Source organism: Veillonella parvula (assembly GCF_040094895.1).
GTDB lineage: Bacteria > Bacillota > Negativicutes > Veillonellales > Veillonellaceae > Veillonella > Veillonella parvula_L.
The window spans coordinates 173,014-230,684 of record NZ_JBBNGV010000002.1 but is presented as its reverse complement, the minus strand read 5'-3'; the positions used below and the strand labels follow the sequence as shown (position 1 = coordinate 230,684).

52 protein-coding genes (2 of these 52 only partly in view) are annotated in these 57,671 nt (G+C 38.3%); 34 read left to right on the top strand and 18 right to left on the bottom strand.

Features of this window, described 5'->3' with window-relative positions; all coding sequences use genetic code 11:
* The 7 genes from narJ to AAAT26_RS05040 all read left to right on the top strand — a co-directional run.
* On the top strand, positions 1-507 hold the 3' portion of the coding sequence (gene narJ, locus AAAT26_RS05070) for a nitrate reductase molybdenum cofactor assembly chaperone (protein ID WP_156697105.1). The gene continues 18 nt to the left of window position 1, outside the view; the window shows 507 of its 525 coding nt (coding positions 19-525); the start codon falls outside the window, past its left edge; it ends in the stop codon at positions 505-507.
* Positions 504-1,175 (top strand): respiratory nitrate reductase subunit gamma, encoded by a 672-nt coding sequence (narI, locus tag AAAT26_RS05065; RefSeq protein WP_101928706.1) that lies wholly within the window; start codon positions 504-506, stop codon positions 1,173-1,175. Before narJ ends, narI begins: the two co-directional genes overlap by 4 nt.
* Before the next feature lie 318 nt (positions 1,176-1,493).
* The gene (locus AAAT26_RS05060; RefSeq protein WP_077708025.1) at positions 1,494-2,096 is read left to right on the top strand and encodes a ferric reductase-like transmembrane domain-containing protein; all 603 of its coding nucleotides are present in this window, start codon (positions 1,494-1,496) and stop codon (positions 2,094-2,096) included.
* A 253-nt stretch (positions 2,097-2,349) separates the two neighbouring features.
* Positions 2,350-3,621 carry a putative porin gene (locus AAAT26_RS05055; RefSeq protein WP_077708026.1) on the top strand — a complete coding sequence of 424 codons (1,272 nt, stop codon included), beginning with the start codon at positions 2,350-2,352 and terminating at the stop codon, positions 3,619-3,621.
* Between the two features lie 138 nt (positions 3,622-3,759).
* Positions 3,760-4,365 (top strand): hypothetical protein, encoded by a 606-nt coding sequence (locus AAAT26_RS05050; protein ID WP_012863818.1) that lies wholly within the window; start codon positions 3,760-3,762, stop codon positions 4,363-4,365.
* A 290-nt stretch (positions 4,366-4,655) separates the two neighbouring features.
* Positions 4,656-5,852, top strand: coding sequence for an MFS transporter (locus AAAT26_RS05045; protein WP_349208944.1), 1,197 nt, complete (start codon positions 4,656-4,658; stop codon positions 5,850-5,852).
* Between the two features lie 204 nt (positions 5,853-6,056).
* Entirely contained in the window at positions 6,057-6,941 is an 885-nt protein-coding gene (locus AAAT26_RS05040) for a LysR family transcriptional regulator (RefSeq protein ID WP_008603042.1), read from the top strand.
* 139 nt (positions 6,942-7,080) lie between these two features.
* On the opposite strand, the gene AAAT26_RS05035 is transcribed toward AAAT26_RS05040, so the two are convergent.
* Together AAAT26_RS05035 and AAAT26_RS05030 are read right to left on the bottom strand one after the other, a co-directional pair.
* Entirely contained in the window at positions 7,081-7,695 is a 615-nt protein-coding gene (locus AAAT26_RS05035) for a LysE/ArgO family amino acid transporter (protein ID WP_004694005.1), read from the bottom strand.
* A gap of 135 nt (positions 7,696-7,830) precedes the next feature.
* A complete protein-coding gene (locus AAAT26_RS05030) occupies positions 7,831-8,871 on the bottom strand; it encodes a YeiH family protein (RefSeq protein WP_349208943.1) in 1,041 nt (346 codons plus the stop codon).
* 347 nt (positions 8,872-9,218) lie between these two features.
* Between AAAT26_RS05030 and AAAT26_RS05025 the strand changes: the two genes are divergently transcribed.
* From AAAT26_RS05025 to AAAT26_RS05010, 4 genes are all read left to right on the top strand, one after another.
* Entirely contained in the window at positions 9,219-9,764 is a 546-nt protein-coding gene (locus AAAT26_RS05025) for a beta-class carbonic anhydrase (protein ID WP_012863820.1), read from the top strand.
* Positions 9,765-10,625: 861 nt separating this feature from the next.
* Entirely contained in the window at positions 10,626-11,378 is a 753-nt protein-coding gene (gene bioD / locus AAAT26_RS05020) for a dethiobiotin synthase (RefSeq protein ID WP_077708028.1), read from the top strand.
* Between the two features lie 201 nt (positions 11,379-11,579).
* Complete coding sequence (gene bioA / locus AAAT26_RS05015) at positions 11,580-12,968, top strand: adenosylmethionine--8-amino-7-oxononanoate transaminase (RefSeq protein ID WP_077708029.1); 1,389 nt, start codon at positions 11,580-11,582, stop codon at positions 12,966-12,968.
* A gap of 187 nt (positions 12,969-13,155) precedes the next feature.
* Entirely contained in the window at positions 13,156-14,496 is a 1,341-nt protein-coding gene (locus tag AAAT26_RS05010) for an anaerobic C4-dicarboxylate transporter (RefSeq protein ID WP_008603031.1), read from the top strand.
* 104 nt (positions 14,497-14,600) lie between these two features.
* Here AAAT26_RS05010 and AAAT26_RS05005 read toward each other — a convergent pair whose 3' ends face one another.
* From AAAT26_RS05005 to AAAT26_RS04995, 3 genes are all read right to left on the bottom strand, one after another.
* Positions 14,601-15,008 (bottom strand): Fur family transcriptional regulator, encoded by a 408-nt coding sequence (locus AAAT26_RS05005; RefSeq protein ID WP_205112832.1) that lies wholly within the window; start codon positions 15,006-15,008, stop codon positions 14,601-14,603.
* Between the two features lie 230 nt (positions 15,009-15,238).
* Positions 15,239-16,057, bottom strand: a complete 819-nt coding sequence (locus AAAT26_RS05000; RefSeq protein ID WP_174892177.1) for a metal ABC transporter permease — start codon at positions 16,055-16,057, stop codon at positions 15,239-15,241.
* Complete coding sequence (locus AAAT26_RS04995) at positions 16,050-16,865, bottom strand: metal ABC transporter ATP-binding protein (RefSeq protein WP_349208942.1); 816 nt, start codon at positions 16,863-16,865, stop codon at positions 16,050-16,052. Before AAAT26_RS04995 ends, AAAT26_RS05000 begins: the two co-directional genes overlap by 8 nt.
* A gap of 147 nt (positions 16,866-17,012) precedes the next feature.
* On the opposite strand from AAAT26_RS04995, the gene AAAT26_RS04990 reads away from it, so the two are divergent.
* From AAAT26_RS04990 to AAAT26_RS04970, 5 genes are all read left to right on the top strand, one after another.
* Complete coding sequence (locus AAAT26_RS04990; RefSeq protein ID WP_008603023.1) at positions 17,013-17,927, top strand: metal ABC transporter substrate-binding protein; 915 nt, start codon at positions 17,013-17,015, stop codon at positions 17,925-17,927.
* Between the two features lie 231 nt (positions 17,928-18,158).
* Positions 18,159-18,728 (top strand): hypothetical protein, encoded by a 570-nt coding sequence (locus AAAT26_RS04985; protein WP_278456690.1) that lies wholly within the window; start codon positions 18,159-18,161, stop codon positions 18,726-18,728.
* 48 nt (positions 18,729-18,776) lie between these two features.
* Positions 18,777-19,448 (top strand): hypothetical protein, encoded by a 672-nt coding sequence (locus tag AAAT26_RS04980; protein ID WP_278456689.1) that lies wholly within the window; start codon positions 18,777-18,779, stop codon positions 19,446-19,448.
* Between the two features lie 291 nt (positions 19,449-19,739).
* Positions 19,740-20,423, top strand: coding sequence for a hypothetical protein (locus tag AAAT26_RS04975; RefSeq protein ID WP_021147683.1), 684 nt, complete (start codon positions 19,740-19,742; stop codon positions 20,421-20,423).
* A 72-nt stretch (positions 20,424-20,495) separates the two neighbouring features.
* A complete protein-coding gene (locus AAAT26_RS04970) occupies positions 20,496-21,125 on the top strand; it encodes a hypothetical protein (RefSeq protein WP_156697109.1) in 630 nt (209 codons plus the stop codon).
* A 54-nt stretch (positions 21,126-21,179) separates the two neighbouring features.
* Here the strand turns inward: AAAT26_RS04970 and fliB are convergent, their stop codons facing one another.
* Positions 21,180-22,091, bottom strand: a complete 912-nt coding sequence (gene fliB, locus AAAT26_RS04965) for a flagellin lysine-N-methylase (protein ID WP_349208941.1) — start codon at positions 22,089-22,091, stop codon at positions 21,180-21,182.
* Between the two features lie 160 nt (positions 22,092-22,251).
* Here fliB and AAAT26_RS04960 point away from each other — a divergent pair, with 160 nt between their 5' ends.
* From AAAT26_RS04960 to AAAT26_RS04950, 3 genes are all read left to right on the top strand, one after another.
* Positions 22,252-22,815, top strand: coding sequence for a PepSY domain-containing protein (locus AAAT26_RS04960; protein WP_349208940.1), 564 nt, complete (start codon positions 22,252-22,254; stop codon positions 22,813-22,815).
* A 515-nt stretch (positions 22,816-23,330) separates the two neighbouring features.
* The gene (locus AAAT26_RS04955) at positions 23,331-23,951 is read left to right on the top strand and encodes a ribonuclease E (RefSeq protein ID WP_156697111.1); all 621 of its coding nucleotides are present in this window, start codon (positions 23,331-23,333) and stop codon (positions 23,949-23,951) included.
* A gap of 158 nt (positions 23,952-24,109) precedes the next feature.
* Complete coding sequence (locus tag AAAT26_RS04950) at positions 24,110-24,388, top strand: PepSY domain-containing protein (RefSeq protein WP_024061721.1); 279 nt, start codon at positions 24,110-24,112, stop codon at positions 24,386-24,388.
* A gap of 394 nt (positions 24,389-24,782) precedes the next feature.
* On the opposite strand, the gene alr is transcribed toward AAAT26_RS04950, so the two are convergent.
* Positions 24,783-25,895 carry an alanine racemase gene (alr, locus tag AAAT26_RS04945; RefSeq protein WP_349208939.1) on the bottom strand — a complete coding sequence of 371 codons (1,113 nt, stop codon included), beginning with the start codon at positions 25,893-25,895 and terminating at the stop codon, positions 24,783-24,785.
* Positions 25,896-26,194: 299 nt separating this feature from the next.
* On the opposite strand from alr, the gene AAAT26_RS04940 reads away from it, so the two are divergent.
* Complete coding sequence (locus tag AAAT26_RS04940; RefSeq protein ID WP_287526368.1) at positions 26,195-27,145, top strand: 2-hydroxyacid dehydrogenase; 951 nt, start codon at positions 26,195-26,197, stop codon at positions 27,143-27,145.
* 14 nt (positions 27,146-27,159) lie between these two features.
* On the opposite strand, the gene AAAT26_RS04935 is transcribed toward AAAT26_RS04940, so the two are convergent.
* On the bottom strand, positions 27,160-27,723 hold the full coding sequence (locus AAAT26_RS04935; protein ID WP_287526370.1) for a TetR/AcrR family transcriptional regulator: 564 nt from the start codon (positions 27,721-27,723) through the stop codon (positions 27,160-27,162).
* Positions 27,724-27,923: 200 nt separating this feature from the next.
* On the opposite strand from AAAT26_RS04935, the gene AAAT26_RS04930 reads away from it, so the two are divergent.
* Positions 27,924-29,819 carry a heavy metal translocating P-type ATPase gene (locus tag AAAT26_RS04930; protein WP_287526373.1) on the top strand — a complete coding sequence of 632 codons (1,896 nt, stop codon included), beginning with the start codon at positions 27,924-27,926 and terminating at the stop codon, positions 29,817-29,819.
* Positions 29,820-29,938: 119 nt separating this feature from the next.
* Here AAAT26_RS04930 and pflA read toward each other — a convergent pair whose 3' ends face one another.
* From pflA to pflB, 3 genes are all read right to left on the bottom strand, one after another.
* Complete coding sequence (gene pflA, locus AAAT26_RS04925) at positions 29,939-30,715, bottom strand: pyruvate formate-lyase-activating protein (RefSeq protein ID WP_004693958.1); 777 nt, start codon at positions 30,713-30,715, stop codon at positions 29,939-29,941.
* 12 nt (positions 30,716-30,727) lie between these two features.
* Complete coding sequence (grcA3, locus tag AAAT26_RS04920; RefSeq protein ID WP_004693956.1) at positions 30,728-30,964, bottom strand: autonomous glycyl radical cofactor GrcA3; 237 nt, start codon at positions 30,962-30,964, stop codon at positions 30,728-30,730.
* Positions 30,965-31,039: 75 nt separating this feature from the next.
* The gene (pflB, locus tag AAAT26_RS04915; protein WP_039965381.1) at positions 31,040-33,157 is read right to left on the bottom strand and encodes a formate C-acetyltransferase; all 2,118 of its coding nucleotides are present in this window, start codon (positions 33,155-33,157) and stop codon (positions 31,040-31,042) included.
* A gap of 519 nt (positions 33,158-33,676) precedes the next feature.
* Between pflB and AAAT26_RS04910 the strand changes: the two genes are divergently transcribed.
* Both AAAT26_RS04910 and AAAT26_RS04905 read left to right on the top strand, forming a co-directional pair.
* The gene (locus AAAT26_RS04910) at positions 33,677-34,549 is read left to right on the top strand and encodes a helix-turn-helix domain-containing protein (RefSeq protein WP_287526376.1); all 873 of its coding nucleotides are present in this window, start codon (positions 33,677-33,679) and stop codon (positions 34,547-34,549) included.
* A 319-nt stretch (positions 34,550-34,868) separates the two neighbouring features.
* Positions 34,869-35,735 (top strand): DMT family transporter, encoded by an 867-nt coding sequence (locus AAAT26_RS04905; protein ID WP_287526378.1) that lies wholly within the window; start codon positions 34,869-34,871, stop codon positions 35,733-35,735.
* A gap of 101 nt (positions 35,736-35,836) precedes the next feature.
* Here AAAT26_RS04905 and AAAT26_RS04900 read toward each other — a convergent pair whose 3' ends face one another.
* Entirely contained in the window at positions 35,837-37,660 is a 1,824-nt protein-coding gene (locus tag AAAT26_RS04900; RefSeq protein ID WP_316058012.1) for an ABC transporter ATP-binding protein, read from the bottom strand.
* Complete coding sequence (locus tag AAAT26_RS04895) at positions 37,657-39,510, bottom strand: ABC transporter ATP-binding protein (protein WP_349208938.1); 1,854 nt, start codon at positions 39,508-39,510, stop codon at positions 37,657-37,659. Before AAAT26_RS04895 ends, AAAT26_RS04900 begins: the two co-directional genes overlap by 4 nt.
* Before the next feature lie 210 nt (positions 39,511-39,720).
* Here AAAT26_RS04895 and AAAT26_RS04890 point away from each other — a divergent pair, with 210 nt between their 5' ends.
* The 7 genes from AAAT26_RS04890 to AAAT26_RS04860 all read left to right on the top strand — a co-directional run bounded on the left by AAAT26_RS04890 (position 39,721) and on the right by AAAT26_RS04860 (position 47,599).
* Entirely contained in the window at positions 39,721-41,187 is a 1,467-nt protein-coding gene (locus AAAT26_RS04890) for a DASS family sodium-coupled anion symporter (protein WP_287501345.1), read from the top strand.
* Positions 41,188-41,585: 398 nt separating this feature from the next.
* Positions 41,586-41,990 (top strand): PACE efflux transporter, encoded by a 405-nt coding sequence (locus AAAT26_RS04885; protein ID WP_128114419.1) that lies wholly within the window; start codon positions 41,586-41,588, stop codon positions 41,988-41,990.
* Positions 41,991-42,048: 58 nt separating this feature from the next.
* Positions 42,049-42,552, top strand: coding sequence for an ECF transporter S component (locus AAAT26_RS04880; protein ID WP_012863843.1), 504 nt, complete (start codon positions 42,049-42,051; stop codon positions 42,550-42,552).
* 152 nt (positions 42,553-42,704) lie between these two features.
* Positions 42,705-43,838: a trans-sulfuration enzyme family protein gene (locus tag AAAT26_RS04875; RefSeq protein ID WP_287526388.1), complete on the top strand. Its 1,134-nt coding sequence runs from the start codon at positions 42,705-42,707 to the stop codon at positions 43,836-43,838.
* A 10-nt stretch (positions 43,839-43,848) separates the two neighbouring features.
* Positions 43,849-45,033: a MalY/PatB family protein gene (locus AAAT26_RS04870; RefSeq protein WP_279008026.1), complete on the top strand. Its 1,185-nt coding sequence runs from the start codon at positions 43,849-43,851 to the stop codon at positions 45,031-45,033.
* Positions 45,034-45,076: 43 nt separating this feature from the next.
* Positions 45,077-46,036, top strand: coding sequence for a homoserine O-acetyltransferase MetA (metA, locus tag AAAT26_RS04865; RefSeq protein ID WP_004697897.1), 960 nt, complete (start codon positions 45,077-45,079; stop codon positions 46,034-46,036).
* 291 nt (positions 46,037-46,327) lie between these two features.
* On the top strand, positions 46,328-47,599 hold the full coding sequence (locus AAAT26_RS04860; protein ID WP_349208937.1) for an O-acetylhomoserine aminocarboxypropyltransferase/cysteine synthase family protein: 1,272 nt from the start codon (positions 46,328-46,330) through the stop codon (positions 47,597-47,599).
* Positions 47,600-48,078: 479 nt separating this feature from the next.
* On the opposite strand, the gene AAAT26_RS04855 is transcribed toward AAAT26_RS04860, so the two are convergent.
* Positions 48,079-48,666 carry a PepSY domain-containing protein gene (locus AAAT26_RS04855; RefSeq protein ID WP_004693923.1) on the bottom strand — a complete coding sequence of 196 codons (588 nt, stop codon included), beginning with the start codon at positions 48,664-48,666 and terminating at the stop codon, positions 48,079-48,081.
* 394 nt (positions 48,667-49,060) lie between these two features.
* Between AAAT26_RS04855 and AAAT26_RS04850 the strand changes: the two genes are divergently transcribed.
* Positions 49,061-49,627: a biotin transporter BioY gene (locus AAAT26_RS04850; RefSeq protein ID WP_004693921.1), complete on the top strand. Its 567-nt coding sequence runs from the start codon at positions 49,061-49,063 to the stop codon at positions 49,625-49,627.
* Between the two features lie 212 nt (positions 49,628-49,839).
* On the opposite strand, the gene AAAT26_RS04845 is transcribed toward AAAT26_RS04850, so the two are convergent.
* The 4 genes from AAAT26_RS04845 to AAAT26_RS04830 form a co-directional block, all read right to left on the bottom strand.
* On the bottom strand, positions 49,840-50,604 hold the full coding sequence (locus AAAT26_RS04845; protein ID WP_278466971.1) for a TIGR03943 family putative permease subunit: 765 nt from the start codon (positions 50,602-50,604) through the stop codon (positions 49,840-49,842).
* A 58-nt stretch (positions 50,605-50,662) separates the two neighbouring features.
* Entirely contained in the window at positions 50,663-52,198 is a 1,536-nt protein-coding gene (locus tag AAAT26_RS04840; RefSeq protein WP_278466969.1) for a permease, read from the bottom strand.
* Positions 52,195-53,064 carry a CobW family GTP-binding protein gene (locus AAAT26_RS04835; RefSeq protein ID WP_323723068.1) on the bottom strand — a complete coding sequence of 290 codons (870 nt, stop codon included), beginning with the start codon at positions 53,062-53,064 and terminating at the stop codon, positions 52,195-52,197. The genes AAAT26_RS04840 and AAAT26_RS04835 overlap by 4 nt, the downstream gene beginning before the upstream one ends.
* 424 nt (positions 53,065-53,488) lie before the next feature.
* Positions 53,489-54,937, bottom strand: coding sequence for an aminoacyl-histidine dipeptidase (locus AAAT26_RS04830; protein WP_349208936.1), 1,449 nt, complete (start codon positions 54,935-54,937; stop codon positions 53,489-53,491).
* Between the two features lie 301 nt (positions 54,938-55,238).
* Here AAAT26_RS04830 and AAAT26_RS04825 point away from each other — a divergent pair, with 301 nt between their 5' ends.
* The 3 genes in view from AAAT26_RS04825 to AAAT26_RS04815 are tightly spaced (at most 38 nt apart) and all read left to right on the top strand, a layout consistent with a single transcriptional unit that may run on beyond the window.
* Complete coding sequence (locus tag AAAT26_RS04825; RefSeq protein WP_349208935.1) at positions 55,239-56,690, top strand: nicotinate phosphoribosyltransferase; 1,452 nt, start codon at positions 55,239-55,241, stop codon at positions 56,688-56,690.
* An 8-nt stretch (positions 56,691-56,698) separates the two neighbouring features.
* Complete coding sequence (gene nadE, locus AAAT26_RS04820) at positions 56,699-57,466, top strand: NAD(+) synthase (RefSeq protein ID WP_077708055.1); 768 nt, start codon at positions 56,699-56,701, stop codon at positions 57,464-57,466.
* A gap of 38 nt (positions 57,467-57,504) precedes the next feature.
* Positions 57,505-57,671: the beginning of an asparaginase gene (locus AAAT26_RS04815; RefSeq protein ID WP_187002514.1), read on the top strand. 811 nt of this gene lie beyond the right edge of the window; 167 of the gene's 978 nt are visible here — the first part of the coding sequence; it begins with the start codon at positions 57,505-57,507; the stop codon falls past the right edge of the window.

Sequence of the window (57,671 nt, the reverse complement as noted above, 5' to 3'; positions counted from 1 at the left end):
ATCGCTCTTATTGCGTCATTTCTTCTACGCTATCCTGATGAACAATGGTATAACGAATTACCTGAATGGAGAGAGGACGCCCAATCCGTTGGGCATCCTCAACTTCGCCAAGGTTTATTAGAATTCTTCGACTATGTAGAGGAATCCGATAAAAAAGAATTTGAAGACCAATATGTTCGTACCTTTGATTTTAGTCAAAATACAACTATGTATTTATCGACGTATGAGTTACAAGGTACAGGGGAACAAGCGGAAGAACTCGTAAAATTTAAAGCTTTCTTCCTCGAAAACGACTATGATTTGCCAAAAGAAATGCCTGATTATATTCCAGCACTTCTTGAGCTATGTGCCGTTATCGATGATGAAAAATCAAAAGAAATTTACGACTATTGTAAGCCAAAATTGGAATACATTAGAGAACGCTTCATTGAGGCTAAACTGCCTTATGCATTCTTGTTTGATATTATCTTGTCTGTTGCAAATGGATTGGAGGACGGTGCACGATGAATCTATTCCTTTGGGGCGCTTTGCCTTACATCGCATTCACCTTCTTAATCGTAGGTACTTTGGTTCGTTTCTTCTACTTTGAAAGAAACTGGACTACAAAATCGAGTGAATTTTTAGAGAAAAAACAATTGCGCATCGCTAATCCATTGTTCCACTTTGGCTTGCTATGCGTTATCGGCGGTCACGTAGTAGGTGTATTAGTACCTAAAGCTTGGACTGCTGCTATTGGTATCAATGACCATATGTACCATGAAGGTGCATTATATATGGGTGCTGTAGCTGGTATCATCTTCATCGTAGGCTTCTTGCTCTTGATGAAACGCCGCTTTACTGTGCCTGCTATGAAAGTTAACACATCTGGCCTCGATAAATGGTTATATTTGTTCTTAACATTAGCTATTTTCAGCGGTATGGCTGGTACATTGCTTAATGCATCTGGTTTCTTTGATTACCGCGTATCCATCGGCCCTTGGTTCCGTAGCTTGCTATCCTTTATGCCAGATCCATCCTTGATGGAAGGCGTACCATTCATGTTTAAATTCCACATGTTGGCTTGGATGGTAGTGGCTATTATCTTCCCATTCAGCCGTTTGGTACACTGCTTGAGTGTTCCACTCAACTACTTAACACGTCCGTTCATCGTATATCGTAAACGTGATCAAAAATAATTAGGATGATGATTGATTTGTACGCCTAGATATAATAGGATTAATCAATCTATAGCCCCTTGTAATAGTGAAAGCATATGCTCACAACTACAAGGGGCTTTTTATTTACTTATTCTGTATTAGATTGTATTTTACTCTCAGTAGAGAAGAATATTGTTTGTTGTAATAAGCTTAGAATTACCATAATAGATATTTTATTTTAGAATTATTCTTATAATAAATACTATCTATCTAATATAAGTAATCTACAAAATTCGATTTAAATGATAAACTATATCGTATAGATTAATTTTTAGATGTTATTTAGAGAGGTATATGATGGATCAAGTAACAACAAAACAGCAAAAAAGTATTTACCATATCTTTATATGGATTGCTGTATTCTCCTTAATTATGATCGGTTTATTAGAGTGGGGTTACATGGTTGGTGGCCGTGCTTTTGGTAACTACAAAGTTTACACAGGCCTTGTGCCATGGTGTGTATGGATTGTTATGACTTATTTAGCGACTCGCCCTAAATGGTTTACAAGCCGCTATAATTTAGGTGACATGTATAAGGTGCACCGTGCATTGGGTATTGCTACTGTAGCTGTTATTGCGTTCCATTTATACCTTTATTTTGGTAAAGCTGCTAAATCAATCTTAGGTTGGTGGGGTGGTTATGTAGCTCTTACTTCCTTTAGTATCGCCACTATTTCTGGCCTTGCGTTCTTAACGCCAAAACTTAGAAAAGTTACCGCTTCTGGTCGTAATATGGGCATTTGGCTACACCGTTTAAATCTTGTAGCATTAGTTGCAGCAGATATACATATTCATGGTTTTAATCGCATTTCCAAAATGGTACCATTCTTACAAGTATTTGATATCATTACATACGGACTTGTGCTTTACTGCATTTACTTGATGTTAAAAAAGAAATAATATGAATTGATAAAATCCCTTCTGTGTTATACAGAGGGGATTTTTTTGTTATATTTTTAGTTTCTAAGGAATTCAATATTCTATATTATCAGTTTGATGCATAAATGATTGTGAGATTGATATACATTTTCTATTTACTACCTTAATGAAAATTGATATTATCTGTATGTTAAATATGATAATGATAATCAGAGTCATATATTCATTATCTATTCATTTTATTTCTTGTTATTATTCGTGTGTGAGGTTTATTATGATTAAACGTAAAATGACTAGTGCTTTTGCAGTAGCAGCCATGATGGGTGTGGCTACAGCCTTTGCTGTTAACCCATTTTCTGATGTTCCATCTGATAGTTGGGCATATCAAGCTGTAGATCAATTGGCTACAGCAGGTATTATTAATGGTTATCCTGATGGAACTTTCAAAGGTCAAAATAACATTACCCGTTATGAAATGGCTCAAATGATTGCAAAAGGTATGGCTAATCAAGATCGTGCCAATGCAGAACAACAAGCTATGTTGAATCGCTTAGCAGATGAGTTTTCCAATGAATTAAATACATTGGGCGTACGTGTAGCTAAATTGGAAGACCGTGTAGGTAATGTTAAAGTTACTGGTGATGCTCGTATCAACTACATCGGCAAAGAGGGTGGCGATGGTTATGATTACGAAGATAAAATCACAGCCCGTGTACGTTTAGGCCTAGATGCAAAGGTTAATAAAAATACATCTGTGAAAGCTCGTATTACAACAGGTGCTATAGAGTTAGGTGATAGCTCTAAAACAGCACAAGCTAATTGGGATTTAGCTTATGTAGAGCACAAATTTGGTAAAAATGTTGTAGTTGATGCTGGTCGTTATACCCAAAAATTTGGTGGTGGCTTGATTTATAGTTCAAACTTTGATGGTGTAGGTGCTACAGCTAAACTTGGTAAAAAAGTTACTTTGAATGGTGCTTATGGTTATATGACAGCAGGCCGTTTTGCAAAAGTTTCCAAGGAAAATAACGGTGATGTGAGCATTGTGAATGCTAATGTGGCTGTAAATAATCACTTTAGCTTTGGTGGTATGCTTGCTCATGTAGGTACAGCGAATGTACGCATGGGTAATGGCAAGAAAAATAATGACTTTGATAATGTATATGGCTTCAATGCGAAATATAATGTAGGTAAACTTGATGTTCACGGTGAGTGGGTTAAAGCATCAGGCTTGAGTGATTCTGATATTTGGAATGTAGGCGCTAAATGGGGCAACTACAAAATTGATAAAAAGAATTCTTGGGCAGTAGGCTTAGATTACTACGATCAAGCTAAAAATGCACCGATTTTCAAAACACAAAAATACGAATCTAATGATTTACAAAAAACAACGCGTTTTGAAGGTTATAAGGCGTGGGAGTTGGGCGCATCTTATGCACCAGAGAAAAATATTGGCATTAATGCATACTACGGTTTCAATGCTAAAACACAAGAAGGCAATCGCGTAAATGATTACTATCGTGCGGATCTTAACTTCAAATTCTAATGTAATAATTGGATTCTAATTTAATCAGTAATTAGTTCTAAGTAGAATGCTATAGGGTGAGAGTGTTTTATTAGCATGCTACATTAGGCCAAACTAGATGTATACTTGTAGATCGTATAGGACATAGAGAGGTTTATTATGGCAGAAGTTGTAAAAAAACAGTTTAAGAGTAAATACCATATTTTAATTTGGATTGCAGTTTTATCCCTAATATTTATGGGTATGGTGGAATATGGTTATGTAACAGGTGGTAGACCATTCGGCAACTGGAAGGTTCACTTAGGACTTATTCCTTATGTGGCATGGCTTGTATTAACATACATTGCAACAAAACCAAAATGGTTTATCAAACGATATAATCCAAAAGAAATGTTTGAAGTTCATCGCATCGTAGGTATTGTTAGTGTTGTTCTCGTATGTGCACACTGGTATGTATACTTCTTGAAAGCTTTGAAATCCTTCTTAGGCTTCTGGGGCGGCTATATTTCTCTTGTGGCTATGTTTATTGCTCTTATCTTTGCGGTATTATACTTAACACCTTGGGTAGGCAATATGGCAAAATCTGTATCCCGTAAAAAAGCAATCTGGATTCATCGCTTGAATCTAATTGCCATTATTGCGGCAAATATCCATGTTCATGGATTTGGCCGTTTATCTAAAATGGTACCATTCTTGCCTGTATTTGACGTAGTAACTTATGCGCTTGTTATTTACTATATTTATTGGATGTTCAAACAAAAATAATATATCGTAGGCATCTCTTTCTTTAGTAAAAGTAGGGGAACCACATGATAAAAGAGACCATCTCTGGCCCTAATGGGTATAAGCGATGGTCTTTTTTTGTCGTTTGCGATACAATAGAATCATAAGTATATATTCTATGGATTTATGTAAATATATGCTATTGCATTCTTTTGAGGTAAGAGTAAAAATCTGTTCTATAAACATTTTTTTGTATTATAGTATACTTTAGCTCATATCGATATGTATATTACTACCTTTATAGGTAATTTCAAATAGGAAAGAAGGATATTATGGATTCTTCTTGGAAACGAATTATATACCTAATCTGTACTATACAGGTTGGTGGGGGTATAACAATTATCGGTGTATTATCCTTCCTTCCGTTATTTTTAGCTGAGCTAGGTCTTCATGATCCAGGAGAAGCGGCCATGTGGGCAGGCCTTGTATCAGGTGTAACGCCTTGTATGGTGGCTCTTAGTGCTCCCTATTGGTCGCGTAAGGCAAATCAGCTTGGTCCGCGTAAGGTAATGATGTTTATCTTGTTTACCCTGATGGTTACGGTTGGTACCTGTGCTTTTACACAAACACCATGGCAGTTATTGATGTTACGTATTTTGCAAGGCGTGGTGGGGGGATATGTTCCGATAGGCTTGGCTATTATTATTCTCATAACCCCTGAGGATAAGGTGCCTTGGGCGATGGGCTTATATCAAGCCTCCATGGTTATGGGCCTCGTTTTTGGACCGCTTATGGGTGGTTTGGCAGCGGACTTGTTAGGTTATCGCGCGCCATTTGTTATGTTCTCAGCCTTAACAGGGCTTTGTATGTTGGGAATTTATCTATTCATGCCTAATCTACAGTTTGAGCATAAGGTAGATGCTAGAGAGTCGCAGCTGTCTCTAATTAAATCCTTTTTGGTCATACCTCGTGTTCGCCTCTTGGTAGGGCTATTGTTCTTATGTAATTTTGGTATTACCGGTATTGGTCCTATTTTACCACTATACATTAAGCACTATATGCATATGAATGATGAGTTTGTAGCCACCATTGTTGGTATAATTATTTTTGGCGCCGGTTTGTTTAGTGCTTTAGCTTCAATCTCCATTGGCAAGATAACAGAACGTTTAACCATGCCTCGTATTGTTTTTACTGCTACATGGGCTGTAGGGTCTTTGTTTATACTTCAATATATAATGCCTAGTATATGGGGCCTTGGCATATTCCGTGCCATTGCAGGATTCTTCATGGGCTTTATTACACCGATTGCCAATACGCTCATATCCAAGGCTGTTCCTATTGAGCGCCGAGGTATCGTATTTGGTGCGGTGTCGAGTGTAGCCATGATGGGAAATGTATTGGGGCCTGTCCTTAGTGGTATGATTGCTCGCGCCTTTGGGTATGGGGCGGTCTTTTGGTCTACAGCAGCTATATTCTTTGTAGCGGCCCTGTTTATTTATCGTAGTTTAGTTATTCCTAGTGAAAGTTAATCATCATAGCTGATCTGCTTTCACCGTTTTAGACATAGTTAAATATATTTAGTATTATGTAGAGAATCGATAGATACTATAGATTCTATGTAAGATACTATGTAGAGAAAACGTATAGCAAACTCCAATATGGGGCTATATGTTGCGAAATGTTTCAAAGGTATTGATTTGTCTAATCCGTAAGAGAGATGAGAGTGCATCGTTATGTTATTAAAACAATTAGAGTATTTTGTATGTGTAGTAGATAATAACAGTTTTACACAAGCTGCAACAGAGCAATATGTATCTCAATCTGCTATATCTCAGCAAATCAAGGCTCTTGAAAATAGCCTTGGTGTTGAATTAATGGTTCGAGAGAAACGAAGCTTTCATCTAACACCAGCAGGACAATATTTATATCGATCTGGTAAGAAGTTATTAGAACGGTTCCATGATATTAAGGTAGAAACGACGCGCATTGGTACAGATGCACGGGTGAGTTTGCGCATTGGCTATTTGAACCGTTATAGTGGGATTGCTATGCAGCAAACTGTGATTCGCATGGCAAAGCGTTATAAAAATTTAGATATTCGTATGTACAGCGGCAGTCATGAAGAGCTATATGGCATGCTCAGCGATCGTCGTGTAGATGTAGTATTTAATGATCAATGGCAAATTTTGTCTGATGATTTTGAAAGTCATTTAATTGATAAAGCCACTACATTTATAGAGGTACCACAAGGATATACTAATGAAGATTGTGTAGAACTAAAGCATATCGATGATTTACCACTTATTTTATTGTGTCGCGGGAAATATACCTTGTCTGAAGAGGAACACTATCGTAAGGCCATAGGTTATAATGGTGCCTTCGCTTATGCTCGTACGTTAGAAGAAGCACGATACCTGGTTGCAGGGCAGCAAGGGCTATTACTATTAGATTGTTTTAAATACTTAACAGATCCTATGCCAGGTATCGAACGTAAGGTGTTGACGAATCATAGTAAACCTATGGAACGCCACTACTACTTTATATCGCAACGAAATCAAAATAATTCGTATATTGTAGCTCTTAGAGATATGTTCCGGCAGGTACTTGAAGAATTATAAATGAGATTATAAATGAAAAAGTCGTTAGCAACTTGCTAACGACTTTTTTCTTTTTTGTACATCATCTATTTGTATTTTTCTTATATAGTTATGATGGTATTAGTGATTTAGACTTTTCTTTGTATCTATGACTATAACCTTACAAAAAGTCTCTTAACATCATGAAGCCATCAATACATAGTTTGATACCGTAAATGACGAGAACCGAACCACAGAAACGGTTAATCCATGCCATATGAGTAATTTTAATTTTTTTAGCTAGTAGATGCATTGTAGTAGCTAGAGAACCAAACCAAATTGGTGTCATAACTAAGAAACCAGCGAAGAAGTGGTAGATGCTTTCTTTTGGAATATTAGCTTGAAAAGCACCGAGCATCATTGTCGCATCTAGAATGGCTTGAGGATTGCCCCATGATACCGCAATGGCTGAGACAATAATTTTTCTAATTGGAATATGTGTGTCCACATTGCGCATGTCTGGTTCAGTTTTAAATATATTAAAGCCCATATAAACAATGAGGAGGCCCCCAAAGAGGAGAACTATGAGCTTTGTGAGTGGCCACATTTCAAGAACGGCACCAATACCATAGAAGGCGGCAGCACTTAAACTCATGTCAAAAAACGCTAGTATGATTAGCGTCAATATAATGCGACGGACAGGTTGCACCAAGGCCGTATTAATAATGAAGAGGTTTTGCATGCCAACAGGGGCAAACGTAGCGAGGCCGACAAGAAGTCCTTGTAAGAAGTACATATTAACCCTCCTGACTATGGTATGATAAAGTACTAATAAGGTGAATAGTAGCACGAAACCCCTCCATTACTGGAGGGGTCCTTACTATTCTATTCATATATAATTATAACATAATATACAATATATGTATATTTTCTACCATAAACCTATTATATGTTGTGCCATAAGGCTTACGGCAGAAATAGCAATCCAGCAACAAGCACCTAAGGTTAGAGCAGAGCCGCCGGATTTTAATAATTTTACAATATTTGTATTAAGGCCGATTGCTACCATAGCCATTGTAATAAAGTATTTGGAAATTGTTTTGAAGATACTCAAGAATTGAATATCTACATTAGCATAGGATAATGCTGTTGTAATAAGGGAGCAAAGTACAAAGTATAAAACAAATCTTGGGAAAATCTTAGCAATACTAACGTTTGCACCATCTGTCTGAGAGGCATTTTTCTTGGCTTTGTATACTTGATAACTAGCGAGGCCTAAACATATAGGAATAATAGCTAGGGTACGTGTTAGCTTTACGATAGTAGCATATTCCAAAACTTGAGTGCCCGTACCTTTCATACTATCCCATACAGCAGCTGTTGCTGTTACAGAAGAAGTATCGTTAACTGCAGTACCAGCGAACAATCCAAAGCCCATGTTAGAGAGCCCAATGGCGTCGCCTAATTGAGGGAATACGAAGGCGGCTACCACATTGAAGAAGAATACAACAGAGATTGCTTGTGCAATATCATGATCCTCTGCTTTAATAACTGGTGCCGCTGCAGCAATAGCGGAACCACCACAAATGGATGAACCAACACCGATGAGAACAGCTGAGTTAGAGTCAATATGGGTTAATCGATAAATAACATAGGATACGATTAACGATGTAGCGATGGTAGAAATGATGACAGGTAAAGAAATCCAACCTACATGTAGAATCTGTGTAATGTTAAGACCAAAGCCCAACAAAATAACGGCCCACTGTAAAATCTTTTTGGATGTAAATCCAATGCCAGCACCTGTTTTTTCCCGTTTCCAAGAGGTGAAGATAGAACCGATAATTATACCTAAAATGATGGCAAAGATTGGACTACCTACTAGATGAAATTGCTGTCCTAGTAGCCAACAAGGAATAGCGAGAATGGCACAGAGCAAAATGCCTGGCAACGTTTTTTGATTGATACCCATTATAAAACCTCCTTACTGTACATACAGTTCACGTCATATGCGGTATCATGTGGCGTTTGCTTTCTATAGTGTTAATAGTACCATAGGAAGGGTTTTAAAATCTACTATATATGTCAGAATTATACAGAATATTCATCGCATTTTTGAAGTTTTTATATGATTAATATAAATAAAAACAAATTATAAGATAGGAGTTAATATTATTGAGTTAAAGATTTTATATAATCGTAAAATTCATAATAATAATTTATAAGTTGAAATTTAAACTTGTTTTGTGATGAATAAGGTGTATATAATGAATAGAATCTATTTCAGGTGGAAATAGAGTATATAAAGTGAGGACCCTTATGATTGATATTACAAAAATAATTGAAACCAATAAAGAATATGTGAAACAACACCCTGAGCTACCAAAGGCGGGGCTAACAAGCCATCCTACAAAAAAGTTAGGCATCGTAACTTGTATGGATACCCGCTTAGTAGGTATGCTAGAAGAAGCACTAGGCTTTAATCGAGGTGAGATAATTGTCATCAAAACTGCAGGAAATAGTGTAACACAACCTATCGATAACATAGTGCAAAGCTTGCTCGTTGCTACCTATGGTATGGAAATTGAAGATGTGCTAATCATCGGTCATGAAAACTGCGGTATGATCGATTTTTCTGCTACTACATTCATGGAATCTATGAAAGCGAAAGGTATCAGTGAAGATGCTATTCGCATGATCGAACCGGGCCTTATCGACTGGATGGATCGATTCCATATCTCTGAAGACAATGTAATTTATACAGTTAACTTCCTACGCCACCATCCACTATTTCCAAAAGGAATGGGCTTCTATGGAGGCATGATGGATCCTGATACAGGCGAATTCCGCTACCTTGAAATTTAGGCTAAGATTTGATTGGGCCCAAGTTGATTTGTACATTTAGGTGAAAAAGAACGATAACTAACCTCTACGCTCCAAAGCGAGCTAAGTCGCTAATCGGTTAGTTATCGTTCTTTTTCTAACTGTACCTATGAATTAGTCCCATCAAATCTGAATGTCCATTAACGAGTTAGCGTAATTTCGCCGCATCAAGAGGGGGAAGAGAAATTAATGGGCCCCGTTAGATAACTACATTTAGGTAAAAAAGAGTGATGACTAACCTCTACGCTCCAAAGCGAGCTAAGTCGCTAATCGGTTAGTCATCACTCTTTTTATAACTGTATTTGTGAACTCGTCCCATCGAGTCTATTCATAAATCAATAAAACAAAATTCACTGTATCAAATGAGTAAGGGACGAAAAAGTTATCGTTCTTTTTCCAACTGTACCTATGAAGTAGTCCCATCAAATCTGAATGTCTATTAACGAGTTAGCGTAATTTCGTCGCATCAAGAGTGAACAAAGAAAGGGAACGGCTTAGCCATTCCCTTTTCTTGCTCTCTATATAGCCAACCTATTATTTTCGCATTTAAGGTTGATGGTAGGACTATATGGGACTATTACATAAGTACAGCCATAAAAATCACAGAACCTAGTAAAGAGCGACTTAGCTCGCTTTGGAGCGATGAGCTAGGTTCTGTAATTTTTAACTAGGGTCTCACTAATGTATTCGGGCCCCATATAGTCCTATTATGGTAAACCTTAAGCGTAATAATAGGTTGACTATATATTCCTTTTCGCTGTATATTGTAATTAGATTGTAAACTTAATCATATACATTAGTTAACCTATGCGGCAGTAAGTATTCGCTTGAGAGGAGCCTTGTATGAAGCAGTTAGGTATTTCTATAATTGGTACAGATACAGATGTAGGTAAGACGTTTGTGACAGGGTTATTGGGGGCGATGGCTGTAGACGATGGCTTTGCTGTTGGTATGGTGAAACCTGTGTCTTCTAGTGCAGTTCCTTTCCCTGAATGTGTGACGATGGATGAGGATAATTATAATATTGGCCTTGAGAGTAAAGATGCAACACATTTGATGCGCTCGGCAGGTATTCCTGAATCTCGTCGTCATGAAGTGAATCCTTATGCTATTGCCGGTGATTTTTCACCTCGCCTTGCAGCGGAATTGGCTGGTATCGAGATTGACTATGATGGCCTTGTAGAACATACATTAGATGTAGTGAGTCGCTATGACATAACCTTTGTAGAAGGTGCAGGCGGTATCACGACCCCTCTCTATGGAGATAAAACTTTCACAGATTTTATGAAAGATATCAAATTACCAGCAATTGTTGTAGCAGATGGTCGTCTTGGATCTATTAATCGCGCCGTTTTGACTTGCGAATATGCTAAGTTGCATGGTATCGAGGTGAAAGCTATTATCGTAAATGATACAACAGCTGTAGATCTGTTTTTGTTGAAAACAAATGTGGCAGATATGAAGCGTTACACAGGTGTTCCTGTAGTAGCTGTAGTGCCGCCATACCAAGGTCCGGATATTCAAAAGGTTCAACTTGGTTGGGCTCGATCTTTTATTGATTCTAAGGAATTATGGAACACAGTATTAGGTCTATAAATAATAATTGGCTGATTTTATATTAGCTATAGCAATTTTATATATGTTAGAAGTGATATTGAGTACATGTTAACAGTAATTTTGAGACGTATTAAATTTGTAATTTAGCATACCTTAGATTGGGCAACTTAATTTAGTTTATATAAGGTATATGTGATAGAGAGTTATAGTTTGTAAACTTAGTAAGTATGAGGTGACGAAATGACAGAGAAACAGCTTTCACAAGCAGCACAATGGGACCACGAGTTTGTATGGCATCCATTTACACAAATGCAAGATTGGCTAGCACAAGAACCAGTAGTAATTGAACGCGGTGAGGGGGTATACCTCATCGATGAGAACGGTAAAAAGTATTACGATGGCGTATCCTCCTTGTGGGTTAATATTCATGGTCACAACCATCCTGTATTGAACCAAGCATTGAAGGATCAAATCGATAAAATCGCGCATAGCACGTTATTAGGCCTCGTAAGTCCTCCGTCTGCACAATTGTGTAAAGAGCTTGTAGAGCTTGCTCCAGAAGGCTTAGATAAAGTATTCCTCTCTGATGATGGCAGTACGGCTATCGAAGTGGCTATTAAAATGGCGTACCAATACCGTCAACAAGTAGGGCAAACGAAAAAGACTAAGTTTATTGCCCTCAATGCAGGATATCATGGGGATACATTAGGTACTGTATCCGTAGGTGGTATTCAATTATTCCACCAAGTATTCCATAATCTATTATTTAAACCATTAACATTGCCAAGCCCTGGTGTGTATAGAGATTTGGCAGATCGAGATAAAGCCTTTGAAGAGTCGTTGACTGAATTGGAACGCATCCTTAACGAAGAAGGTGATGAAATCACAGCTCTTGTTATGGAACCATTGGTGCAAGCAGCGGCAGGCATGCTCGTAATGCCTCACGGCTATTTGAAACGCGTTCGTGAATTAACAGAACAACACGATGTATTCCTCATCGTTGACGAAGTAGCTACTGGCTTTGGTCGAACTGGCAAATTCTTTGCTTGCGAACATGAAGGGGTATCTCCAGATTTTATGACCTTATCCAAAGGTATCACTGGTGGGTACCTTCCATTAGCGGCAACATTGACTACAAAACGCGTATTCGATGCATTCCTCGGCACCTTTGAAGAAAAGAAAACATTCTATCATGGTCACTCCTATACTGGTAATGCCTTGGCCTGTGCCGTTGCGTTGGCTTCTTTGAAAGTATTCCGTGATGAAAAGGTAATTGAACAATTGCCTGCTAAAGTAGACGCTTTCACAAAGGCTCTAGAACCTATTAAATCTTTGAAACATGTTAAAGAGGTTCGTCAGCGGGGCCTCATCGTAGGTATTGAACTTGAAAAAGATGTGTCCACCCACGAAGCGTATCGCCCGAATGATGCGGTAGGTGCTAAGGTGGCAATCCTTGCCCGTGAACAAGGTCTTATTTGCCGCCCTATTGGCGACGTGGTTATCCTCATGCCTCCATTGGCATCCGCTGTGGAACAATTAGAGGACATGGTTCGTATTGTAGGTGAAAGTATCCAACGTGCCACTGAGGAAGAGGGGATACTTAAAGATATGCGCCCAATTATTTTATAATGCTAAATTAATTATTGAAAAGCTACACCTATTGTCTTTTGTTAGTAGTTTAAGGCAATGGGGTGTAGTTTTTTTGCATAACATATCGAAATTTCGTCATATTTTAAACTATAGACTATACATTGCCAAAATTCGATGATTATTTAGCATATCTATGATACTATATATGTATAAAGGAGGTCATCGTATGGACATTTATGTAATTATGCAAGTTATTATTTTATTTGGTGCCATCTTCCTCGGTGTTCGCCTAGGTGGCATGGGCATCGGTTACGCTGGCGGCCTTGGGGTTGTGTTGTTAAGCCTTGGTATGGGGATGTTTCCGGGACAGATTCCATGGGATGTAATTCTGATTATCATGTCTGCTATCGCAGCCATCTGTGCCTTACAGTTAGCCGGCGGTCTTGATTATTTGGTGCGCATTGCTGAAAGTATTTTGCGTAAAAATCCTAAGCATATCAACTATTTAGCACCAACTGTTACGTATTTCTTAACTATTCTAGCGGGTACTGGTCATACAGCATTCTCTATGATTCCAGTAATCGTAGAGGTGGCGAAAAGTGAAAACATTAAGCCATCTGTGCCATTATCTATCGCCGTTGTAGCGAGTCAAATTGGTATCACAGCGAGTCCTGTATCGGCAGCAGTAGTTGCTATGAGTGGGTTCCTTGAGCCATATGGTGTTAACTATCCTACATTGCTCGCCATCTGTATTTCCACAACATTTGTAGGGGTTATGATTACGGCATTTATCATGTCTACCTTTGCGAATAATGATTTATCTTCTGATCCAGTGTATCAAGAACGTTTGGCGGCAGGTCACGTGGCGCCACCTCGTGAAAAAAGCACTGATTTCCACTTAAAACCTGGTGCAAAAACTTCAGTATTGATTTTCTTGATTGGTATCATTTGTATCGTATTCTACGCAACAGCAATTTCCAAAAACATTGGTATTATTAAACCAGTTATCTTTGGTCGAAATGATGCTATCATCGGCTTTATGATGATTATTGCGGCTGCTATCACATTCTTCTGTAAGCTTGATACAGCAGAACTTGTTAATACAAGTACATTCAAATCCGGCTTATCCGCTTGTGTCTGTGTACTAGGCGTAGCATGGTTGGGTGATACCTTTGTAAAAGGTCATATCCCTGAAATCAAAGCGCTCGCTTCTAGCATGGTAACAGCATATCCGTTCCTATTGGCGGTAGCGTTCTTCTTTGCAAGTACATTGTTGTATAGTCAAGCAGCGACTACACAAGCTTTGGTACCAGCTGTAATCTTAGCTCTCGGTATTACACCAGAGAATACAGGATCCGTTTATATTATTATCGCATCCTTTGCAGCTGTATCTGCACTCTTTGTATTGCCTACATATCCAACACTTCTGGGGGCTGTACAAATGGACGATACGGGCTCTACGCGAATTGGTAAACTCGTATTTAACCATCCATTCTTCATTCCAGGCGTACTTGCTATTGCCATCTCCGTAGCACTCGGTTTCCTAGTGGCTCCGTTGATGCTGTAATTGGTGAAAACTAAATAAGGTTAATACAAAACATATTTAAAGCTAAAAAGGACGTAACTATCAGTTGCGTCCTTTTTGTTGTTTAAACATTAGTTGTCTATTTTCTACTTCTTGTTTTTGCACTTCTTACAAATTCCTGCGATCTCAAGGTGATGTTCCGTCACAGTGAATCCTGCTTCGCTGAGTTCTTTAGGCATTTCTACGACGGGGCAGGTATGGAGTGGTAGCATCGCACCACAGCTCGTACATACTGCATAGTGGCGGTGTGTATGAGGGGTGATTTCATAATATGCCATATCACTACCCATGAGCGTGGTACGTGTAACGATACTCTTAGTTTCTAATAGTTCAAGTGTACGGTAGATAGTAGACATCCAAGTAGTGCTACCGTCACCTAAGCGTTCTGCGATTTCAAGGGCTGTAATAGGTTTATCTGTAGTTGTTAATACAGACCAAATGGCTTCGCGCTGTTTGGTCTTTTTTATGCCTTCTGGCCAAGTTGTTGTATTCATAGCTCTCTTTCGATTCTGTTTTAATACTAAACATGCTATACACCTGTATAGTTAAATGACTTATATGGCTAATAAAATATCAAATATGTTATCGCATTTGGTTAGATATATTTTTATATATAACTAGTTATATTTTTTATTCTACTAGCTATATTATTTGACTCTAACTAGTTATATTACTCTAACTAGCTATAATGTTTATGCCCAAATATATTACTTATTGTTTTAGCTTATCTACTAAACTGAAAGCGTCGTATGATGGCACGAATATTCTTAATGACTAACACTATTAGTAGGATCCCTACCGATGTTAGGGACACGAAGCCACCAGGTGCTACGTTAAGAAAGTAGGATCCAAAAAGTCCGATGATCATGGCAAGTAAGCTAAATCCAATGGAGCATAATAAAGTTATTTTAAATCCTTTTTCTAATTGTAATGCAGATGCTACTGGTAATGCAATCATGGCACTCAATACGAGAACACCAACGATTTTAATAGAAATGGATACGGCGGCAGCCATTAAGATAGCAAAGATATAGTTGATAAAATCTACCTTAACACCTGCTACACGAGCCGCTTCTTCATCGTAAGCGATGTAGAGTAAGGAGTTATACAAAAAGTATAGCGTTAATACTGATAAAATGGTGAGCACTGCAATACTAATCATATCGGTTGCGTTTACCGTTAGGATGCTACCAAAGAAGAATACATTTGCGTTAGCCTTTAGTTTGCCTGAGCTAATAAGTGTAATAGCTGTACCGATGCTGAGGGATAAGATGATAGTAAGAATAAGATCGAGATGGTGTGAAAAATATTTTCGCAAGAACTCGATGAGTGCACCGCAGATGGCAGTGAAGATAAAGGCTCCTAAAATTGGATTAGTATTCGTTAATAAACCTAGTGTAATACCTGCTAGCGATGCGTGACTCATGGTATCGCCAATCATACTGGAACGGCGTAACACCATGAAGATACCAATACATGGACATAAAAGAGAAATACAAATTGCTACGAAGAAGGCATTTTGCATGAAATCATAACTAAACATGGCGCACCTCCTCAACTGTGGTATCATCGGCCTGAGCCTGAGCCTGAGCCTGAGCCTGAGCCTGAGCCTGAGCCTGAGCCTGAGCCTGAGCCTGAGCTTCTATTGTTACATCTGTGAAACAGGAGCAGTTTTTGTGATCTATTGGATTGCGACCTGTACTGTGCATGATTTCACTAGCATATTGCTCAGGGGAGCAAAGGTGACCTTGACCATTTGCAATATGGTAGATATTAGTTGAGTTAGCTAAGGCCATTTCGATATTGTGCTCAACAGAGATAATCGTAATATGGTGTTTTTGGTTCAAATTGCGAAGTAGAGCATAGATGCCCTCTTGGCTTTTTCTGTCGATACCTGTTGAAGGCTCATCGAGGATGATGAGATCTGGCTTACCGATGAGGGCGCGGGCGATAGATACACGCTGAGCTTGTCCACCTGAAAGTTTGCTGATGAGACGGTCTTTAAATTCCGTCATATGGGTAAGCTCTAATACGCGATTGACTTCCTGCTTATCCTTAATCTTTAAAAGTTTTCGGTAGGAATCGAGGATTTCTTTTACCGTAATAGGAAAGCCTGCGTGAGAGAAGTCATTTTTTTGAGACACATACCGAATATTATTGGTGCTTCGCTTGATAGAACCTTTTACCGGTGTAAGAAAACCTAAAATAAGACGGAGTAAGGTACTTTTACCACACCCATTATCCCCAACGATGGATATATAATCACCACTGTGAATATGTAAATTAAGGTCGTTTAGCACATAAGGAGGTTGACCTTGATAGGAAAAATAAAGATGTTCTATTGATAACATATGAAAACCACATTTCTGATTGACAAAATTCTAAGTAAGTTTATACTATAACTATATTACAAATGCAACTGAGTCGCAACTGCAACTAAAGAATAGAGTGTATTCTGTATAGGCATAGCGATCAGGATTTTACAAAGGAGGACTACGATGATCAAGAAACTGATTTTGTTAGTTGTAGGTATTATGATGGCTGCTTTATTTGCAGGTTGTGGCAATGATGCACCGAATGCACAGAAGGAACAAGCAGGTAAAAAAATCCAAGTGGTAACAAGTTTTAATGCAATGGCTGAGTTTACAAAGGCTATTGGTGGTGACAAGGTAGAGGTATCTACTATTATACCAGATGGCGTAGAACCACATGATTTCGAGTTGAAACCTGAAAATATGAAACAATTGGCAACAGCTCAAGTGTTTGTGTATAACGGTTTTGGTATGGAGCCTTGGGCAAAACAAGCTATCGAAGCAGCTAAGAATGATAAACTCGTATCTGTTGTAGCTACTGAAGGCGTTGAAGCTATTAAAAATACTGATCCAGAAGAAATTAAAGAACATGGTGCAGAAGATCCTCATGCATGGTTATCTTTGAAAAATGCTAAAATTGAAGTGAAAAATATCAAGGATGCTCTTGTAAAAGTTGACCCAGCAAACAAGGATTATTATGAAAAGAATTATACTGAATACGTTGCTAAATTAGATGCAATGATTAAAAAATATGAAGAGCAATTCGCTAAAGCTCCGCATAAAAACTTTGTTACAGGCCATGCAGCGTTTGCGTACCTATGCCGTGACTTTGGTTTAGAACAAAATAGTGTGGAAGATGTATTTGCTGAAGGCGAACCAAATGCAGCGCAATTGGCTAAACTCATCGAATACGCTAAAGAAAACCATATTACTACTATCTTTGCAGAAGAAATGGCTAGTCCAGAAGTATCCAAAACTTTGGCACAAGAAGTAGGCGCTAAGGTAGAAACTATTTACACTATCGAAAGTAACGAAGATAATAAAACATACTTAGAACGTATGGATGAAAACCTTACAAAAATTGCAGCATCTTTGCAATAAGATAAATGAAAGAGCAGCCCCTAGTGGGCTGCTTTTTTGCGTTATAATAGGCTAAAATAATATCTTAAAAGTTAGATTATATAGTATAATATATTATCAGATTAAATAAAAAGGAGACTTGATATGGTTATCATTAATAAATTAGGGGTTGCTGATGAAAGGTCTTGACCATAATTATTATTTTGAAGGGAATCAATTAATTAAAAGTGAAAAGTTATAAGGTATAGTATTATGAATGGTTTGTTTGGTTTATATATAGAAAAATGGATGCATTTAGTGACCATAAAAAATATGTTACTACTTGCTGTGGGATCATTAATTATAACTGACTTAGGTTTATACGTATTAATGTTGATTTTTCCAAAGAGTCCTTTTTTTAAAACTTTTATTTGGGAGGTCATAGGTCCTGTAGAGCTAGAGGCGCTTCCTATTATTGGATATATACTTGGAATTGTAGCCTTTGTTCTTGTAACTTCTGGTATTTTATATGGTATTTTTAAAGTTTTTAAGGGGCAGGTTACCTATAAGCAGCTAGTGGCAGATTTACTTTTGAATAGCTGTATTGCTAGTTGGATTCATTTAATTTTTGTACTTATTGCGGCACCTGTTTATCTTTTCTTAGATTTACGTATTCGTGGTGGTTCGGGTGGATTAAGCACCATGGAACTAGTTAATGTTTTTATTATGGCACAACTCATGTCTAAGCAATTTGGTCTAAATCTTTGGATAACGGGTATTTCTTTTTACATAGTATCCTTCATCTTTGGTGTAGGAGGTATAATGTTGTCCATGACGGTTTAAATATAGTTTGTGTTACGATTAGAAAAATATAGGTGTTTTGGAGGTTCTATGGAAACAAAATGGTATTCAGATATTTGGCAGCTTATGGTAGCTCCATTTAAACGTGGTATTCCACAGATTGTAGAGCATGGATCTTGTCGCAAAGGGTTCTATGCTACAGTAGCTTTGGCATTGGTGGCATTCGTATTTTCAAATATTCTACCTACTTTTTTGAGTATGATATTTGTGGATAAACTTAGTGTTGCACTTACTGGTGCGGCGGCTCTTTCTGGGGCCGGTATATTAGGCCTAGCGGTTGGCTTGCTATTTGCTTTTATTGGTATTGCTATTTATTCTGCGATTTTCTCTTGGGTCGCCAATAAATTTGATGCCCATACTACATATGAGTCTGTGTTAAAAATCATGTGGTACGAACAAGCTTATAATCAGATTATGGGCTTAGTATATTTCATTGGCTTCCTATTACTATCATTGCCATTTTTGTTGCTACTAGGCTCTAATCCTGACTCTATAGTAGGTAGTATTGTATGGATAACTATTATTATATTCGCAACGATAGCTTTTGCAGTCTATACATTCTGGGTATGCTTAACATTGTTGAGTCGCCAAATTAATAAATCCCGTTTAGCAACTTTTGGTATTTCTATTATTACGAGTTTGATTCCTGTAATCCTTTTAGGTATCTTGATTGGCATGGTAGTACTTGCTACTTCCAGATAATTACATAACATGAAAGGGGCTGTAACAAAATACCCCTTACTACGAAAAAAGCTATTAGCTGATTATATATAATCTGCTAATAGCTTTTTCTGTATTTTATAAGGGAAAAGGGCCCCGAAGGACCCATTCCATTAGGATAATTAAAGTATGAAAAGATGTCTGTTTTGTGCTATAATGATGAACGGAAAATGAAAAGGAACTATTTTTTATAGTTCCTTATTGTGTGTTGTATGTTATAGTATTCAAACTTAAATGTTGTGTATGTATATTGTGTAAAAGGTGGTGATACCTATGATGGTGGGTTTAATGCAGTTTATCTATCGTTTATTAAACCCTATTGAAGAGAATAATCCTCGTATGTATCACTTTGATATTGCCTATGGGCAACTCATAGGAATGCTGCTATTAACACTCATATGTTATCAATTTACTATTGTAGGTGAAGGCGTATATTTAGATGCTATACGTGCGTTTATACGCAATTCTTCGTTATTAGTAAGGTGGGAATCGCTATCTCTTCCAGTAGGTCAACATGAAATACAACTTTTTTTGGAACAGATGGGTAGTCCTAGAGAATTTTGGAATATGGGTCGCTTTGCATGGGTAATCGGAAAAGTTATTTTCATGGCATGTATCATTATAGTTTATGCGGTTGCTCAACAGCGTAAATTTTATGTTCGAACTGTTACAACCGGTATTTTGCATATCATGTCATTTGCTCAACTTGTTGTGGCATTGATTACTTTTACAGCAGGGATTATGCTGATTTTAACTTCGGTACCATTAATACTGCAAGCGATCATTGGCTTCTGTATGATTGTGCTATGTGTTTTAAGTACCGTATTATTGTTACAAACTATGGGACGTATTGTGGGAGCATGCATTAATGGGACCCCTTATGAAGGTTTGATTCTAATGTTGATTGCTCTTTTGGTAGCACACGTGTTTGAATGGATTTATATGTTGACTCGATAAAATACATATGATATATCTAGGACGAGACATAGCTCGTCCTTTTTTACTAGTTTTAAACTAAAAGGAGCATTTATGACATGGTATAAGGATATATTACATTTATTTACCAAGCTTAGCGAACAATCATTTCAGAATATTATTAATTATGGATCTCATACAAGAGCCATTCTGAATCTAGTCGTATCTACTATTGTATTATATATAATGACCTATAGCTTACCGTTTATGGTGAAAGTTATATCTCCAATGCTCGGGATTAAACGGATTACTGGGTTAACTCATTTTGATGTAATTAGTATTTTAGCAAGTTCTGTATTTTTAATTTTTCAAATTATCATCGGTTCATTTGTTATATGGCGCTTACTTGTTTTATTAGGTGGTCGTGGTACTTATGGTGGGGTATTGCGCAATTATATATATGGATTAGCTTATACAAATGCACTTCGCACGGTTGTCTTAGTATTAATTCATATACTAGGGATTATTTTTTTCTCTTTGTCTCTTCAAAAATATGTAGGGGATATGGCTTATCTTATTACGATGTTCAGCCAGTATTATGCCGTGTTCATTGTAGCCCAATTAATGAGACGTTATGTTGAATTAGGTATCATTAAAACCTATATTGTTATCTTTATTGTGGCATTATTATCTGTCTCTGTATTACCTCAATGGATTCGCTTTGTTCATACCCTTTTCAAATGATGTATTATAATAAGACTTAAAAAAACCGCAAGATAAAATTCTTGCGGTTTTTGTTCACTCTATAATAAGTTGGGCTTCGTAGTGTTGTAATAATAGAGCCACATTATCTTCGTCGTATTCGATTTGTTGTGACCATCTAGCAATTTGTTTTAATGGTTGTCCCTCTAAGGCGCTGGCTATAAGTATATAGTCAGTACCATCCTTTGCATAGGCTAAGATAGATTCCAAGGAATAATCTGATAGCATATCGATTTGGCGATACAATATATATTGGTACACTTTGTTAAATAGACTCATATCTTCATGCTGTATATAGGTCTGTACGGATGCGATGAGTTGGTCTAGTTTATTAGATAATGTATTAACTTGTGCTGTCCAATTCTCATCGATGGGTTCCGTTTGTTTATATAGGTCTAATAGTTCTTTGAAAGACTGCTTTGAGGGCTTTGGCGTATATTGGAATAGATTAGGATCTAAATCAAAGGCTAATAATTCAAAAACATTGTGGAGTGTTAATCGCTCCTCAGAATTGAATTCATTATGGTCATCTTCAATTGTAAAGAGGAGTAAGTCCATTGGTTCTTGTCGGGCCAATAGTTCAACTGAAGCTTCACAAGATAATCCAACGCCACATAGTTCTAAGTCTTCAATGTATTTATAAAAGCGTGGATGCATATGACAGGTGTCACAAAGTCCTTCTTCTCCTAATTCAAGAACTACTTTGCATAGACCTTTTTCATTGAGTAAGGGACACATAGGTTGTGTTTTAGAAAAGATAAAATGACTGCCTTCATCATCAACAGTGATGGCTTGGCGTAAGCTTTCACCAAGAGAACCTGTCATGGAATGATAACATTCAGCAGTAGGCTCATCTATATCGATGGTCCACAGCTGACAACATGTATTTTCGCATTGATCGGCCTTGCATTGAAATTCGTGATATATAGTGGGGTAAATTGAAATCATAGTTAGCTCACATGTAGTTACAAAAATGAATCTATGTGCATTGTATCATAGGGCGCAGGTACATGCACTAATTATATAAATAAAGATTATAAACCGCGTTGATTTAGTGTATAATTGTATATATATTGTTATGATAACTGTTTGAGATATGGAGGAACCAATGAGATCATTTTTTGTAAAAGGTAGCCTTGTATTGGCCTTGACAGCGGCATTTGGCATGCCAAATGCAAGTGCAGCCCCTTTAGTAGCTGTAGAGCCAACTGTGGCAGTTGTTGATGGCAACCATGCGGCAATTGTAGGAGCTAATGGTTTATTAAATGCCTTTATCCAAAATCATCCAAATGCTGGAATTACGGAAATCGCCTTTGATGCAGATGGAGGTCAAATTAAGTATGATGTTGAAGGTTTTGATGAATCTGGTAAGTATGAGTTAACGTATATCTATGCTACTAATCAAATCTTTGAAAAGCGCGAAGGGGACTTCCATAAATCACTAAAGAAAAAATCGTTTGATCCTCGGGAAATCTTACCGCCTGCAGCTGTGGTGAACTTTGCTTACGCCCAAACAAAAGGTAAAGCTGTGAGCCTTAATGAATGGGCTGTGCGCTATGATAAAGGTAAAATTGTCTACAAAGTTAGCTTTGGTACAGCAGATAATAAAGAGGTACATGTGCGTATGGATGCAATGAATGGTAAATTGCTATCTGTTAAATTTGACGATTAATATATGATTGACTAGTTATTATATCTTAATAGTGCCTAGTTATTTTATTCTGAATATAATAATTAAATGCCTTAATACTATTTTTCTTAAAAAAATAACTAGTATTGAGGCATTTTTTGTGAAAGTTTGCTCATGAATGTGAAATTTTAGATATCGATACGTATATTTTGAAGCCGTTTATCCCTTATATATGGGATAAACGGCTTTTGATATGTTTTTCATGGAATTTTTAAGTATAAAGTAAATCCCATAGGATTTCATAGGAATTATATATAAATTCATTCTAAACTCACTATAAAATAAGCTTTTAACAGTGCTTCTACATTTTGACTTCATAGACTGTCGATAGTATGTGTACCAGTCGAAAGACAAACTCAACTATATCTGAAATTTCCAAGCTATATATCTACAAGTCCATGCTGGATATATGTTTTGGAACTTACATGATGACATTGAGTTGACTGGAAATATACATGCGTAAAGTTGCATGTAAATGAATTAATAAGGAGGACAAGATGAAAAAATCTATTTTAAAAAGTAGTATTGCTTTAGCAGTGGCTGGCGTATTTGGTGCCACTATAGCTGTAACAGCAGCTGAACCAGTAACTCCAATGCCTGTTACACAAGAAACAGCGAGTGCAGCGACTCCAGCACAACCAGTTACTGATCCAGTAGTTCCTACTACAGCGGTGGCTCCAGATGTGGCTACTACTGCAGTTGCACCTAAAACTCCGGTAGCTCCTGTAGCAGACGGTAATCAAGTAGGTACAGCAGTTCGTAATACTACACCAGTTCCAACAGCTACACAAGATGTTAAAACACCAGTAGCTCAAGAAACTGTAGTACCTAGTACAGAAAATCCTGCAGCAGCAGTTCCTACTATTGAAACTGCATCTGTAGCTAAAGCTCCTAGTGAAACAAGAGTAGTACGCGGTGGCGATAAAAAATCTGAATCTGTAGCAAAGCATGATAAAGAAGTTAAAAATACTAAAAAAGCTGCAGTAGACAAAGCGCCTAAAGTAAAAGTTGTGAAAGACGAAAAAAAGGCTGATAAAGAAGAGCCTACTAAAGAGGAAAAAAAAACTCTAAAAGTAGAAAATCACAACCTAGCACAACCAATCAGCAAGAAGGCGTAGTAGACCAAAATAGTATTTTCGTAGTTGGTGCTAATTATTTAATTGACCAATTCGAAAGTAAATTTGGAAACTCCAAAATCACTAATGTATCCTTCAAAACTCAAGGTAAAACTGCCATCTATGAAGTAGCTGGTTTTAATACTAGTGGTGCTCATTCTATGACTCTAGATGTGGCTACTGGTAATGTAACGGATGGTACTCCTAAAGCATATGATGCATCTATGGAAGCTAGTGCTATTGATGCTGGAACAGTAATACCTCCACATGTGGCAATTAATGCAGCTTTCGTACAGTCTGGCAAGGTAGCGACTGGTATTAATGCGTGGTCTCTTGCTAATCAAAATGGTAAACCACTATATACCATAGAATTCCATAATGCACAAAATAAACCGATATCCGTTGTATTGGATGCTAAAACAGGGACGGTAGCAAAATAAGTTGATCTCCTATTCTATAGCGCTGTAAAGCAAACCCTTTCAAAAACGAACACTAAGCACTCAAAACTATACACACATAACATAAATACACTTACACACACATACACAACACACAAAAACACACACAATAAACAACACACACAATAAACAATTACACACAGCCCTCTGGATTGGATAGATAAACATTGACTCTCTCCTATGCCATCTATCGTTCAGAGGGCCCCTTATGAATTGTGGTTCCCTCCGAATCATAAGATTATATACTTGGTATATATACTCTCTCTCACAATAAGAACGTAACTGCTTTACAGCACGCTGGGTATAGGAGAGCAAGAAAGCCCGTATCACATGTAGAATTCTACATGTGATACGGGCTTTCTTTATTTTACATAGGTTAAATATATTGTCGTGGTACGCGCTCTGAGAATCCACAAAAAATCTCATAAGGAATTGTGGAAGCAAGGGCTGCAATTTCTAAAGCAGAAATGCTTTCATGACCTTGAGACCCTAGAAGCACCACCTTATCGCCAGGCTTTACCGTGATTGTATCCGGAACAGAAACCATGAATTGATCCATACAAATACGACCTACTACGGGACAACGAGTGCCATGAATCAGTACGGTGCCCCGATTGGATAAACTACGAGGGTAGCCATCCGCATAGCCTACAGGGATAGTAGCAATTGTCATTGGCTCAGTTGTGATATAGGTAGATCCATATCCAATGCCTTCGCCAGCAGGGATATGTTGTACATGAATAACTTCACTATGGAAAGATAAAACAGATTTTAAGCCCAATCGATTTGGCACATCAAGAGATGGCATGATACCGTATTGAATAATACCAGGACGAGCATCTGTGAATAGACTATCTTTGACAGATAAAAGACCTGCACTGTTGGCGAGGGAGAAACGGTAATCTGCTTCTGGACGGAATGCTCGTATTTCATCTACCATGCGATGAAATTTTTGCGTTTGGCTATGGGCGTGTGATTGATCCGCCGCATCAGCATTGCTCATGTGGGAGAAGAATCCGTCTATTTCCAAATTTTCGTAGGACTCAATGCGTTTGATAAACTCAATGGCATCCTCAGGCTTGATACCGATGCGATGCATGCCTGTATCAACGGCAACAGCAACGCGAATAATCATGTCGTGATTATCGGCTACTTTATTGAGTGATTCCAAGTCGGTAGATTCACAAACGGCAGGAATCGAATTAGTGTCTGCCACAAGTTCAAAGGATTGTGGCCTTGTGAGTCCTAATAAATAAATAGGTACCATAATACCTGCATTGCGAAGTGGTACGGACTCCTCTGGAATAGCAACGGCTAAGGATTCGTAACCTTCCTCCACGGCAATACGACCCATCATAACACTGCCGTGGCCGTAGCCATTGGCCTTGATGACAGCTGTAGACGTACTCCATTCAGGTAAACTATCTTTAATTTTACGCAAATTCTCGCGAACGAGACTTGTATTTATGGTCAAATAGGTAGGTCTCATGGTATTCCTCAATTCTATATAACATTACTCTTATTTTATAACTTTTGGGGAATTACACAATACTTTTGTGAAAGTTATATACAGAAAAATGAGTTTTACTTTGAATTTTATAGGCTTTATACATATATTATATACAATAATTGTGAAAGTAAACTAATTGGTTGTGAAAGTATATTAATTGGTATAGGTATTTGATATATAATAGAAGTTTTTTTAGTATAAAATTATATAAATAATAGTATAATTTATATAGAAGTAGTATTACATATATTTAAAGCTATTCAATTTAGGAGGTTCTCATGAGTGAACGTGTAGTAGTGGTAAATGCAGGCAAAATGAATTATGACCATGCATTGGATTTCTCCATATTATCTAATGATGTGCAGGTCTACGAAGATAGTACGAATGCTGAGCTTATTGAACGGATTCAAGGTGCTCGTGTTGTGGTTACAAAAGAATTGCCTGTAAGTGCCGAATTGCTTTCACAATTTCCTGATACTGTAGAGCTTATCGTAGAAGCAGGTACTGGCTATAATAATATTGACCTTGACGCAGCAAAGAAAAAGGGCATCACTGTGTGCAATATTCCTGCGTATAGCACAGAGCGTGTAGCACATACAGTGATCATGATGATCCTCAATTTTGCTTCTACCATGCAGCAACAAATTGGTATGCTTGTTAAAGGTGATCGCAGCAATTTCACGAAATACCTTCAAGTGAGCCATACAGAAGTGAATGGTAAAACATTAGGTGTTGTCGGAGCTGGTCACATCGGTATGGAAGTCATCAAAGTTGCAAAAGCGCTAGGCATGAACATCTTAGTGCATACACGTACACCAAAGGCTGATGGTGATGGCATTCGTTATGTGAGCCTTGATGAACTGCTAGAAAATAGTGACTATATTTCCTTACATTGCCCGCTAAATGACCAAACTAAACATCTTATTAATAAAGAAACAATCGGTAAGATGAAGCCTAATGCGGTCATTGTGAATACGGGTCGTGGACCTCTTATTAATGAAAGGGACCTTTGTGAAGCATTAGCCGCTAAACGCATTGTTGGAGCCGGTCTTGATGTACAGGAGGTAGAGCCTCCTGCAGAGGATAGTCCTCTCTATACACTAGATAATGTTATCATTACTCCGCACATGGGGTGGAAAGGCCTTGAAACACGTCAACGCTTGGTAGGAATCATTCGAGATAATGTACAAGCCTTCTTTAAGGGTGAACCAATCAATGTTGTATCTTGATAAATTTTAAATAATTATATAATAGGTTCTATAACGGCATGAAAGTAATTGTCTAATTCTGTAGGCGATTCTTTCATGCCGTTTTTTACCCACCATAACACCATTTCCACAAAGCTACCTGAAATATGATTAATAATAAAGTCATCCGGTAGATTTGTATTTGCTTTACGGTCTTGGTTGATAAAATATCCTTGTACAAACTCATTTAGATGATCCCTGAAATAGCGCAAAAAGATTTCGTTATTATCACTAGCTAGTAGCTCCAGGATTTTATTTTCATTTTGCTGTAAATGTTGTAATAAATGACCAAATACTGAGACTGGATAAATACTTTGTTGATACAGCCCATGAGCATGCGGTAAGTGATTAATACTATCTTTTATATGTAAAAATAAGTCTTTGCAGAGTGCTTCTAGCAATGCTTCTTTTGTGTCGAAATGAGCATAAAAGGTGGTGCGCCCAATATCTGCGGCATTAATGATTTCCTGAACGGTGATTTTGTCATACGCCTTATTAGATAATAATTCGTTAAAAGCTATAAATATGGCTTTGCGAGTTTTTTTCTGTCTACGATCCATAATAACTCCTGTCATTCTTTAAGTACAGAATAGCGTATATGTTCCATAATGAACATATACGCTGTTTTATATATTGTATTAATACCATAGGTTGATACAATTAAAATGAACAAGGTGTTCGCTATCGTAATTATTGTACTGTAAGTATAGTTGTAATTCAATTCATATTGATTGGGAAAGTCTGATAAGGGGATTGCTATATGGTACATCGAATACATGATATATTATCTGGTTTATATATGACGATTTTAGCGGGGCTATTTTTACTGCTTGATGGAATTCCGCATTTGATAGAAGAGTTTTGTGGACAGAGACTATTTCAAAATATATTCCCTTTTGAACCTTCCTGGATTACCGTTATTATTTGTGGTTTTCCTCTTGTATATTTATCTATACGAAGGATTGTATATAATAAGGGAATTAGTAAAATCTCATCGGCTCTATTGATTTCCATGGCTATGTTTGCAGCTATTGCCATTGGAGATATATTTGCGGCTGGTGAGGTAGCGTTTATTATGGCTTTAGGCGCTCTCCTTGAAGAAGCAACTACAGAGCGAGCGAAAAAGGGATTAAAAAAGTTAATTTCATTAGCACCTGTTAAGGGCCGTAAAATACAGGCTAACAAGGAAATAATGGTTCCTGTAGAGTCTATACAAAGCGGTGATTATTTACGAATCCTTCCGGGCGAAACAATCCCTGTAGATGGACGCATTATTAATGGTGAAACAACGGTAGATCAATCCATTATGACAGGAGAGTCTATACCTGTTGATAAAACAATTGATGATGATGTATTTGGCGGAACGATTAACTGTTTTGGTGCCATAGATATTATAGCTACTAAAGTGGGCGAAGATAGTTCTATTCAAAAAATGATTCAACTTATTAAAAATGCGGAACAGAAACAGGCTCCGATTCAGCGTATAGCTGATATTGTTGCTAGTCGATTGGTTCCTATTGCATTGTTGATTGCTTGCATAGGCTATCTAGTAACTGGAAATATCATCGTCGGTGTTACTGTGTTGGTAGTATTTTGTCCTTGTGCATTGGTGCTTGCTACACCTACTGCAGTTATGGCTGCTATTGGTCAAGCTACTAAACATGGAGTTATTATTAAATCTGGTGAAATTCTTGAAACTATGGGAAAAGTAGATACTATGGCATTTGATAAAACCGGCACATTAACACGTGGTCAGTTAGCGGTCCAATCTATTTTAGCCGTTGATACAGATTATAGTGAGACCGATATTCTTCAATTAGCTGCATCTGCAGAGGCTAAGAGCGAGCATCCTATTGGTAAAGCTATCGTTTCTCATGCCATAGAGCAAGATTTAGAAATACTTGATACTACTTCGTTTACGATGTTCGTAGGTAAAGGGATTATAGCCGTAATAAAAGGTCGAGAATTATATTGTGGAAATGAACGATTCCTTGAAGAGCATAATATTATTGTCAGTGAGTCTATTCAACAAGCCATTAATGTATATCGAAGTGAAGGAAAGGTATCTGTCATTATTGCAGATAGAGAGCATATTATAGGTATCATTACATTATCTGATACAATGCGAAATGATGTGATAAATATGATATCTGCTATCTCAAGCTTAGATATGACAACAGTATTACTTACTGGTGATAGTAAAGCAGCCGCTACATATATTGGAAAGAAATCTGGCGTTTCCAAAATACATGCGGAGCTTTTACCAGGAGAAAAAGTAAGTATTATTGAATCATTGCAAGGGAAACATCACAAGGTTTGTATGGTTGGCGATGGAATTAACGATGCTCCGGCTATGAAGACTGCTGATGTGAGTATTGCAATGGGGACTATTGGTAGTGATATTGCCATAGAAACAGCAGACATTGCTTTGATGAGTGATGACCTTAGTAAAATTCCTTATATTAAACGATTATCAGATGCTACGATTAAAACTATAAAATTTAGTATTGCTTTATCAATGGTCATTAATTGTATCGCTATTATTCTCTCATTGCTTGAGGTTTTGACGCCTACTACAGGTGCATTAGTGCATAATGTGGGATCTTGTTTAGTGGTCCTCATCGCTGCCCGTTTGTATGATAGAAAGTTTATTTAAATGCAATAAGAGCCGTCCCCAGTTGTATGGGGGCGGCTCTATTGATTAGGGCTATCATAGATCAAGTTTTGGTATATATATTTATATATATCAAGGGAGGTAGTTATCCTCAAACTTGATTATGATTGATGTTGTGTTTTGATGGGACTCCACCAATGGCGTCTATAGGCCTTGATGCCTTCCACCACGGTTCTTGTCGCTTTAGCTGCAATATCTTTCGTTGCAGCTGGGATGCCCTCTAGGCGATAGGGAATACCTAACTCCTTATATTTAGCAATACCCATAACGTGATAAGGTAAGCAATCAACGGCTTGTAAATTTTTCAGAGATCCTAGAAAAAAGCCTAGACGATAGTGACGATCGGCATTATCTGTAATCGTAGGGACTACTACGTGACGAACCCAAATCGGAACTTCCACGTCTGCCGTCAATCGAGCAAACCCGAGAATGGGCTCTAACGGTTTACCCGTTAACCATAAATGCTTGGCTGGATCGATTTCCTTAATGTCTAGGATGACGAGACTAGTTACACTGAGTAATTTACGGTATGCCACCTCTTGGTGGGGGTCAAAACAAATTCCACTTGTATCTAAACAGGTATGGACGTTTCTTTCACGGAAATATGTGAAAAGCTCAATAACAAAGTCGATTTGCATAAGAGCTTCCCCACCTGTGACGGTGATACCACCATTAGTATAAAATTGGCGGTTACGTTCGTACTGGTCCCATAATTCCTTTACGGTCATGAATTTAGCATTATCGCTAGTTTCATCCCATGTATCAGGATTATGGCAATAAGCACAGCGCATGGGGCATCCTTGAAGAAATACCACCATGCGCATGCCTGGACCATCAACCGTACCCATCGTTTCAACCGAATGAATACGTCCAGTCATAGGAAACCTCGATTAGATACGTTGATGGAATGTACGGGAAATAACTTCGTCCTGTTGTTGTTTTGTCAATTTGTTGAAGTGCACCGCATAACCGGATACACGAATCGTCAATTGAGGGTACAACTCAGGATGTTTTTGAGCGTCTAACAATGTTTCACGAGTAAACACGTTAACGTTCAAATGATGGCCGCCCTTTTGGGAATAACCATCCAATAACTCTACCAAGTTATCAACTTGTTGGTTGCTCATGGGTATAACCTCCTTTCAACCAAGACTAACACTCGTATCGGTGCCGGTGAAAGCAGTCCGATACTGTGGAAGATTTTATTTATCTTCCTCTATAGTAACATTTGGTTCGCTGCATGCGAAGTTTGTATTGCTGTTAGGCAATTGAGAAGGGTCTAACTCAATATCAAAATCGCTGACGGAAACAAATGTTTCACCAGATTTACCTAATGCGTCCGGAATGATAGAGAAGGTATTAGAAATACCATCGGAGCAATCACGCCATGGCATTTTAGCTACGGATGCCAACGAGGATACGGCACCGTGAGAATCACGACCGTGCATTGGGTTCGCGCCAGGAGCGAAAGCTTCGCCAGCCTTACGGCCGTCCGGAGTAGAACCTGTAGCAGTACCATATACTACGTTGGAAGTAATTGTTAACAAACTCATAGTAGGAACGGATTGACGATATGTAGGATGTTTACGAATCTTGTTCATAAATGTGGAAACAACCTTTGCTGCCAAGCTATCTACACGGTCATCATCGTTACCATATTTAGGGAAGTCACCTTCGATTTCGAAATCAACAGCGATGCCATTTTCGTCACGGATAGGTTTTACCTTAGCATATTTAATAGCGGATAAGGAGTCTGCTACTACGGATAAACCAGCGATACCAGTTGCAAACCAACGAGTTACCTTGCGGTCATGCAATGCCATTTCTAGTTTTTCATAAGCATATTTATCGTGCATGTAGTGAATGATGTTCAATGCATTTACATATACGCCTGCCAACCATTCCATCATGTCGTCGAATTTTTCCCATACTTCGTCAAATTCTAAGTATTCGGAAGTGATAGGGCGGTACTTAGGACCAATTTGTTTCTTCAACTTTTCGTCAACGCCACCGTTGATAGCGTAAAGTAAGCATTTAGCCAAGTTGGAACGAGCACCGAAGAATTGCATTTCTTTACCAATACGCATTGGGGATACGCAACATGCGATGGCGTAGTCATCACCAGAGTTAGGACGCATCAATTCGTCATTTTCGTATTGAATGGAAGATGTTTCAATGGATAATTTCGCACAGAAACGGCGGAAGCCAATCGGCATGCGAGGGGACCACAATACAGTGAGGTTTGGTTCTGGAGCAGGACCAAGGTTAGTCAATGTATGTAGGTAACGGAAGGACATCTTAGAAACCAATGTACGGCCGTCAGTACCCATACCACCGATGGATTCAGTGGTCCAAACAGGGTCACCTGTGAACAAATTGTTGTATTCGTGGATACGTGCGAAGCGAACCATGCGCAATTTCATGATGAAATGGTCTACGAATTCTTGGATTTGTTCCTCTGTGTATGTGCCGTTGCGAAGGTCTCGTTCCGCATAGATATCGAGGAATGTGGAGTTACGACCAATGGACATAGCAGCACCGTTTTGCTCTTTAATAGCACCAAGATAGCCGAAGTAAATCCATTGCATAGCTTCGCGAACATCCTTAGCTGGTTTGGAAATATCATAGCCATAGGATGCTGCCATCTCTTTCAATTCTTTCAAAGAGCGAATTTGATCTTGTATTTCCTCACGGTCGCGAATGACATCTTCTAGCATGTCACCCATTGTAATGCTAAATTGTTCTTTTTTATCTTCAATGAGATAATCTACACCGTAAAGCGCGATACGACGATAGTCACCGATAATACGACCACGGCTATACGCATCTGGTAAACCAGTTACAATGTGAGCTGTACGTGCAGCTCGCATTTCTGGAGTATATACATCAAATACGCCGTCATTGTGAGTTTTGCGATGTTTCTTGAAGAAGTCCTCTGTTTGCGGATCCATTTTGAAGCCGTATTCTTCAATAGCGGATTTTGCTGTACGCAAGCCACCATATGGGAACATAGCGCGTTTTAAAGGTTTGTCAGTTTGCAAACCAACGATTGTTTCAAGTTCTTTGTCGATATATCCTGGCGCATGGGCAGTAATGTGTGTGGCCACGGAAGTATCAGCATCAAGCATGCCGCCTTTTTCACGTTCTTCTTCATAAAGCTTCATTACTTGTTCCCACAATTTTGTTGTTCGTTCTGTAGGACCAGCAAGGAAGGAATCGTCCCCTTCATAGGGGATATAGTTTCTTTGAATAAAGTCGCGTACATCAACGGCTTTATCCCACACACCTGTGTTAAAATCTTTCCATGCAGTATGTTGCATTTTGCACCTCCATAAAAGGATATAACTATAGATTTCTATGCCTATAGTGTACAATGTTTGTAGCAATTCTACAATGAATAGATGATATAGATTTTCAATACATACTATGCGATTTTGTGAAGTATCTCATAAAATTCCATAAGCTGAATTGTTGACGTTTGCTTGTATATAGATGAATATATAAGTTTTTTCTTTTTGTGATCTCACTTGATGTATACATAATAATATGAAATTGCATATCAATATTAATAAAGGAAATAAAAATTTCATTAAAGAGAATGAAGGCGGATTATTCAATAGTATGATCGGATAGTTTATATTTGTGTATTGTTCGGAGGCCGTTTACATCTTGTACAGAATTAGCCTGTAAGTCTTTATAAATGCACGCATATTGGAATGCTACAGAACGCTGCCAGCCAGGAAAACAAGCGTTTCTTTTCTTCACTGACATCATATACTATACTCTGAGCAGCTCTTGTTGAAGAGTAACTGATATTGCCTAAAATAGGAGGTTACATTATGAATTTTAATGAAAAATTACGGGAGTATAGAAAACAATCTGGATTATCTCAAGGAAAATTAGCGGAAATACTTAATGTGTCGAGACAGGCCATAACAAAATGGGAATCGGGCAATGGAATGCCGGATATTTCAAATTTAAAGGCCCTTTCAGGTGTATTCAATGTCTCTGTGGATGAATTGCTTTCAGAAGAAGCGGTTAAACCTCGATATCCTTATGAAAGTATCGTAGAATACGATATCGATGAGATAAAACATTTCGACATTAAACTAGGTTCTGTTAATCACGTAAAAATGAGAGCTGGAGAGGGTGAGAAGATAAAGGTTCAACTGGTCAGTGATACTATTGAAAATTTGACGGAACTGGTGAAAGTAAAAATCGATGATATCAAAAGGCGTATCGATGTGGATGTAAATCGTTCCAAATCCTTATCTGAAGAGCTTGTAAAAGAACATTTGTCGATTTTTATAAATTTGCCTGAAAAATATATGGGAGATACGGAGCTAGCGACCCATTGTGAAAAACTAGAACTATTTGATATTATTAGTGAAAAGTTTGAGTTAGACGGAGCGGCTAAAGAAATTTATATTGCCGGCGGTAACAGTCATATAGAGCTGGATAACAACTCTCCAATGGAGATATATGTAGCGGATTATACGGGGCGAATTGATGTGAATCAGATATCGGCGAAATCTCGGCTGCATGTCCCTCACGAGTATGCTTTCAAAGCGGTGAAAAAAGGTATTCGCACTAAATTGCTCTTTGAAGAAGGTGGACATCTTGTAGACGATTTTTCTGTGTCTGAATCAGAAAATCAAATTGAAATTAATGGAATCAATAGTGAACTTACAATAGTCAAGTTAAGTGAATAGTTGTATTAACTACATAGACATATCTGCTACATAGTTTTCATAAAGCGTTATTACTTGTTCCAACGACTTTGTTACACATTTTGTAGGTCCTATAAGGAAGAAATCAGCCCCTTCATAGGAATAAAAAGTATGATTAAATTTATTGTAGTGTTAGGGGTATATTATGGTACTATTGAGATAGTGTTATTAAGCTATAAAACATGTAGATAACATGATCTTGGTAGAATGAATCAAGATAGAAATAATCTGGATAGAATATACGTTGATCAAAGTGGATTATAAGCTTGTATAGGCGAATGCTGTTGAAAGGTGGATGGTAATGACAAATCGAAAGAAAGCACTTTTAGGTGCTTCTGCTACTATTGCGGTGTGGGCTACTGCATTTCCTTTCAGTAAAATCGCATTACAGTCCGTAGATTCATTGACACTGTCTGTGGCAAGGGTCATGGGTGGCGCTTTACTTATGCTAGTGATCGGTGTTGTAAAAGGGTTACATATACCGACAACATGGCGTGAGTGGGGACTATATATTCTGTTAGGTGCTACAGGGAATTTTCTTTACCAAGTTGTTTTTAATGAAGGCTTGCGCACAATTCCAGCGGCCACATCCAGTATTATTATGGCCTTGACTCCGATGACGACAGCACTGATGGCCACGATTATTTATAAGGATACAATACGACCCATAGGGTGGCTATTTACCATAACTGCATTTATAGGTGTAGCCATAATCATTCTATGGAATTCCGCCCTTACTATTCCTGTAGGAGCCTTGTGGACTTTGTTAGGGATGATACTTTTTGCAGTGTATAATATTCTAAATCGTGGACTTAGTTTAAAAGGATATAAGCCTATTACCATTGCTATGTGGTCTATGTTTACGGGGGCTATTATGGCATTGCCCTTTGCAGAACATGCCCTGGAAATGATTGTAGTATCGCCGATTAGCGCAAAGTTTGCTATGGCATACTTAGCATTTTTATCCAGTGCATTAGGTTTTGTATTCTGGAGCTATGCTTTGGAACATGCTGAAAAGGTTTCTGATGTAACTAATTTTATGTATATCTCGCCTATAGTGGCAGCTATTGTAGCAGCATTTTTATTGGGAGAAATACCTAATATGGGGCTCTATATAGGGGCGCCTATTATACTAGGATCTTTATACCTTTTCAATCAATATAGATGATTAGATTAAATATAAAAAACGTACATAGCACAGCGACTTTGGTACTATCCAAAATGGAACTAGACCAATGAAGCGTGCTTGTGTATGTTTTTTTATTTGCCCTATACTGTCATTCCTACAGCATAGTTTTCATACAGTTTTTTATAGTATCCGTTAAGTGCCATGAGTTCATCATGTGTCCCTTGTTCTACAATGGTACCGTTTTCTACCACTAGTAGGAAGTCCGCATTTTTTATTGTGGATAAGCGATGGGCGATAACGATACTGGTTCGACCTTTGAGGAGTGTGTTCATCGCTTTTTGAACCTCTACTTCGGTACGGGTATCTACGTTAGCCGTTGCTTCGTCAAGGATGAGAATGCTAGGATCAGCTAAGAAGGCCCGAGCGATGGTAATTAATTGGCGTTGACCTTGGGAGAGATCATCACCACCTCGGTTGAGCATCGTATCATATCCATTGGGTAATGTACGGATAAAGTGATCTGCCATGGCAAGCCTTGCGACATACTCGATTTCTTCACGTGTAGCATTTGGCTTGCCGTAGCCAATGTTATCGGCGATAGTACCCGTGAAAATCCAAGCGTCTTGCAATACCATTCCTACCGTATTATGTAAGCTTTCACGAGACAAATCCCGAATATCTACACCGTCAATAGTGATGCGACCATTTTTAATGTCATAGAAGCGCATGATGAGATTCACTAATGTAGATTTGCCAGCTCCGGTAGGACCTACGATGGCTACCATAGAGCCAGCTGGAATGTGAATATTAATATTCTTCATAAACACATTGGACGGTGTATAACCAAAATCAACATGTTCAAAATCAATTGTCCCCATATGAGCTTGATTACTTGGTTGATTGGCCGTCATAGATGTGTTAGTACTAATAGCGTCTCTATCAGTTTTTGATGAGCTGTTGGATAATGTCAATTTTCCATCATCAATTTCAGATGGGGCATCAATTACCTCGTAAATACGGCCTAAGGCCGCAGCGGTTTCTTGGAATTTTGTCATAATATAGGAACTACGAGATAGGGGATCGGATACCTGACCTACATAGAGGAAGAATGCCTGAATATCCCCAATGGAAATGGACCCACGTAATACCATGAGACCGCCTTGAATAGCGACGAGGCAATAGGTAAATTGATTTAAAAATTTTACGAGAGGCTCTACAAGCTGACTGGTGAAAGCAGCACTTCGCATACTTTTAAATAGATTGTCATTCAGTATATTTACTTGGCGAGTTGTAGTCTCTTCTAGACTAAAGGTTTGAATAATTGGCTTGCCTACAACGATTTCTTCTATGCCACTGTTGAAAGCTCCTAATGCATTCTGATTTCTAAGATACACGCGGCGGGCTCGTTTAGATAGCCACGTTAAGCATACGATACCAATCAGTATGATGACGATAATGGATGTTCCCAAAATTGGACTGATCCAGAGCATCATTGCAGTGGCGCCGATGATTCCGATAATGGCGGACACGAGACCGGGCACACCTTCACCTATCGTTTCAGCAACGGCATCCAAATCAGAGGTTAGACGGCTTAGAAGATCACCACGTTGGTGATCGTGAAAGTATTCGATAGGCAATGAGTATAAGTGAGTACTCATGCGTGTACGCAAGGCGAGCACTGTTTTTGATCCAATAGAGGCCATCATGTATTCGCCGAAGTACGTGAATAAAGCATGACCTCCATAGATGGCAATAAGCCAGAGGATGATTGTATCAATAGAGGCGAATATGGTATTAATGTCTTGGTTTGTTTGTAATCCACTAATAATAGCATCTACGACCTTGCCAAGTAATACTGGAGCTGATACCTCAAACATAGCTGCTGTGATAAGGACTAAGATGAGTAGTGCCAGCCACCCCCATTGGCTTTTAGAATCGATCAGGAAACGATGTAATGGGTTCATGCTGTCACCTCCTGAGATGCTAAAATTTGTTTATATACGGTAGAGTTTTCAGCTAACTCATCATGAGTGCCATACCCTGCCACTTGACCTCTGTTGATGATTAAGATGTGGTCTGCCTTTTTGGCAGCACTTACTTTTTGCTCTACAGAGATGAGAGCGGGGCGATTGTCCTTTTGCAATTCCTCATGTAATACGGTGCGAACGGCACGCTCTGTGGTGCCGTCGAGAGCAGAGAAACTATCATCGAATATAAATAAATCTGGTTTGCGCACGAGCGCTCTAGCCATGGCAAGACGTTGGCGTTGACCTCCAGATAGATTAGTGCCACCTTGGGAGATGATATATTGGTAACCACCTTCAAGGCGACTAATAAATTCATCCGCCTTAGATAATCGGCATGCATTTTCTATATCTTGAACCGAAACATCTTGGTTTGGTGCAGCACCGTAACGGATGTTCATTTCTACAGTCCCTGTAAATAAGTAGGCTTTTTGTGGGACATAACCGATACGTGAGCGTAAGTCATCTACATTCCATTCATAGATAGATTTGCCTTTGAAGAGAATGTCTCCAGACTCAATGGAGAATAGGCGAGGGATTAGGTTTGTAATCGTACTTTTACCAGAACCAATGTCACCCATAATAGCCAATGTTTCACCGTGATGAACGGTAAAGGAAATATTTTCTAAAGCCGGCGATTCTGCATTATCGTAACGGAACGTAACATTGCGAAATTCCAGAAGTGGAGTATCATCGTTTGCCGATGCCGATGCCGATGCCGATGCCGATGCCGATGCCGATGCCGATGCCGATGCCAAATCTATAAAATTTTTACTATCTTTTTGGTTAACTATATAATAGGTGTCTAAATTTGTATTTTTATTATATGGTTCAGGGAATGTATCAGAGTTTTCGTGTTCCAATAATTCTCGAATACGGGTGTAACATACGATAGCTTCGGGTATATCTATGATGACGAAAATAGCCATGAGCATACTTAAGAGGATAAGGTTAGCGTATTCAATAACGGCCATAATGTCACCTATTTGTAGGGATCCTATGCTTACGTTATAGCCTCCGAGCCAAAGGATAGCAACGGTACTCATGTTAAAGAGAATTAATATAGTCGGTAAACCAATAGCAAAGGTTTGGCGTAATCTTTTATTAAGTTGAGCTGTTTCTGTAAAAATTTCTATTTCTTTAGTATTTTCGTAATGTCTTCTATTGAAAGCTCGTATAACAGGCATGCCCACAATATGATCACGTACCATATCGGTAATAGTATCTAGTTTTAGTTGTAACGCTTTAATAATAGGTAAGGCGCGACTTTCAATAAAAATTATGGTCAGTATCATGAATGCCATAACAGCAAGGATGACGAGACCTAGTTGCCAGCTCTTATAGAAGGTTAGTCCTAGACCAATACATATCATGAGAGGCATAGGGAGAATCATATTTAAACCTTCTCCTAGAACTGATTGAATTTTCTCAACGTCTCGGCTGGTCCGCATGAGTATGGTGCCTGTACCAAAGTGTGTAAAGTCGCGTAGTGAAAAGGCTTGTATAGCTTTCACCAAATTGTCGCGCAATACTTTGCCTATAGAGGCTGAAATATGAGCGCTCATAGCAACACCTAGGATAGCAGACGATACTGTTAATAGTGCAACGATAAGCATCGTTGCACTAGAGTTAGTAATCATCTCTAAATCACCATGGAGGACACCGTCATTGATGATGGTAGCTGTTAAGGTTGGTATATATAAAGTGCCTGCTACATTGAGTAACGAAAGAAGTGACACAATGATAATAGAGAACCATAAAGGTTTTATATAACTAGAAATTAACTGCATTTCAATCCTTTCGACATATCTTTCGATATATTAGTAATTTTCGATGTTTATATTATATTGTATAAAACCAAAAATATCTAGTAAAAACTATTACTAAAAGTTTAGTATCAATCAATAAGTATTATGACGAATATTATATTTTCACTAAAAATATTCTGCTATACTGTATTTGCAATTTTGTAGTTTTATTTTTAGTAAGGAGTGTTCCTAATGAAGTTGAATTGGAAATTATTCGCACCGCTTGTAGTAGCTATTCTTGTATGGCTCATCGGTGCGCCTGAAGGCCTTAGTCCAAATTCTTGGATTTATGTAAGTATTTTTGCAGGCCTCGTGGTGGGGTTGATTTTAGAACCAATCCCACCCGCTTTTATCGGTATCATTGCTGTTACCGTATCTATGTTATTTAAGGTTGGTCCAGCACCTATTGTGGATAAAGCAACTGGTGTAGCAAAGGCTATTACGGATGCTCAAGCTATCAGCTGGGGGCTTAGCGGTTTCTCTAATGCCATCGTGTGGTTGATATTCGCAGCATTTATGATCGGTATCGGTTATGAAAATTCTGGCCTTGGCCGACGTATTGCATTGTTCCTCGTAGCCAAGCTCGGAAAGTCCTCTTTAGGCCTTGGTTATGCCATTGCTATTACTGACCTTGTGTTGGCTCCATTTATTCCAAGTAATGCGGCTCGTTCTGGTGGTACGATTTATCCAATCGTATCCAGTATTTGTCCGATGTTCGATTCTTATCCAGATAAGAATCCTCGTAAAATTGGTTCTTATTTAAATTGGGTAGCATTGGCAACAACTTGTGTATCTAGTTCTATTTTCTTGACTGGTGCGGCGCCAAATCCATTGGCTCTTGAATTGTCTGCTAAGTCGGGTATCGTAGCTGCCAACTGGGGTACATGGTTCTTAGCATTTTTGCCAGTAGGTATTATTCTATTTATCATTACACCATTGTTGACGTATGTATTCTGCAAACCAGAGGTAAAAGGTTCCCCTGAAATTGCAGCATGGGCAAAGGATGAGTATAAGAAACTAGGCTCCATGACACGCAGTGAAATCTTCATGGCCTTGATTTCCGTGTTGGCTCTTGTATTGTGGATTGGTGCTTCTACATTTAAAGTGAACCCAACTACAACAGCTTTAATTGTTATTATCTTGATGATTTTCACTAAAATCATGACATGGCAAGACTTCCTTGCTAATAAACCAGCATGGAATGTTTTAACTTGGTTCGCTACACTCGTGCCTATGGCTTCTGGCCTTAAAAATGTAGGTTTCTTGGAATGGCTTGCTAAATCTGCTGGTGGTTCTTTAGTTTCTCTAGATCCAACTGTGGCAGTTCTTGGCTTGTTGTTAGCATTCTGCTTGCTTCGTTACTTCTTTGCATCTGGTACTGCTTATGTAACGGCTATGGTAGGCTTATTTGCTACTCTAATTCTTCAAATTCCTGGCGTTGATCCAGCGCAAGTTATGTTGATTCTTTTAGTACCAATGGGGATTATGGGTATCCTCACACCGTATGGTACTGGTCACAGCCCAATCTGGTTTGCCAGTGGCTATAACAAAGGCCCTGAATTCTGGAAATTGGGCGCTATCTTTGGGATTATCTACCTTGCGATATTTATTGTGGTGGGTATTCCATGGATTCAGTTCGTAATGCCACTTTTAGGATAGGCTTTCCGCCGCCATATGTCTCTCTGCGCTCCATTCGCTGCAAGTCGCTGGACAGACATATGGCGGCTTCTTTTATCCTGAAATGGCAATACTCACTTTGGGAAAAGCAAGTCGAGCTTACAGAACGCTACGAGGGGCTTCCTTTATATCCGAAAATGGCATAGCTCACTTCGGGAGGGCAAGTCGCTGGACAGACATATGGCGGCTTCTTTTATCCTGAAATGGCAATACTCACTTTGGGAAAAGCAAGTCGAGTTTAAAGAACACTACGAGTAGCTTCCTTTATATCCGAAAATGGCAAAACTCGACAGAACTCGACAAATCTAAAATAATAAATATAATATTGATGTGATAGTAAATATCTTTTTTGGGTTTTCTGATGGAGGTGGTTTATTATTATGTCTGCTACAGAGCGTGTTGTACAGTCGATTTTATATGAGCTGGGCTGTGTTTTGATTGGCTGTTTGGTGATGCAGTTTGTTCCGCATGAGGGGCAGCCTTTGGTCTTGATGATTATTTTTTCCTTGTTGGCGATGGTTTGGAATTTTGTGTTTAACTGGATATTTGATAAACTAGTACCAGGTGACCGATTAGCGCGAGGGCCTGTAATCCGCACAATTCATGCAGTGTTGTTTGAAGGTTTGTTTATGCTTGCCACAGTGCCTATTATTATGTACATGATGCATATGAGTTTTTGGATGGCCTTTGCTACAGATATAACGATGACATTAGTCATATTAGGTTATACTTATATTTATAATTGGGTATATGATCGAGCACGTCTATATTTTGTAGAGGCTTAATTTTAAATGTGAGGTAGGTACCTCTTGTAAAATCTATATCGTATAGTAGGAGGTTCTTATGTCTACAAAATCTATTACGGGCACAGGTCTCTTGTTGGCCGTAGCCTTATTGGCGCAAAGCTTGCGCCTCATTTTCCCCTTTATTCCTAATCAGGTGAGCATGTTCCTCATCGGTTCCATTACATCTGCTACATTTGTTTTAGCGACGTGGCGCTATGGTTGGAAGAATGGTCTCGTTATCGCTTGGATTGCTCCGGTAGTAGCGCATTTACAAGGTATGTTACCGCTACCGCCGTTCATTTTGATTACGGCTCTTGGCACGACAGCGTATGTATTTGTGGCACATTGGTTACAACATAAGCCAAAGCTTTTACTTATTATTGTGGCGGCTTTGGTAAAAGCCGGCGTACTCTTTGGCGGGTATTCCTTGTTTTTCTCCTTGTTCCAATTTCCACCAAAGATTGTAAATACCATGCTTTTCGTATCTAGTTGGCCGCAATTGGTAACTTCGTCATTAGGTATTATTTTGGCATTACTTATTACAAAACGCACTAAAAATTAGGTCAACTTAACTTAGAGTTATGACAACCCATTCAAAATAGATATGTCTTTTTAGGGGCACTCAGGATGTATGAGTGCCCATTTTTGTTGACCTTAATCATTGTCTACTCTTATAATTAACATATTGTATACAAATATGAGGAGTTGATTGGAATGAAGTTTAATACAAAATGCGTTCATGGCAGTGGTAAACCGGATGATACCGGTGCGATTTCCCTTGCAATTTATATGTCTAGTACGTTCTCTCATCCAAAGTTGGGTGATACAACAGGTTACCAATATTCACGTGAGTCTAATCCAACACGTGACCGCTTAGAACAATTGATGGCAGGCCTTGAAGAGGGGATAGATGCGTTGGCATTTTCCTCTGGTATGGCTGCGGTGGATGCAGTATTCCATTTATTTTCTCCAGGAGACCATATCATCTTAGGTGATGACTTGTATGGTGGCTCTATCCGTATGTTCACGAATATTTACGAGCAAAATGGTATCGAGTTTACGTATGTAGGCACTTCTGATCTTGATGCGGTGAAAGCAGCTTTTAAACCGAATACAAAGGCTGTATATATTGAAACACCAACAAACCCTATGATGGAGATAACCGATATTCGTGCACTTTGTGCATTGGCTCACGAACGCAATGCGCTAGTAATCATCGACAATACCTTCTTGAGCCCATACTTCCAAAAACCATTGACCTTGGGTGCCGATATTGTTGTTCATAGTGGTACAAAATTCATCGGTGGTCATCATGATGTTATTTCTGGTTTTACTATTGTAAAAGATGAAGAAATCGCTGCAAAATTGCGTTTAATATATAAAACCGTAGGTGCATGTTTATCTGCTATGGATAGCTGGCTCGTCATTCGCGGTGTAAAAACATTGGCTCTACGCATGGAGCAACATCAAAAGAATGCCATTGCTCTTGCCGAATGGCTAAAAAAACAACCAAAAGTAACTAAAGTTTTGTTCCCAGGCCTTCCTGAACATCCGGGCTATGAAATCAATAAAGCCCAAACAACAGGCTTTGGCGGCATGTTATCCTTCGAAGTAGATAGCGCAGAAACTGCTAAACAAGTACTAGAAGGCATTGAGCTTATTCAGTTTGCTGAAAGTCTAGGTGGTACAGAATCCTTGTTGACATATCCTGTAACGCAAACACATCCAGATTTAAAACCGGAAGATGCAGAACGTAAAGGTATTACACGTCGTTTGTTGCGTTTATCTGTAGGGATTGAAGATACAGAAGACTTGATTGCAGATTTGGAACAAGCTTTTAATAAATAAAGGAGTTCCTATGGGACAATATAATTTTGATCAAATTTTAGATAGAACGCACACAAAATCTTTAAAATACGATTTTGCTGTTAAGCGCGGAAAACCTGCGGATGTATTGCCATTCTGGGTAGCGGATATGGATTTTGAAATTCCCCCTGAATTGAAGCAAATTTTATTGGACCGCGTAAACCATGGCGTATTTGGTTATACCGAGTCTGATGATGAGTATTTCGATGTGTTGAAAAATTGGTTCGCCACACGTTTCAATTGGACTCCAGAACAAAAATGGCTCGTTAAAACGCCAGGTATAGTATTTGCCTTGGCGATGGCGGTTCGAGCTTTCACCAAGGAAGGTGAGGGCGTGCTCATCAACCAACCAGTGTACTACCCATTTAGTATGGTTATTGATGACAACAATCGGCGTCTTATCAATGTGCCACTTATCAAAGGCGACGAAAAATACACTATCGATTTTGAAGGCATCGAGCGTGCAATCATTGAGGAGAATATAACATTATTCCTCTTGTGTAATCCGCATAATCCAGTAGGGCGCGTGTGGACTGAAGACGAGTTAAAACGCCTCGGCGATATTTGTATTAAACACAATGTGCTCATCGTGAGCGATGAAATTCATGCGGATTTTGTATGGAAAGGGCATACGCACAAGGTATTTGCTGACCTTGGTGAAAGTTATGCAGAACACTGTGTTGTATGTACAGCGCCTAGTAAGACTTTTAACATTGCAGGCTTACAAGTAAGTAATATTTTCATTCCTAATGATTCCTTACGCCGCCGTTTCATCAAAGAAATCGACCGTGCTGGTTATAGCCAATTGAACACGATGGGGATTGTGGGCTGTGAAGGGGCCTACAAAGTAGGGGCTCCTTGGCTTGATGAATTGAAAGAATATATTCAAGATAATATTCAATTCACCATCGACTATATAGCAAAATATATGCCAAAGATTCATGTATATCGCCCGGAAGGGACATATCTCATGTGGTTAGATTGTTCTCAATTGCCTCTGAGCCCTAAAGAGCGAGATGAATGGATCGTTAATGATGCCAAGCTATGGCTCGATACGGGTTCTATGTTTGGCATCGATGGGGAGGACTTTGAACGCATTAATGTTGCTTGTCCTCGTAAAATATTAGAAGAAGGGCTCGAATCTTGGCGCCGTGCCTATGAGGCTAAGGGCTTTTAATTAGATTAGGTTATCAAATTGTAGAATATGTAGAGGTGACATTATGCCTATTAAAGTAATAAAAAATTTACCGGCCATAACGAAATTAGCTCAAGAGAATATTTTCGTTATGGATACTGAGCGGGCGGAAAATCAACAAATCCGACCTTTGCAAATTTTGCTTGTCAATTTGATGCCTACTAAAGAAGTGACGGAAACTCAAATCTTGCGTGCTCTCAGTAATAGCCCATTGCAAGTTAATTTAACATTATTACATACCGCATCTCGTAAGGCTAAAAATACAGATGAACAATATTTAGAAACTTTCTATCGCACTTTTGATGAGGTAAAAGACCAGTTCTTTGACGGTATGATTATTACCGGTGCTCCTGTAGAGTTAATGCCTTTTGAAGAGGTAGACTATTGGTCTGAACTCGTAGAAATCATGAACTGGGGCGAAGAACATGTATATTCGACCTTCTATATATGTTGGGGAGCTCAAGCTGGTTTATATCATCACTTTGGTATTAACAAATCTATTATGGATGAGAAATTATTCGGTGTTTATGAACACGATATTTATAATGATCGACCAGTGCTCATGCGTGGATTTGATGAAAAGTTTTGGATGCCACACTCTCGTCACACCACAGTTTCGTTGCAACAAATTAAGGAAAATCGTGACTTGGAACTTTTGGCTGGGTCTGAACCAACAGGTGCTGCTATCGTTCGTAGTTTAGATAATAAGCATATCTTTGTATTTGGTCATGCCGAATACGATTGGGACACACTTAACCGTGAGTACGTGCGGGATATCAAAAAAGGTATGGATATTGCAGTTCCTGAAAACTACTTCCCGGATAATGATCCAAAACAACGTCCCATCGTGCGCTGGCGCTCTGTAAGTACACTATTATTTACAAACTGGTTGAACTACTATGTATACCAAGAAACACCGTACATCATTGAACAAATCCAAAAAATGAAATTTGAACGGGATAAAAATTTAGGCGCTTACATCTAAATGTAAGTACTTATTTCTAATCTATTGATAGTAATATGTACCCCTAATTACTTCTAACATTTTTCAAGGGAACTAGTTCTTTGGAAGTAATTAGGGGATTTTTATTTTTCATAAAATGATTTAGTTCGCATTAGAGTCTTTGGTAAAAGTTTTTATCGTCCTTTGCTTACCATAGTTTAAAGTTATGGAGAAGACCATATAAAAAATAGTAGACATATTTTTTAAAACATAGTACTATACTAGGCATAAAGAATGAACTCAATTCACAGTTAATATAAAGGAGTTGTTATAATGAGCAAACAATACAGATTTGAAACATTACAATTACATGCTGGTCATACCGTGGATCCAACAGGTTCTCGTGCAGTACCTATTTACCAAACTACATCTTTCGTATTTAAAGATGCAGAAGAAGCAGCAGGCCGTTTTGCATTGACTAATCCTGGTGGTATTTACTCTCGCCTTGGCAATCCTACTACAGATGTATTGGATGCTCGTGTGGCAGAACTTGAAGGCGGTGCAGCTGGTATCGCAGTAGCATCTGGTTCTGCAGCGGTTACGTACTCTATTTTAAATGTAGCAGATGCTGGTGATAATATTGTTGCTGCATCCACATTGTATGGTGGTACTTATAATTTGTTTACTGCTACATTGCCTCGTTTGGGGATTCAAACTAAATTCGTAAATCCGGATCATTTGGAAGAATTTGAAGCAGCTATCGATGAAAAGACTAAAGCCGTTTATATCGAATCTATTGGTAACCCTGGTATTAATCTTATCGATGTACAAGCCATAGCTGATATTGCACATAAACACAATATCATCTTGATTGTAGACAATACATTTGCATCTCCATATTTGTTCCGTCCATTGGAGCATGGGGCTGACGTTGTTATTCATTCTGCTACTAAATATCTTGGTGGCCACGGTACAACATTGGCTGGCGTAGTTGTAGAATCTGGTAAATTTGATTATAAAGGTTCTGGTAAATATCCTGGCTTCTCTGAAGGGGATGAACACTATAATGGTTTAGTGTATGGTGATCTACCAATTCCATTTACTGTAAAAATTCGCGCTCAATTGCTTCGCGATACAGGTGCATGCATTACACCGCTTGCATCTTGGCAAATCTTGCAAGGTATCGAAACATTGTCTTTGCGCGTAGAACGTCACGTTGAAAATACTCGTAAAGTAGTAGATTTCTTAAGCAAACATCCTAAGGTAGCATGGGTAAGCTATCCAGAATTAGAAGACAGCAAATACAAAGCATTAGCTGATAAATACTTCCCTAAAGGTGTTGGTGCTGTATTCACATTCGGCGTAAAAGGTGGTAAAGAAGCAGGTATTAAACTTGTTGACTCCTTGGAAATCTTCTCCAACCTTGCCAACGTAGCAGATGCTAAATCTCTTGTTATCCATCCTGCATCCACAACACATGCACAACTTAACGAAGAACAACAAAAATCTGCTGGCGTAACACCAGACATGATTCGTTTGTCTATCGGTCTTGAAAATGTAGATGACATCATCGAAGACTTAGCACAAGCTTTAGATAAAGCTTAATCTTTCACACCTTTAGTTTGAAAACTATAGATCAAACTTTCAGAACTTACAAATGACATCCTTAAGCTGAACTTTGCTTAAGAAATAGAACACATAACTATCAAACCTATAAAACTTATACAAAAGACCTCCCGTTGGGAGGTCTTTTTGTAAGTATGTGCTAATTTTATAAGAATAAAAAGTTGTATAGGTGTAATACAACCTTGATAGAATGGATATATAAAAAGACCTTGGATTCAATGATCCAAGGCCTTTATGGGAGTATAGTGTGTGTAACGTTTGGTCTGTGGTGTGTGCACAGACCGTTTTCCTATTGTGTGAGATAGGATGTTAGGGAACCCGTGGTTAGTGTTACGGGCTCTTTGAGAGTGTGTTAGAGAGTGTATCCAAAGGATACAGTGTGTATAGTATGTGTGTTATATGTGTAGTGTGTCATCTAAGTGGGTTAGGATAGGGTTTCACTTGATGAAAGAAAAATCTTAGTATTTTGTGTTTTTAACTTTAGCGCTAATAACTTTACCGGATGTAGCGTCTACTTTTACTTCAGCATTTTTACCGCCGCCAGTTGTCATATCGAATTCATATACAACTCTGCCGTTTTCACGTTCAACAGTCCAATCCATAGTTTGGAAATCAGAACCAACTTTTTCCATAGCTTTTGTTTCAGCTACTTCAGGAATGATGATGTTTTGAACGTTAATTGTTTTAGAAGCTTTGGAGTAACCTTTTACTTCTTTACCAACGATTTGACCAGATGCTTCGTCTACTTTAATTTCTACTTCACGGTTGCCATAATAACCTTCTACTTCATAGTAAGGATTGTGTTTTGCGTCATAGGAAATAGATTTTACAGTAGCGCCAGGGAATTGTTGTTGGAATACTGTAATAGCGCCCATATAATCAACAGAATAGTTAGCTTGTGCGGATGGAACAACGCTACCAACACCATTCCAGTTGCTATGGTTGTTGTAACCATGGTTGCTAGCTGCACCAACTACACCTGCTAATAATACTGTACTAACGCCAAATGCACATAGTACTTTGGATACTTTTTTAACATTTTTCATAAGCAATGCCTCCTGATACCAAATTATAATTTTCGTTTAGTTACGATTTTGTGAAAGTAGATTTTACTCAATCTACTTACGTATAATTTAATCTTGTTATATGAAAATAAGATGAAATTAAATGATTTTTGTATGAAGATGAGTATATCTTTTAGTTATTATGAACTATTGATAATAACTATTAGCTATAGTCAAAATTAAAAAGTACAAAAAACATAGTATATATAATATTAGACTATATAGTAAACTAAAAGTCAATCATTATAGTTGACAATTAAAAATACAAGTGCTTTAATTTAGATAGTTAGTAGTTTGTTTTCGTGTTATCTTGGACTTTTATTCTCCATTGATAGCACAAATTCCTGCTTAGGTCTGTTATGAATGGAGGTATACCATGAGCTCTACTGTATCAAAACAAACTCACATTACCACCCGTCAGTTAACGATGACAGCACTCTTTGTTGCGCTAATCGCCGTTGGTGCTTTCATACGGGTCCCATTACCGAATTGTCCGTTTACATTGCAAATCTTATTTACTACATTAGCGGGCATGGTTTTAGGTAGTCGTTTAGGTGCCGCTAGTGTTGGCATTTATATTATATTAGGTCTTGTTGGGGTTCCTATTTTTACGTCCGGTGGTGGTCCTAGTTATATTTTGCAACCTACCTTTGGTTATTTAATTGGCTTTATGGTTGGTGCGTATGCAGTAGGACGCATTGCAGAGACAATGGATACATTATCGTTTAAACGTTTGCTAGCTGGATCCATATTAAATCTATTTATTGTATATGGTCTTGGCATGGTGTACCTATACTTTATTATGAATCTGTATTTAGGTAAGCCTATTGGTGTCGAAGCTGTTATTATTACATGCTTCCTAATCCCCGTTGGTCCAGATATTTTCTTGTGCGCTGTAGCAGCATCTCTTGGCAAGAGAATTATTAAAGAATTACAGCACTAATAGAACGTTTTAATAACTATTTTTTAATAACTATTATAATTAGAATAACTAGAAAAAATATAATAACTATTATAACTATTATAACTATTATAAGAAATCAATCTGTTGTAGATTCATATAGATATTGAATTATAAAATATACGTTATTATTTTATTCAACAGAATCATTCCTATTAAAAACGAGGCGTTAAGCCTCGTTTTTTATGTAATTCTTAAGGGTACACATAGCCTAATATAGGTTCTGCAGATTTGATTTTTGTAATTTCTATATATGGTTGTTTACGACCGTGGAAGTCTCGCGTAGAAACCTTACCTTCAATCGATACCCATTGTTCATTTTGTAAGCTATCACCATCTGTTTTATATGCTGTCATGCCAATAGGGGCAACGTCAGCAATACAACAAGCCATAGCCATACGAGAAATAGTAAATTCGTTAGATTTTAATGTATTATCATCGCGGTTTACATAGCCTGTCATATAAACTGTGTAGTCTTTATATTGATCAACATTAGATCCAACCTTTACAATGGTTTGATAGAAATTATCTGAGTTCAAAACGATTTCTTTTTTGTCCTTGGAAATCCCTGGCTCTTTACTTTCACTGTTAACGGTGACAACCTCTCCAATAGCATCGTTTGTAAAGTCGAAATTGTTAGTATCATCGTTTACGCGAACGGCACCATGAACGCCTGTTGATGGTACAAGAACGGGAGGAATGATGAGCAACATAATGGGAATAATAATCGGAACGATAGACTTCCAGTTATGCTTGTAGTATTTTGAAGGCGCCCAAATGATCGTCGCTAGACCTCCTAAAATAAGGGCAACGCCACTAATACCTAGTAAAAGTTCATAACGTGGTGCAATATAGTTCAAATAACGACCTGTCACAATGAGGTAAATACAGCAGATACCTAAGGTGAGATACAATAGACCTTTCACGATAGAAAAGCGATCTTTCAGTCCTAATGTCATGAAATCATCTCCTTTTAATTAATTAAGAACTGAGATAATGATTATAAAAATTTGTAAATTAGCTAAGAAAAAATTTGAATACTAATGCTGCTATGTAGGACATAACGGCAATTGTTATACTTAATCGTATGATAAATGAGGCAGGCATATATTGTTTTAATATATATACATTTTTGATATCTAGCATCGGACCCAAGATGAGGAAGCCCATTACGGAGCTAATAGGAAATAAAGTGCTCAAGGATTTACCGATGATAGCATCTGATGTAGAGCAGACTGAGAAGAAGAATGCTAACATCAGCAAAATTGGAATGGCTGTAAATTCTGGCAAGGTTAATCCTGCATTGAGAAGCCAAGGTTTGCCATACACTTGAACTATAGATAGTACAGTTGCCGCCATGGAGAAATAGAATAAGAGTTGAGAAAACTCTTGTTCCATATGGATTAACAATCTTTTTTTATCAATATATTTAGTTTTAGTTGTTTCTAAAACGATTTCTTCGTAGCTAAGATTCTGTGGTGCTCTTGCTTTCAATATAGATGTGGCTGGAGGCCAGAATCGGAACGATAGGGCTACTAACAAGGCAACACCTAATCCTAAAACGATACGCCATACGGAGAGCATAGGATTGTCTGGAAATGCATACCAAGTAGAAAGAATGGTGATAGGGTTTATAATCGGACTAGCGAGCATAAATAAAAGGGCTACCGATAAAGGGATACCTCTGTCTATTAGTGCCTTGAATAAGGGGATGATAGCACAGTCACAAATTGGCAAGGCAAAGCCACTGACCATAGCAGCCCCATAACTTTTCCAAGAATGGTCGCCTAACAGTTTTAGTAGCACTCGTTGTGGTACGAAATAGCGAATAATCGTTGAGCCTACCGTGCCTAGCAATAGGAATGGGATGGCTTCGATGATGAGACCCGTGATTATAGCAAAGCATTGGTGGATGGAATAGGGGATATCATGGCGAAAAGCTGTGACCAACAGTATATAAGTTGTAACACCAATAACTAATAGATTGGGAATGAGTCCCCATGTAGAATTTCGGCACAGCTGCTCCACTTTTTCAGGGGTGGGAGTGGTTACAATTTTAGCCTCTCCGTTGTAGGTGCGCAATAAAGTGTGATGTGTATCGGACTCTGTTATGATACAATCTGCGCTGTATAATTGACTCATTACATCATTACCTAAACCAGGGAGTATGGTTGAAACAAATTGATCGGTACAAATATATAATACCTTTTCTATTTGTACTAGGTGTCTTAACATATCGCTATATAGTAAGGCTTCTAGTTGATGAAAGCTTACCATGCCATTCCACTCAATCCATAGCTCTTTTGGCTGTACTTGTTTTAAATAATCCCCGATTTTACAGGCTATCAACTCGTAAGACTTGATATCGCTAGGAACGATAGCACTGAGTTCATCCGCATTGAGTTGTAAGGGCTCTTTGATAAGAGGCTCACTGCCTTCTTCGGCGCTGATTATTGCGGTACCGCCTAGCTTTTTTCGGTATTGTAATTGTTTGTTTATGAATGTGCTTTTACCGGATCCAATAAACCCTGTAACGATATAAACAGAAATCATGATTGACACACTTCGTTATGTACCATTGGTACATTAAAATCTGTTCCGATAACGACTAAACTATAGTCATTAGTTTCACTAGGTGAAAGCGAACAATAATGTGTGCCGTACTGGAGTTCGTGTGGGCCTTCTGTAGTAGGTACAATCCCTTTGGCACGAAGCACTGTATCAGGCATGCCTTCTAAAATGGTTTTCCACTGTGCGAGACTGAGAGTACGTAAATCCTTAAAGGTATGACTCATAAATAAATGTTCATCGTGCAAACAGTGATCATCATGACAATGATACAGACGCTTGATGTAATCACGCAAACTGATGGTATCCCATGCTTCTTCATGGATTGGTGTATGTGGCGCGAGGTCGCGAATCATACGTTTCGTAATGCTTGTTTGTTGAATATCTTCTGTATGGCTCAAAAAAATCGCATCACTATGAGTGATTTGATCCTTGAAGAAAAGTCCAAAATTTTTGATAAACATTGGTGCTTGCATAGCATCGACAGTCGTTATCGATGCGTGAATGTAAGCAGATTTTGCAATGTCCTCGTCGTTACAAGTATGGATGATTTCACTAAGCTTGCTAACACCTGATGGCTCGATGTAGATCATATCGATTTTGTAATTTTGCAGAATATCAAGTAGTGCCTGTTGGAAATTTCCTTGTAAGCTACAGCAAATACAGCCAGATGTTACTTCACGGACTGTGGCCCCTGTTTTTGCAAGATTAGCAGCATCGAGGCTAGTTTCACCAAAATCGTTTTCTATAATAAGAATTTTATCTTTCGATGTATGTTCTTTTAGTATATGTTGTAAGAATGTTGTTTTTCCAGAACCTAGAAATCCGGATATGATAACTATTGGAATCATATATACCTCCTGCATAATGTAAACACAGTATACACCTATAAGATAACACAGAAAATACTCTATGGGGTATATGGAGACTAGTGAATGAGTCAGAGTTTAACAGCCTTTTTTGAAATTTATAGATTATATACTATATATGAGTATACTGGCACATGTAGTTGATATTCATAATTATTTATAAATAAAACGATGCATTCCATGTTGTTCATATATGAAAGGATACTCCTGTATGAATAAATATTTATTTATATAGTTGAGGAATTTTTATGAAAAAAATCCCTCCTACAAGATAATTCAGTTGGAGAGATGGCTGAATTACTTGTAGGAGGGTTGGAGAGTCACTATTACATGGGTCTCGTAACTTGATGTGTTATTTGCTTATAGTATAGCAAATTATACATCAAAAATATAGTAATTATTTATTTTATTGTAATTTTGCTAATAATGCTTTGAGGTACACATATACATTTTCAACAGAAGGTAAATGAACGCGTTCTGATGGTGTATGAGGACTTACGATAGTAGGCCCAAAGCTAATCATCTGTGTATTTGGCAATACGCCTTTTAATAAACCACATTCGAGGCCTGCGTGAATGGCATTTACATTAGCTGGTGTATCGAACATTTCGTTATGCAGCGAAATCGCTTGTTCTTCCAATTTTGAGCCTTTGTCGTATTCCCATGCTGGATATCCACCTGTACGCTCTGCAGTTACGCCGAGTGCTTTTGCAAGAAGCATCATTTTTTTCGTTAAGAATTCAAGACTATTGCTATTGGAACTGCGAATAGAAATGAGTATTTCAATGGTATGTTGATTTTCACGTACGATAGCAATATTATTAGATGTTTCTACAAGGTTTGGAATAGACTTACTTACAGAATGAACCCCATCTTGTGCAAGATAGATATATGTAATAAGTGCTTCTGTTGTGTCTTCTGCATATACTATTTCAGGAGTAGGAACATCTTCAACTACAAATGTAAGGCCTGGATCCTGTACGCTATATTCGTGTTGGTATTGTTTTTCTTGGTATGCGAGCAATGTTTTAATGGCTGCCACATCTTCAGAGCGTACGGATAGTACAGCTACTGCTTTAGACGGGATTGCATTATGTTTTACGCCACCTTCAAAAGACGCTAAGCTAATAGGATATTGTTGTTGAATATCATAGAGTACACGGGTTAGCACTTGGTTTGCATTGGCTCGTTGCTCGTTGATTTCGATGCCGGAGTGTCCCCCTTTGAGGCCGGTTACTGTAATGGATAAGCCCGCATCATAGCCTGGTTGATTGTTATCGCGTAACAATGGAATTTTTACATGTACGTGGCAACCGCCAGCACAACTAACGGTGAAGTCATGTTCTACCTCTGTATCTAGGTTGAGTAAGTAGTCACCAGTTACTTGGCCTTCTTTGATGGCAAAGGCACCATCCATACCAGTTTCTTCGTTGGTAGTGAATAATAATTGCATTGGTCCATGTTGTTGGCTTTCATCTTCAAGGAGAGCAAGCATCATAGCAGCACCCATGCCATTATCGGCACCTAATGTTGTATGGTCTGCGTGCATCCATTCGCCTTCGATGATATTGGCGATTGGATCTTTAGAGAAGTCGTGGTTAGAGTCATGGTCTTTAACACAAACCATATCAATATGGCCTTGTAAAATGATGGATGGACGGTTTTCATAACCTGGAGATGCAGCTTTTTTGATAACTACATTAAAGATTTCGTCTTGATGAACTTCAAGACCTAAATTTTTAGCAAAGTTCACGATGTAATCGCTGATGCCTTTTTCATTGCCGGACTCACGAGGGATTTGGCTCATTTCTTTAAAAATTTCTAATACGCGTTTTGCTTGAACGATTGTTTCCATAATGGTACCTTTCATTCTCATGTAAAATAGACATTTATGTATTATTGAAAGCTTTTTAAAATAATATAAAATAAAATATTATAGTGTAATGGTCGCTTGTTTTACAGCCTAGACTAGGTCCTTTCATACATACGAACTATATAAATTATTATTGTATATATATAGTTATATCACAATAAAGATTATTAGGATAGCTTATGCTAGGTGCTAGCTATATGGGAATAATATTGTATAATGAGGGTATACGAATAACGAATAACAATTAACTAAATTTTATAGATCTTAGAAGGTTGGTGAACCAATGCAACATGAAAGCCGCAATATTAGCATGCTTATGGATTTTTATGAGATGACTATGGCACATGGCTACTTTACAAAATTAAAAAATGTGGATCGCGTCGCATTTGATGTTTTCTTTAGACGTAATCCAGACAAAGGCGGTTTCGCTATTTTTGGTGGTCTCGAACAAATCGTTGAGTACATTTTAAATTTACACTTTGATGAAAGTGATATTTCTTATTTACGGAGTCAGGGTATTTTTAGTGAAGAATTTTTAGCTTATTTAAAAGATTTCTTTTTCACCGGTGATGTATATGCCTTCCCAGAAGGTTCTATCATCTATCCTAATGAACCTGTAATTACAATTGTGGCGCCTCTCATAGATGCACAAATCATAGAAACTGCAGTACTTACTATGATGAACCATCAATCTCTTATCGCCACAAAAGCTAATCGCATCGTTCGCGCTGCGGATGGGCGTATTGTGGCTGACTTTGGTGCTCGTCGTGCACATAATGTAGACGCTGCTGTATATGGTGCAAGAGCCGCTTATATTGGCGGTGTTCAGTCCACTGCAACCGTCTTAGCAGGACAACAATTTGGCATTCCTGTCAGCGGGACTATGGCACATAGCTGGGTTATGTATTATGGTTCTGAATACGATGCTTTCAAAGCCTATGCCGAAGTGTATCCAAATAATGCAGTATTCCTTGTTGATACCTATGATGTGTTAAACTCTGGCGTGCCCAATGCTATTAAGGTAGCAAAGGATGTATTGGAGCCAATGGGGAAACGCTTAAAAGGAATTCGCCTAGATTCTGGTGACCTTGCGTATTTGGCTAAAAAAGCACGGCGCATGCTAGATGATGCAGGTTTAGAGGATTGTAAAATCATGGCATCAAATAGCCTAGACGAGTATACAATTACATCTTTGCTAATACAAGGTGGGCCTATTGATATCTTTGGTGTAGGGGAACGCCTCATTACTTCTAAGAGTGACCCCGTATTTGGTGCGGTATATAAAATTGCTAGCATCGAGAAAGATGGTATGTGGGAACCTCGTATCAAGATTTCTGAAAGTGTAGAGAAAATTACTAATCCAGGTCTTAAAAAGGTATATCGTGTTTATAATGATAAAGGTCGTGCGATTGCAGATCTATTAACATTGTTGAGAGAGGTACCTGATACAGAGGAACCATATCGTTATATCGATCCTGAGCAACCTTGGCGTGAATTATATTTTGAAAATTGTACTTTTAAAGAGATGAAGCAGCTTATTATCAAGGATGGTAAATTAGTTGTGGACTTACCAACACTAGAGGAAATTCGAGCATATGTGCAAGATCAATTAGCTAATGAAATTTGGCCTGAAGAGCAACGCTTTGAAAATCCACATCGTCACTATCTTGATATGAGTCCTAGCTACTATCAATTGAAGATGGATTTATTGAACCGTATTTATCGGAAAAAGTAGGAGGGCCTATGTTAGAAAATCCACAAGCTACAAAGGATGCCCTCATTCAATGGATTCGAGATTATTTTGGTAAAAATGGTCCTAACTGTAGTGCTGTAGTTGGTATTTCAGGTGGTAAGGACTCGACTATCGTGGCAGCTCTTTGCAAAGAAGCTCTCGGTGCAGATCGCGTAGTTGGTGTTCTTATGCCAAATGGAGTGCAATCGGATATTGATGATGCTCAGACAGTGGTAAATCATTTAGGAATTCCGCACATGACGGTCAATATTGGTGCTGCCTATGAGGCGCTAACTCATGCTATCGTTCAGGCTAAGGGGTATGATGTTGTAACGGGGAGAACCGATTTATCTAAAGATGCTGCCATTAATACCCCGCCTCGTCTCCGGATGGCAACTCTCTATGCAGTAGGACAAAATTTACCAAATGGTGCTCGTGTAGCAAATACTTGTAATGGATCTGAAGACTACGTAGGATACTCTACAAAATACGGAGATAGTGCAGGTGATTTTAGCCCTCTCGCACAACTCGTAGTAGAAGAAGTTCGTCAAATAGGAAAACTTCTTGATATTCCATTGCACCTAGTTGATAAGGTGCCAAGTGATGGTCTCAGCGGTCAGTCCGATGAGGATAAATTAGGATTTACCTATGCTGTATTGGATCATTATATTAGAACTGGGGAAATTGAAGATCAAGCAACAAAAGAGCGAATCGACCATCTGAATCGAATTAATAAGCATAAATTAGAGTTGATGCCGTCATTTGACCCAAACCTTTAATTGATAGGGTGAAAATCTTGATTTATAGTGGAGGCAATATGGAGACAAAAATCGCTTTGATTGGTACTGGAGGAACTATTGCTGGAAAAGGTACTTCAAATACGGATTTAACAGGTTATACGGCAGGGGTATTAGGCCTTGACGAAATTTTAGCCTCTGTACCTGGCACAAAACCGTATGGTCCTTATACATATACTCAGTTTAG

What these genes read in the sequence shown, in the direction of transcription:
- AAAT26_RS04860 (WP_349208937.1), top strand. Translation starts at nt 46,328, where the DNA reads ATGAGCAAACAATACAGATTTGAAACATTACAATTACATGCTGGTCAT.
- AAAT26_RS05035 (WP_004694005.1), bottom strand. Translation starts at nt 7,695, where the DNA reads ATGTACTTCTTACAAGGACTTCTTGTCGGCCTCGCTACGTTTGCCCCT.
- AAAT26_RS04935 (WP_287526370.1), bottom strand. Translation starts at nt 27,723, where the DNA reads ATGGATCGTAGACAGAAAAAAACTCGCAAAGCCATATTTATAGCTTTT.
- AAAT26_RS04990 (WP_008603023.1), top strand. Translation starts at nt 17,013, where the DNA reads ATGATCAAGAAACTGATTTTGTTAGTTGTAGGTATTATGATGGCTGCT.
- alr (WP_349208939.1), bottom strand. Translation starts at nt 25,895, where the DNA reads ATGAGACCTACCTATTTGACCATAAATACAAGTCTCGTTCGCGAGAAT.
- AAAT26_RS04900 (WP_316058012.1), bottom strand. Translation starts at nt 37,660, where the DNA reads ATGAACCCATTACATCGTTTCCTGATCGATTCTAAAAGCCAATGGGGG.
- AAAT26_RS04930 (WP_287526373.1), top strand. Translation starts at nt 27,924, where the DNA reads ATGGTACATCGAATACATGATATATTATCTGGTTTATATATGACGATT.
- grcA3 (WP_004693956.1), bottom strand. Translation starts at nt 30,964, where the DNA reads ATGAGCAACCAACAAGTTGATAACTTGGTAGAGTTATTGGATGGTTAT.
- fliB (WP_349208941.1), bottom strand. Translation starts at nt 22,091, where the DNA reads ATGATTTCAATTTACCCCACTATATATCACGAATTTCAATGCAAGGCC.
- AAAT26_RS04905 (WP_287526378.1), top strand. Translation starts at nt 34,869, where the DNA reads ATGACAAATCGAAAGAAAGCACTTTTAGGTGCTTCTGCTACTATTGCG.
- AAAT26_RS04875 (WP_287526388.1), top strand. Translation starts at nt 42,705, where the DNA reads ATGAAGTTTAATACAAAATGCGTTCATGGCAGTGGTAAACCGGATGAT.
- AAAT26_RS05055 (WP_077708026.1), top strand. Translation starts at nt 2,350, where the DNA reads ATGATTAAACGTAAAATGACTAGTGCTTTTGCAGTAGCAGCCATGATG.
- AAAT26_RS04895 (WP_349208938.1), bottom strand. Translation starts at nt 39,510, where the DNA reads ATGCAGTTAATTTCTAGTTATATAAAACCTTTATGGTTCTCTATTATC.
- AAAT26_RS04845 (WP_278466971.1), bottom strand. Translation starts at nt 50,604, where the DNA reads ATGACATTAGGACTGAAAGATCGCTTTTCTATCGTGAAAGGTCTATTG.
- AAAT26_RS04955 (WP_156697111.1), top strand. Translation starts at nt 23,331, where the DNA reads ATGAAAAAATCTATTTTAAAAAGTAGTATTGCTTTAGCAGTGGCTGGC.
- AAAT26_RS04970 (WP_156697109.1), top strand. Translation starts at nt 20,496, where the DNA reads ATGACATGGTATAAGGATATATTACATTTATTTACCAAGCTTAGCGAA.
- nadE (WP_077708055.1), top strand. Translation starts at nt 56,699, where the DNA reads ATGTTAGAAAATCCACAAGCTACAAAGGATGCCCTCATTCAATGGATT.
- AAAT26_RS04825 (WP_349208935.1), top strand. Translation starts at nt 55,239, where the DNA reads ATGCAACATGAAAGCCGCAATATTAGCATGCTTATGGATTTTTATGAG.
- narI (WP_101928706.1), top strand. Translation starts at nt 504, where the DNA reads ATGAATCTATTCCTTTGGGGCGCTTTGCCTTACATCGCATTCACCTTC.
- AAAT26_RS05040 (WP_008603042.1), top strand. Translation starts at nt 6,057, where the DNA reads ATGTTATTAAAACAATTAGAGTATTTTGTATGTGTAGTAGATAATAAC.
- AAAT26_RS04855 (WP_004693923.1), bottom strand. Translation starts at nt 48,666, where the DNA reads ATGAAAAATGTTAAAAAAGTATCCAAAGTACTATGTGCATTTGGCGTT.
- AAAT26_RS04880 (WP_012863843.1), top strand. Translation starts at nt 42,049, where the DNA reads ATGTCTACAAAATCTATTACGGGCACAGGTCTCTTGTTGGCCGTAGCC.
- pflA (WP_004693958.1), bottom strand. Translation starts at nt 30,715, where the DNA reads ATGACTGGACGTATTCATTCGGTTGAAACGATGGGTACGGTTGATGGT.
- AAAT26_RS05000 (WP_174892177.1), bottom strand. Translation starts at nt 16,057, where the DNA reads ATGTTTAGTTATGATTTCATGCAAAATGCCTTCTTCGTAGCAATTTGT.
- AAAT26_RS04985 (WP_278456690.1), top strand. Translation starts at nt 18,159, where the DNA reads ATGAATGGTTTGTTTGGTTTATATATAGAAAAATGGATGCATTTAGTG.
- AAAT26_RS04940 (WP_287526368.1), top strand. Translation starts at nt 26,195, where the DNA reads ATGAGTGAACGTGTAGTAGTGGTAAATGCAGGCAAAATGAATTATGAC.
- AAAT26_RS05050 (WP_012863818.1), top strand. Translation starts at nt 3,760, where the DNA reads ATGGCAGAAGTTGTAAAAAAACAGTTTAAGAGTAAATACCATATTTTA.
- AAAT26_RS04885 (WP_128114419.1), top strand. Translation starts at nt 41,586, where the DNA reads ATGTCTGCTACAGAGCGTGTTGTACAGTCGATTTTATATGAGCTGGGC.
- AAAT26_RS04960 (WP_349208940.1), top strand. Translation starts at nt 22,252, where the DNA reads ATGAGATCATTTTTTGTAAAAGGTAGCCTTGTATTGGCCTTGACAGCG.
- AAAT26_RS04830 (WP_349208936.1), bottom strand. Translation starts at nt 54,937, where the DNA reads ATGGAAACAATCGTTCAAGCAAAACGCGTATTAGAAATTTTTAAAGAA.
- AAAT26_RS05025 (WP_012863820.1), top strand. Translation starts at nt 9,219, where the DNA reads ATGATTGATATTACAAAAATAATTGAAACCAATAAAGAATATGTGAAA.
- bioD (WP_077708028.1), top strand. Translation starts at nt 10,626, where the DNA reads ATGAAGCAGTTAGGTATTTCTATAATTGGTACAGATACAGATGTAGGT.
- AAAT26_RS04950 (WP_024061721.1), top strand. Translation starts at nt 24,110, where the DNA reads ATGACTCTAGATGTGGCTACTGGTAATGTAACGGATGGTACTCCTAAA.
- AAAT26_RS04975 (WP_021147683.1), top strand. Translation starts at nt 19,740, where the DNA reads ATGATGGTGGGTTTAATGCAGTTTATCTATCGTTTATTAAACCCTATT.
- AAAT26_RS05010 (WP_008603031.1), top strand. Translation starts at nt 13,156, where the DNA reads ATGGACATTTATGTAATTATGCAAGTTATTATTTTATTTGGTGCCATC.
- AAAT26_RS04835 (WP_323723068.1), bottom strand. Translation starts at nt 53,064, where the DNA reads ATGATTCCAATAGTTATCATATCCGGATTTCTAGGTTCTGGAAAAACA.
- AAAT26_RS04870 (WP_279008026.1), top strand. Translation starts at nt 43,849, where the DNA reads ATGGGACAATATAATTTTGATCAAATTTTAGATAGAACGCACACAAAA.
- AAAT26_RS05060 (WP_077708025.1), top strand. Translation starts at nt 1,494, where the DNA reads ATGGATCAAGTAACAACAAAACAGCAAAAAAGTATTTACCATATCTTT.
- AAAT26_RS05005 (WP_205112832.1), bottom strand. Translation starts at nt 15,008, where the DNA reads ATGAATACAACAACTTGGCCAGAAGGCATAAAAAAGACCAAACAGCGC.
- AAAT26_RS04840 (WP_278466969.1), bottom strand. Translation starts at nt 52,198, where the DNA reads ATGATTTCTGTTTATATCGTTACAGGGTTTATTGGATCCGGTAAAAGC.
- AAAT26_RS04995 (WP_349208942.1), bottom strand. Translation starts at nt 16,865, where the DNA reads ATGTTATCAATAGAACATCTTTATTTTTCCTATCAAGGTCAACCTCCT.
- AAAT26_RS05045 (WP_349208944.1), top strand. Translation starts at nt 4,656, where the DNA reads ATGGATTCTTCTTGGAAACGAATTATATACCTAATCTGTACTATACAG.
- bioA (WP_077708029.1), top strand. Translation starts at nt 11,580, where the DNA reads ATGACAGAGAAACAGCTTTCACAAGCAGCACAATGGGACCACGAGTTT.
- AAAT26_RS04980 (WP_278456689.1), top strand. Translation starts at nt 18,777, where the DNA reads ATGGAAACAAAATGGTATTCAGATATTTGGCAGCTTATGGTAGCTCCA.
- AAAT26_RS05030 (WP_349208943.1), bottom strand. Translation starts at nt 8,871, where the DNA reads ATGGGTATCAATCAAAAAACGTTGCCAGGCATTTTGCTCTGTGCCATT.
- AAAT26_RS04910 (WP_287526376.1), top strand. Translation starts at nt 33,677, where the DNA reads ATGAATTTTAATGAAAAATTACGGGAGTATAGAAAACAATCTGGATTA.
- pflB (WP_039965381.1), bottom strand. Translation starts at nt 33,157, where the DNA reads ATGCAACATACTGCATGGAAAGATTTTAACACAGGTGTGTGGGATAAA.
- AAAT26_RS04850 (WP_004693921.1), top strand. Translation starts at nt 49,061, where the DNA reads ATGAGCTCTACTGTATCAAAACAAACTCACATTACCACCCGTCAGTTA.
- AAAT26_RS04890 (WP_287501345.1), top strand. Translation starts at nt 39,721, where the DNA reads ATGAAGTTGAATTGGAAATTATTCGCACCGCTTGTAGTAGCTATTCTT.
- metA (WP_004697897.1), top strand. Translation starts at nt 45,077, where the DNA reads ATGCCTATTAAAGTAATAAAAAATTTACCGGCCATAACGAAATTAGCT.